A 56894-nucleotide genomic window follows, 5' to 3' on the forward strand; every position below is an offset into this window, starting at 1 on the left:
TCACTTCCTACTCGGCGCGACACTCCTTCGCAGCATGGAGCCTCCTGGTCGGGATCAACCCGCTAAGACTCGTCAAGCTAATGGGCCATGCTTCGAAACAGATGGTCTATGAGGTGTATGGGAATTACGTGGAAGGACTGGAAGAGGACGGGGAGAGAATCTTCGACTACCTGGGGCGCGACTTCGTGATACCCCAGAAAAGCAAATCCCCGATTCCGTTTGGGGACAGAACCGGGGACAGTTTCGAAAGGTTCACTCTAACTACCTGAACCTGTTGTTGTTAATTGGAGCGGGAAACGGGATTCGAACCCGCGACCTTCAGCTTGGGAAGCTGACACTCTACCACTGAGTTATTCCCGCTTGGTGGAAGAAAACTTTTACCGCATTTGGCGGAAGCTGTCAATGGTTTTGTTGGCTTATGTCACCGCGCGCATCGCTCGTTGCGTGATGGCTGGCGCTCCTTACTTCACGACGAGCTTGGAAAGCATCTTCTGTGCGAGATCTTTGCTGGAAACTTCGTACTGTCCGCTGCTGATCTGCGTGCGCAACTCCTCGACCCGATCCACCCGGATGTCGTCCCGCCTCTGCTTGGAGGAGGGCACCACGGGCATATAGCTGGACAGCTCGACTTTGTCGGCGGCTGTCTGCTGCTTGGCTGCTTCCGCTTGCGCCTCGCCCGTGTCGGGTTTGTCGTTGCGCACGACTGCAAGATGGGAAACGGCCGGGTTGGAATTGAGGTCTTCTACTTTCATCTGATATCGCCCCCAGTAGGTCAGGTAGGTTTAGGTTTACTTCCGTTTCGACACCCTCATCAAAAACTTTAGTCTTTTTTCATTGCTCCCCTTTTTTTGCCTGCGCGAAGGACAGCGCAAGCAGTGAAGGGAAGTCGCAGACCCGGTAGTGGGCCTGTTCGAGCTCGCTGGCATCGCCGTAACCGTAGCTGCAGCCGACGGTCCACACTCCAGCCCCGCCCCCGGCGGCGATGTCGTTGACGCTGTCGCCAACCATGATGCATTCCTTCGCCGCGACGCCGAACTCGTTCAGCAGGGCGAGCACTGGCTCCGGGGATGGCTTTCGGTGCGGGAAGGAATCGGCGCCGAAGATGTCGGTGAAATGCCGCTCCAGCCCAAGTCTCCCCAGCACTTCGCGGCACAGGGCCACGTTCTTGTTGGAAAGGACGACCATCGGGATCCCCAGCAAGGAGAGCTCCTGCAGGGTCTCGGGAACACCGGGATAGGGGCGGGTTTTGTCGGCTATGTGGGCCAGGTTGTAGGCCAAGAAGACTTCCAGCGCCCGCTCCACCTCGGGCTCCCCTGCACCGGGAAGCGCCCGCTCCACCAGGGAGCGCGCCCCCTGCCCCACCAGCTTGCGCACGTCGCTTACGCCGATGCGCGGCAGCCCGTGCTGCTCGCGGATCAGGTTGGTGGCGTCGGTCAGGTCGGGCAGGGAATCGATCAGCGTGCCGTCAAGGTCAAAGATGAGCAGCCGGATGGGACCCATTATCACTCTCCAGATACGAAAGAACCGCGGCAACCGGCTTGCGCGCCGATCACCGCGGTGTGTTGTGCAAAAAACGAACCTTGCAGGGTCCAGGGGTGGGGGGTTATTCCCACTCGATGGTTGCGGGGGGCTTCTGGCTGATGTCGTATACCACGCGGTTCACACCCTTCACTTCGTTGATGATTCGCGAGGATATGCTACCCAAAAGCTCGTAGGGGAGCTTGACCCAGTCGGCGGTCATGCCGTCCAGGGAATTCACCGCACGAAGCGCCACGGTCCACTCGTAGGTGCGGGCATCACCCATGACGCCGACGGTCTTCACCGGCAGCAGCACGGCAAATGACTGCCAGATGTCGCGATATAACCCTGCCTTGCGGATTTCCTCGATGACGATGGCGTCGGCCTCGCGCAGGATGTCGAGCTTCTCCACGGAGAGTTCGCCGATGCAACGGATGGCGAGACCCGGCCCCGGGAAGGGCTGGCGGTACACCACTTCGTCGGGCATGCCGAGTTCCTTGCCCAAGAGCCGCACCTCGTCCTTGAAGAGCTCGCGCACCGGCTCGAGGAGCTTCAGGTTCATCTTCTCCGGGAGACCGCCCACGTTGTGGTGGCTCTTGATCACGGCGGAGGGGCCCTTGGTGGAGACGGACTCGATCACGTCGGGGTAGAGGGTCCCCTGCGCCAGGTAGTCGACCTGGCCCAGCTTCTTGGCCTCCTCCTCGAAGAGGTAGATGAACTCGTTGCCGATGATCTTGCGCTTCTGCTCGGGGTCGGAGACGCCGTCCAGCATGCCGAGGAAGCGGTCGGTGGCGTCGACGTAGTCGAGGTTGATCTTGAAATGCTTGGTGAAGAGGTTCACCACCTTCTCGGCCTCGCCCTTGCGGAGCAGGCCGTTGTTCACGAAGACGCACTGGAGCTGGTCGCCGATCGCCTTGTGGATCAGGACGGCGACGACGGAGGAGTCGACCCCGCCGGAGAGGGCGCACAGTACCTTGCCGGTGCCGACCTTCCTACGGATATCCTCGATCTCGGTCTCGATGAAGTTGGCCATGGTCCAGGTCGGCTTGGAGCCGCAGACGTTGAACAGGAAGTTGCCGATCATCTCGTCGCCGCGCGGGGTGTGCACCACCTCGGGGTGGAACTGCACGCCGAAGAAGTTGCGCTTCTCGTCCTTCATGGCGGCGACCGGGCAGCCGGTGGTGTGGGCCATCAGTTTGAAACCGGCCGGCATCTGCTCGATGCGGTCACCGTGGGACATCCAGACTTCGGCGCCCCCCTCGAAGCCGGCGAAGATCTCGCTCTCGCCGTCCAGCACCAGGGTGGCGCGGCCGAACTCGCGCTTGTCGCAGCGCTCCACGCGTCCGCCAAGCTGCTGGGTCATGAGCTGCATGCCGTAGCAGATGCCCAGGATGGGGATGCCGAGGTCGTAGATACCGAGGTCGGAGTGCGGGGCGTCCTTGTCGTAGACGCTCGAGGGGCCGCCGGAGAGGATGATCCCCTTCGGGGCGAAGGCCTTGATCTTCTCGAGCGCCATGTTGTAGGGGTGGATTTCGCAGTACACGCTCTGCTCTCTCACCCGGCGCGCGATGAGCTGGGTCACCTGGGAGCCGAAATCGAGGATCAGCACCTTTTCGGAGTGGATATCTACGGTCATTGTCTTGGTTCCTTATCTATTGAGAGTCAAAGGCTGTAACGCAAAGGCGCAAAGTCGCAAAGCCGCGGAGTTCGGCGAGAGGCGAAGAAAGATCCTTGCGTCCCGGCGCCCCCGCGGCTTTGCGTTATAGGTGTTGCCGTTACTTCTCCACCCTGTAGTTCGGGGCTTCTTTGGTGATCATGACGTCGTGGACGTGGGATTCCTTGAGCCCCGCGCCGGTGATCCTGACGAAGCGGCCGTTTTGCTGCAGGTCGACGATGGTGCGGCTGCCGGTGTAGCCCATGCCGGCCCTCAGGCCACCCATCAGCTGGTGCACGTTGGCGGAGAGCGGTCCCCTGAGCGGCACCATCCCCTCGATCCCTTCCGGAACCAGCTTCACGTCGGCGTCCACGTCGCTTTGGAAGTAGCGGTCCTTGCTCCCTTCCTTCATGGCGCCGATGGACCCCATGCCGCGGTAGCTCTTGTAGGCGCGCCCCTGGTACAGGATGGTGTCGCCCGGGGACTCCTCGGTGCCGGCGAACAGCGAGCCGATCATGATGACGTCGGCGCCGGCCGCGACGGCCTTGGTGAGGTCGCCGGAGTACTTGATGCCGCCGTCGGCGATGAGCGGGATGTTGTGCTTCTTGGCGACCTTGGAGCACTCGGCGATGGCGGTGATCTGCGGCACGCCGATGCCGGCGACCACGCGGGTGGTGCAGATGGAACCCGGTCCGATGCCGACCTTGATGGCGTCGACGCCGGCCTTTATGAGGGCTTCGGCGGCCGCGGCGGTGGCGATGTTGCCGGCCACGAGCTCGAGGGCCGGGTAGGTTCTCTTGATGCGGGCGATGGCGTCGATGACACCCTGGGAGTGACCGTGGGCGGTGTCGATGACCACCACGTCAACGCCGGCCCTCATGAGCGCCTCGATGCGGGCGTCGACGTCCGGGGTGGGGCCGACGGCCGCGCCGACCCGCAGGCGCCCGAGGGAGTCCTTGCAGGCGTTGGGGTACTTCTTGATCTTCTCGATGTCCTTGATGGTGATGAGACCCTTGAGGTTCTTCTCCTCGTCCACCACCAAAAGCTTCTCGACCCTGGTGTGCTTCAGATGCTCCTTGGCCTGCTCCAGGGTGGTCCCCACCGGGACGGTGACCAGGTTCCTCTTGGTCATGCGGTCGGAGATGGGGAGGTCGAGGTCGGTCTCGAAACGGAGGTCCCTGTTGGTCAGAATGCCGACCAGCTTCCCGTTGGCCTTGGTGATCGGCACCCCGGAGATGCGGTACTTGGCCATCATCTCCAGCGCTTCCCTGATGCGCTGGTTCGGGCGCATGGTGATCGGATCGACGATCATCCCGGACTCGCTCTTCTTCACCTTGTCCACTTCCATCGCCTGCTCGGCAATGGTGAGGTTCTTGTGGATGAAGCCGATCCCCCCTTCACGCGCCATGCAGATAGCGGCCCTCGCCTCGGTGACCGTGTCCATGGCGGCACTCACCAGCGGGATGTTCAGCTGTATGTTGTTGGTCAGTCGGGTGGTCAGATCGGTGTCGCGGGGAAGGATGAGTGAGTGGGCTGGGAGAAGCAGGACGTCGTCAAACGTAAGACCTTCGGGAAGGCTGCTTTCTAACATTAGGGAAACTCCTTTTGTTGTTTCGAGGCAGGTTTTAACCGGAAAACTTATTACAAGGGGAAGGGCAAGTCAACTAAAATAAGGCTAATGACAGATAAAAAACCGTAGCGGTTTCCCATCCTTAGCGTCTACACAACTAGCGCTCATGGGGCGGGCCTCTTTCCTCCGGCCGCGACCATCTCCTGAGAGGCTGCCCCTCACCCTACCCCCCCCACCTCCGGGCGAAACCCTGCGGTGGGCGGCTCCCCGGAGGGCGAGGGGGCACCGCCTGCCCTGCCCCCTTCCCTGTCCCGGAGTCCCCCCTCCCGGCCTTCCCCCTTAAGGGGGAGGAGCAACCGCTAGGGAGGAGAGGAGCCTGTTAAGGACTACATCGGGATGAACGCGTCCTTGCTCCCCATCCGGCCGAGGGAGGCGACGATCAGCTCGACGGCGCTGTCCAGGTCGGAGAGGGACATGGTCTCAACCGGTGTGTGCATGTAGCGCAGCGGAAGCTTGACCAGGGCGGTCGCCACGCCGCCGCGGGAGATCTGCATCACGTTGGCGTCGGTGCCGGTTGCGCGGGCGATGCCGGTGTACTGCACCGCGATGTTGTTGCTGCTCGCCGTGTCGGAGAGGAGGTCGAAGAGCACCGGGTTGATGTTGGCGCCGCGCGGCAGGATCGGCCCCTTGCCGAGCCCCACCTCGCCGTTGTGCTTTTTGTCCACGTCCGGCTGGTCGGTGGCGAAGTCGACCTCGACGCAGATGCCGACGTCCGGGTTCACCGAGTAGGAGCTGGTGGTCCCTCCCCTGAGCCCCACCTCTTCCTGGACCGAGGAGACCCCGTAGACGTCGACCGGAAGCCTGGCCGGCAGCTCGGAAACCCGCCTCAGCACCTCGGCCACCACGAAGCTTCCCGCCTTGTCGTCCAGGCCGCGCGAGCTGACCCGGTCGCCGAAGAGGCACTCGAGGTTGCTTGCGAAGGTGATGGGATCCCCCACGCGCACCCACTCCTGCGCCTCCTTCTTGTTGGCGGCGCCGATATCGATGTACTGGGCGTCCAGCTTGATGACCGTGTCGCGCTCCTTGGGCTCGATCAGGTGGATCGGTCGCTTGCCGATCACGCCGTTTATGCTGCCGCGGGAGGTGTGCACGTGCACCCGCATCCCCGGAGTGATGTGCGGGTCGACGCCGCCGATGGCGGAGAAGTAGATGAAACCGTTGTCGTCCAGGTAGCGCACCTGGAGGCCGATCTCGTCGGAGTGCCCGACCACCATGACGCGGGGGCGGTTCTTCCCTTCCCCCTGGATCATCCCGAAGACGTTGCCCATGACGTCGGTGGCCACCTGGCAGAAGGGTTCTATATAGGAGCGGAATACCCGCTGAGCCGGCTGCTCGTACCCCGAGGGGCTGGGCGCGGCCAGAAGCTTTTGCAGAAATTCAAAGGATGCGTCGCGCATGTGAAACCTCGTAAGATCAGGTTGAGATAAAGATTGAAATTAAGATTAAGATCGAGATTAAGAAGGCGCTGGGCCTGCTCTCACACTACGCCCAACTCCCACTTTTTTCAATTGCTTGCCTTGCCCTACCGGGATACCAGATGCTCCGGCTCCAGCCTTCTTAATCTTTGTCTTAATCTTTATCTCGGCGTGGCGTGCTACATCGGGTACTTGCCCATGGCGGCGGGGTCCATGTGGTCGAGGAAGTCGACGAAGCGGCGGGCGTTGTTCTCCTGGGCGAACCCTTCGTCGTTCATGTCGAGGCTGGAGGCGCGGGTGAGCACCTCGTCGTTTACCCGCACCGGCATATGATACTTGAGCGAGAGGAGCATCGCCTCGGCCACGTGGACTTCCAGCCGGAGTTCTTCCCCTTCCCTGGGCTCAAGCCGCACCGAGGCGGTGAACACGCCGTCGCGCAGGCTCTCGACGTAGATCCCGGAGACGGTCATGTCCAGCCGCTCGACGAGTGTGGTGAACACGTCCTTGCGGCTGTTGCGAACGCTCATCTCGCGCCCGACAAACTGGGCGGCGAAGGAAACTGACTCAGAGGTGTTGATCCATACCGGGACCGCGTGCTTTTCTTCGGCGTCCTTCAGTATGATCACCGGCATCTGGGCGATGGCATCCAGGGCGAAGCCGAAAACCTTCATCTCAACGTACATGTGTGCCTCGTCCCTCCCGTTGTCAGACATGCAGGATCTCCCCCTTGAGCAGTGTCTGCACCCCCTCCGTGATCCTCACCCGCACCAGGCGCCCGGCCAGGGCAGGATCCCCGTCCATGACGGTGCCGCGATTGCCGCCGGTCCTGCCAAAGAGCGAATCGCCGGAGCTGCTCGGGCCTTCCACCAGCACCTGTTGCACGCTTCCCACGAAACTCTCGTTCCGGGCCAGGGTGATCTTCTTTTGGGCGGCCTGCAAGCGCTCCAAGCGCGCCTGCTTCTCGGCCCGCTTCACCTCGTCCGGGAACTCGGCCGCCTTGGTGCCGGGGCGGGCCGAGTAGATGAAGGAGAAGAGGTCGGCATACTGCACCTCCTCGATCAGTTCCATGGTCGCCTCGAACGAGGCGTCGTCCTCGCCGGGGAAGCCGACGATCATGTCGCCGGTGAACTGGATCTCGGGGCAGGCATCCCTGAGCGCGCGCACCTTGGCGAGGTAGTCGGCACGGGTGTAGCCGCGGTTCATCCTCTCGAGCACGGCATCGCTCCCCGACTGGGCCGGGAGGTGGATGTGCGGCGCCAGCTTGGGGATCTCGGCAAAGCAAGCGATCAGCCTCGGCGAAATGTCCTTGGGATGGGAGGTGGTGAAGCGCAGCCTCTCGATCCCCTCCACCTGCGCCACCATGCGCAGGAGGTCCGCGAAGTCGGGCGCGCCGGCCTCCTTGAACCCGTAGGAGTTCACGTTCTGCCCCAGGAGAGTCACCTCGGTGACGCCGGCTGCGGCCAAGACGGCAACCTCCTCGACGACCTTGGCCGCATTCCTGCTGATCTCGCGGCCGCGCACGTGCGGGACGATGCAGTAGGCGCAGAAGTTGTCGCACCCCTGCATGACCGTGACGAACCGGGAGACGCCACCTTCGCTTTCGGCGTGCGGGAACAGGTCGAAACGCTTTTCGTCGTCCAGGAAATCGGTGGCGACGCTCTGCTTCCCCTGCTCGGCGCCAGAGACCATCTTCTGCAACAGGTGCAGGTTGTGGGTGCCGAACACGAGGTTCACGAAGGGGGCCTTCTGCAGGAGCCGCTCCCCTTCCTGCTGCGCGACGCAGCCGCCGACTCCGATGATCAGCGCCGGCTTTTTCTTCTTCATCGACTTGAACCTGCCCAGGTGACCGTAGACCCGCTGTTCGGCGGTCGCCCGGATGCTGCAGGTGTTCAAAAGGACCAGGTCCGCTTCCACCGGATCGGCGGTCTGCTGGTACCCTATCCCCTTCATCAGTGCCACTATCTTCTCGGAATCGCTCACGTTCATCTGGCAGCCGAACGTTTCCAGGTAAAGCTTTTTCGACATATTCACGTCTGTATCCTGATGGTTAAATGGTTGAATAGTACGAAAATTGGTCGCTCCCAGTCAACACCTATTAGCTGCACACCCCCGCTTGCCGGCCCCAACCGGCCGAACAGACATTAGCGGCGATAAATCATTGACCTACCGATATATGCAATAAAAAATATATTGACATATGACGTCTCGAAGATCTATAAGACTCATTAGTTTGCCGCCCCTAGGGGTCGACTTCACATTTCTGCCACGACATATCACCTCCCCAAAGCTAAATGCCGTTAATGGTTAAGACATATCGATTCGATTATAAATTTCCAAGCTAACACATTTACCCTAAATCTACCGGTGAATGCGCCGATTAGAGCAGTAACCGCCAGTATTTAATGAGTTGCACCGGCACGCCGACGTGCCAATGAAATAAATCTTCGACCGAAGGTTGGTGTAAAAACCAGCGAAACAAAAAAGGAGAAGTGAATGAGAAAACTGGAGAAACTGTTGATCGGCGCGGCCGTTTGTGCCCTGGCTGCCCCCGTCGTGGCGCAGGCAGACGACCAGGACATGCAGAAGAAAATTGACGACCTGACCAAGAAGGTGCAGAAGCTCGAGGAGCAGCAGAAAGGCTCCGACCAGAAGAAGGTCGAGGATCTGACCCGCAAGGTCGACAGAATCGAGGAGAAGTCGCTGGGCAAGTGGCTCACCATCGGCGGGGACTACCGCTTCAGGGTCGATTCCCTCAGGGGCGACGTCGCGGCCCACTCCGACGCCATCGGCACCATGAACAACCTGGTCGGCGCTTTCGTGGTCGGCCCAAACGCGGTCGCGGGGCTGACCGTCGGTGACAACGCCACCATCGCCAACCCCTCCGGCACCGCCTTCATGTTCCAGGGCAAGGCAGGCTCCCTCTTCACCCCCGCCCAGTTCGACACCATCCTCAACAAGTACATGCCCTCCGCGATGTACAACGCCTTCATCGGGCAGATCATGCCGGCTCTTGGTGGGATGACCCCCACCGACGTCAACAACTACCTGGCCGCCAACCGCCTCACCGCGCAGCAGCAGGGGATCCTCGCCACCCTGACCCAGAAGGGGATCATGGACAAGGTGATGGGCATGATGACCCCGGCCAACCAGGCAGCCTTCGCTTCCCTGCCGCCGGCTTACCAGCAGGCCGCCCTGGTCATGGCCATGCAGGGCTTCCTCGGCGCCGGCAGCGGCAACCTGGCTACCTCCCCGTCCTACAAGGCCAAGAACGACCTCCTTTACACCAACCGTCTCGGCATCGACCTGCACGCCAAGGCCACCAAGGACGTGACCGTGAACGTCCGCCTGGTCGCCTACAAGACCTTCGGCTCGCAGGATGACTCCGCGATCACCAACAGCGGCAACACCCCGTTCTTCGCCGACCGCGTCGGCGCCTTCGACGGCACCCTCGGCCACGTCCCCTCCTCGAGCCTTCTGGACGTGGACCGCGCCTACGCCACCTGGAGCAACATCGGCGACCAGCCGGTCTGGTTCTCCGTCGGCCGCCGCCCCTCCACCAACGGCGCACCGAGCAACCTGCGCCTGAACAACGAGCGCCCGGGCAACGGTGGCACCCCCGCGCTCCTGGTCGACTACGCCTTCGACGGCATGACCCTCGGCTGGGCCCCGGACATCGACGCGCTCCCCGGCGCGTACGCGAAAGTCTGCTACGGCCGCGGTTTCGAGAGCGGCTTCGAGACCCCGAGCAACAGCCTGCATGACACCGACATGCTCGGTGTCGCCCTCATCCCGATCGACACCGACCCGCTGCGCGTCTGGCTGCAGTGGAACCGCGGCTTCCAGATCTTCGACTTCCCGGTCATGTCCAACACCGCCTTCGGCAACACCGCCCCGGCTACCTCGCTGGGCGACATCGACTGGTACGGCGCCGGCTTCATGAGCACCCTGAAGAACATCGGCCCGGGCAAACTGAACTTCTTCGCCGACGCCGGCCTGAGCGTCACCCACCCGAACAACAACGTCTCCAACAACGCAGGGTTCCAGGGGCTGCTGACCGGCTCCTTCTTCAACCAGGAAGCCCCCTCCGACAAGACCGGCTGGGCCGCCTACGCGGGTGCACGTTACGACTTCGAGCCGACCAAGACCAAGTTCGGCGTCGAGTACAACCACGGCTCCAAGAACTGGATCACCTTCGCACCGGCGGCCGACGACATGTGGACCTCCAAGCTGGGAACCCGCGGCGACGTCTACGAGGCCTACCTGATCCAGGAGCTCAACCTGAAACCGATCTCCTCGCACCTGTCCAAGGCCTTCTTCAAGATCGGCTACCAGTACTACGACTTCGCTTACACCGGCAGCAACAACTGGGTTGGCGCACCGCAGAAGATCTCCGACATCAAGTCGACCGATCTGCTGCTGCTCCAGCCGCTTAAGAGCGCGCAGGACGTCTACGCGACCTTCGAAGTCAAGTTCTAAAACCCGTATCGCAGACGCGGTACATGGAAAAGCCGGGGTGGCAGCCGAGGCTGCCACCCCACCCCCAAAAGGAGAAAGAAGATGAAAAAAGCAGTTTCGGTAATGGTCCTGGTAGCAGTGGCAGCGCTCACCATCTTCTGCTTCGGCAGCATCGCCAGCGCAGGAGAAGAGGTCAAGATGGTGGGTGTGATCACCAAGATCGAGATCGCCGGCAAGGACGCCAAAACGGCCACCGCCACGCTGAAGGACAACAAGACCGAGCAGCTCGTGGTGATCACGGTGGAGGACGACCTGACCCTGGACAAGTTCAAGGACCACAGGATCGTCGAGGGCGACGAGATCCGCTGCAAGTACGAGGTGATCGACGGCAAGAACGTCTCCAAACTGTTTAGGAAGACCGCCGGCTGTTAAGCCGGGACGGTTCCTCGTAGACGGCGCTGTAGTTCCAGGAATTGCAGCGCTTCTTTTTGCCCATTCACATATTGTTTTCATTATATATGAAGGCATGGATATAGTTGCACGCGGCGCGAGCCGATTCACTACTGGGAGGTTGTATGAGAGGGATGCTGGGAATTTTGGCGGGGGTCGCGATGTTGGCGGCTGCTGCCCAGGGGATGGCGGCAGTCGACCATTCCGAGTTCGTCAAGGGGCCGTTTAAAAGCGGCGGCGAGGTAACCAAGGTCTGTCTGGAGTGCCACGATCAGCAGGCGGCCGACTTCATGAAGACCACCCACTGGACCTGGGCCGGCACCCCGAACATGGTCAAAGGCATGGAGAAGAGCACCAAGAAGTACGGCAAATCCAACATGATCAACTCCTTCTGCACCTCGATCCAGGGGGGCAAGGAAGGGGTGGTGCACGAGTCCTGCGGCAAATGCCACGCAGGCTACGGCTGGACCCGCACCAATTTCGACTTCACCGACAAGACCAAGGTCGACTGCCTCATCTGCCACGCCCAGAAGGGGAACTACACCAGGGCTGCGGTTGGCTGTGACATCGACAACAAGAGCATCGAAAAGAAGAGCATGGACCTCAACGTCGCCGCCCAGAGCGTCGGGCTCCCCACCAGGAAGAACTGCGGTGCCTGCCACTTCTACGGCGGCGGAGGCGATGCCGTCAAAAACGCTGGGCTCGACTCCACCCTGGAGAAGACCAAGAAGTCCCAGGACGTCCACATGGGGAGCAAGGAAAGCGGCGGCCAGGACATGAGCTGCCAGAGCTGCCACGTCACCAAGAACCATAGGATCGGCGGCGCCTCGAGCATGATGGCTCACTACGACACCCGCGTGAACTGCGAGCAGTGCCACTCCGGCGCCAAGGCTCCACACCAGAAGGCCAAAAACGGCGCGCTCATCAACAAGCACCTCGCCACCGTCGCCTGCCAGACCTGCCACATCCCCTTCTTCGCCAAGGGGCAGGCCACCAAGATGGCATGGAAGTGGTCCGATGTGGGCAAGAACATCACCGCCGAGGAGCAGTTCGACAAGGAGACCTACGCCAAGCACAAGGGGACCTTCGTCTGGGGCATGAACGTGAAGCCGGTCTATGCCTGGAGCAACGGCATGGTCGAGCGCTACATGGTCGGCGACAAGGTGAAGGATCCCTCCAAGCCGGTGGTGATGATGCGCCCGGTAGGCGACATCAAGGACCAGAAGGCCAAGATCTACCCGTACAAGCTCTACAAGGGCGACCAGCCTATGGACGCCAAATTCAAGAACCTGATCATCTTCCAGCAGTACAAATCCCTGTGGGTCGACTACGACTGGGATAAGGCGTGCCGCCTGGGCGCCGAAGGGTGCGGCCTTCCCTACAGCGGCAAGTACCAGTTCGTGAACACGGTGGCCTATATCGCGGCGCAGCACGAGGTGTCACCCAAGGAAGAGGCGCTGCAGTGCGGCGAGTGCCACATGGGCGGCAACCGCCTCGACTGGAAGGCGCTCGGCTACAAGGGGGACCCGATGCAAAAAGGGGGCAGGTCTTCCAAGGCGGCACAAAAGGTAGCCAAGGTTACCAAGAAATAAGACGGCGGCATCAAAGAAGGGGCGAATCATTTCGCCCCTTTTCCCGTTAGAGGCGGCTGCAAAGGATGTTACGATTCTCCACGAACGAAGCCTGCTACTGGCATTGGCAGCTCGCGACCATGCGCTCATTGCCACAGCATCCGCCGGAAAATACTACTTCATGTCGACTCGACATACCTCGGTTAGACACTAAACTATTGTGACGGTCTGCCGATAACAATGAAAGTACAAGGAACAGCTACCACAGAGAACAGGAGGGCTTCGATGAGCAAGAAAAGCGTTACAGCGGCAGTGCTCGGTCTTGCCTTGGCGGCTACGACTGCCTTGGCTGCAGGCGTGCATCCCGGCAAGGAGTCTATCGAGAAAAGCGGCTACAAGGGGCCTGAAACCTGCGAGGAGTGCCACCCCGGCAGCGCCAAGGGGTTCCTGGACACCGTGCACTGGAAGCATGCCTCCAAGGTGACCAACGTGGAGGGGTTAAATCCCAAGGAAGAGTACGGGATGAAGAACCGCATCTACGTCATGTGCAACGGCAACGACATCGTCAACAACCTGAAGGAGATCCCGAAGAGCCCGGTGACCGGCAAGAGCAAGTTCTCCGGCTGTAACACCTGCCACCCCGGCAACCATCTCTCCGACGTCGGCAGCACCGGCGCCGCGGCCGAGGCGGCGGTGGACTGCCTGGTCTGCCATTCCACCGATTACGATTTCCGGCAGAGAAAACCCTTCAAGAACGAGAAGGGGGAGGTGGTCATGGGGCAGGACCGCAGCGCCAAGGCCGCCCTCGCCATCGGCAAGCCGACCGTCAAGAACTGCATGGTATGCCATGAGGCGGCCGGCGGCGGCGTCATCGTCAAGCGCGGGTTCACCTTCACCAAGGACACCGATGCCCACGCCGCCAAAGGGATGGTCTGCGTCGACTGCCACAAGGCGAAGAACCACAAGATGCCGACCGGTCACGACCCCAACAACTGGGCCAACGACGGCCTGTTCGTCTCCTGCTCCGACACCTCCTGCCACGGGGTGAAGCCGCACAAGGACGCCGACCTCAACCGTCACTGTGCCAAGATCGCCTGCCAGACCTGCCACATCCCGCGCACCGGCGGCGCCTTCGCCAAGGACTTCACGGTTTGGGAGCAGACGCCTGACAAGTTCTACGAGCCGACCACGCTGAAGAAAGAGGCCAACGAGACCACCCCTGTTTACGCGTGGTACAACGGCACGGTGAAGAACACGCCCCACTTCATCGGCCCGAAAGGGAGCAAGAAGGACGGCAAGAGCAAGATCACGCCGTTCAAGATCTTCCAGGGCAAGGCCTACTACAACAAGCAGACCGGCGAGCTCCTCTCCATGGATTTCGCCCAGCCGATGTCCGACGGCGACACCCGCGCCGGCGTCCTCTCCGCGGCGAAGACACTGGGCCTCAAAAACCCGGAGAAGATCGCCAAGGAGGCGGTGCCCGGATGGCAGACCATCTATTTCGGCAGCAACCACCTTGTCACCAAGACCAAGGCGCTCTACTGCGCCAACTGCCACGCCCCCAACGGCGTCCTCAACTTCAAGGATTTGGGATACAGCGACAAGGAGATCCTGAAATTGACCTCTCCGGAACTCTTCATGGAGAAATTGGCACAGAAGCAGAAGGAAGACTGGTAGCTGGAGCCACTGTTCGCACAGATAGCATAAGGATATTGCACGCACAAAAGCCCCCCTCGAACGAGGGGGGCTTTCTTTTTGAGGCGCTTCAGAAAGCGGTGTGCCCGGTTACTTGTGACCGCAGCAGAGCAGGACGGGATAGCTGCGGATGGCGCCGTCCGCACCTTTTTTATCGACGGCGGCTGCGGTGACCACGCTCACGTCGACCAGGGCGTTTCGGGCGAATTCACCGGAGAGAAACTCGCCGGAAAAGCCGTGGTGCAGGACCCCGGTGGGGTCGTCGTGGAAGCGGCCGTCCTCGGTAGCCAGGTCGGCAAGCGCCAACCAGCCGCCGGGCTTCAAGGCCATGGACAACGAAGCGATCAGGGAGGGGACGTCCTGGACGTGGTGCAGGGTCATGCTGCTCACGATGAGGTCAAAGCTCCCTTCCAGACCATGTTTCTCGAGATCGAGCAACATGGTGGAGACGTTGTCGAGACCTTGCGCCTGGATCTTCTTGTCGAGAACGTCGAGCATCCCCCGGGAGCTGTCGGCACCTGTGATGCGGCCAATGAAAGGGTGCAGCCCGAGGGTAACCAGACCGCTGCCACAACCGTAGTCCAGGACCTCCATGGCCCGGGTCAGAGGAAGTACCTTCCGAAGCGCTGCCACGACATCCTGCGCCAGCTTCAGACGGCGCGGTTCCTGGTCCCATTGCTCGGCTACGGCATCAAAATCACGCCTGTTCTTCGTTTGCATATTTATCCTCCGGGTGTGAAGGGGGACGCCCCTGGTGGTAAGGCAGCATAATATTCAAGAAGTCGAATGTCAAGCCGGCGATGCGATGGACAAGGCGGCCGGGTGGGGGGCAAGGTTATCGGCAGTTTTTTCTGGATTTGTCGGGAAAATAATGGTAAGGTCCAATGTTCGCGTGGCGGGAAGTATTTTTCGGCTACGGGCGGTTTTATGCTTGACTCTGCGCCGCCTGGGTGTTATATAATTCCTCTTTCCAAAAAACCTAAAGCTACATTTTAAAATACCCGGAGGTGCAGTTTGGCAAATCATAAATCGGCAATTAAGAGGATCAAGCAGACCGCAAAGAGGACCGAGCGCAACAAGCACGAGCGTTCCACTCTGCGTACTTTCATAAAGCGCGTCCGCGAAGCGGTTGCCACCAAGGATCAGGATGCTGCAAAGGCCGCTCTGGCTGCTGCGATCCCGGTCATCGACGGTGCCGCAACCAAGGGGATCATCCACTCCTCCAACGCTTCCAGGAACGTTTCCCGCCTCACCAAACTGGTCAACACCCTGGCCTAGTCCGGTAGCGGATACATGAAAGCAAAAAGGGAATTCCCACCGGGGATTCCCTTTTCTAGTTTGCACCGACACCTTCGCTATCCGCTCCCCTCCCCTCCGGGGGAGGGGGATGTCACGCCCACTGCAGCGAGCCTCGCCACGGTCCCGAAAAATCGTCCGGGGTTCCGCTTTCCCCGCTACCGCCTGCAGGCATCCATCACGAACCGCTCGAAGAGGGGCTCTTCCAGCCCGCCGGACTTGAAGGCCAGGTCCAGTTCCAACATCCGCTCGAAAATCCGCTTCAGCTCCGCCACCGTGTAGTTCCGCGCCTGCGCCGTCACCTTGTTCAGAAAGTACGGGTTGATCCCGGACGCCCTGGCGAGCTCGGACTGGGGCACCTTGCGGTCCAGCAGCTCGCGCACCTGCCAGAGCTGGCGGTAGTGCCGCGCCACCGCACCCAGGATGCGCAGGGGCGCCTCGCCGTCCTGCAGCAGCGCGGTGAGCATCTTCAAGGCGCGGGGAAGCTCCTTGCTGCCCAGGGCATCGGTGAACTCGAAGACGCTCTCGACCTTGGTGTCGGAAACGATCGCCTTGACATCGGCAACCGCTACCGTCTCCTTCCTGCCGCAGTAGATGCAAAGCTTCTCGATCTGGGAAACGAGCTCCTGCAGGTTGTTTCCCACCAGGTAGGCGAGCAGCTCGGCCGCGGCGGGCTCGATCTTCTTGCCGGCGGCGCGGACTTCGTCGCGCACATAGGGCCCGAGCTGGTTCTCGTAGGGGCGCTTGAACTCGACGGCCTCGCCGCGCTTTTTGAAGTCGGCGTAGAACTTCTTGCGCCCGTCCACCTTCTCGGCCTGCAGGATCAGGCAGGTGCCGGGGGACGGGTCCTGAAGGTAAGGGAGCAGCACCTCCATGGCGTGGGCGGACAGGTCGCCTCCCTTCTTCACCAGCACGACCCGGCGCTCGGCGAACATGGGAAGGGTCTGGGCGGCGCCGAAAACCTCCTCCCCCTTGCACTCGTTGCCGTAGAAAACGTCCAGGTTGAAGTCGCGAAAACCGGGGTCGACGGCCCGATCCAGCAGCTTCTTGACCGCGCGCTCCACGAGGTACGGCTCGTCCCCGTACAGAAGGTACAGCGACGCCAGTTCTCCCTTTTCCACCGCCTTGTTGAACTCTTCCGGTTTCATAACCGACCTCACGTCAAAAAAACCGCCCACCAGCCAGATGCTGAATGGGCGGCGTCAATGTTTGCAATTGTTGTCGAGGGCGCTAGAAGCGCTCGCCGAGCTTCTGCCAGATCCGCTCGGAAATGCGCCGGCTGATTTTCTCGATGGCGGCTTCCTCGGCGTCCTGCTGCAGGGCGATGTTGGCGTTCACCGGGTAGACCTGCTGCTCGGTGACATCCCCCTTCCAGAGCACCTTGTGCGACTTCTGGTCGCGCAGGATGGCCTGGACCGCAAGGATCGCGTTGTACTCCCTGATCACGTCGGCCGCGGTATAGGAAACCGGCACCGAGTTGTAGGAGAGGACGACGCCTGAGAGCTCCAGCTCCGCCCGGTCCGCGGGGAGAACCTTGCCGCCGGTGCGGAAGGCGAACTCGTCGACCATCTCCCGCGCAAGGACCGCCTCCACGCCGGCGCGGTAGCTCTTGTTGGCGAAAAGAACCACGTTGACGCCGTTGGCGCCGGCCAGCGGGCCGTGCTGGATTACCGGGCTGTAGCTGCAGCCGCAAAAGAGCGCAGCGAGCAGGAGGATGAGACCGAGCCTTGTGAAGAGCCTGGTGGCTGTCATGGGACGCTTCCTCACTGGCTACGCGACGACGATGCTGACCAGCTTGCCGGGGACGTAGACGACCTTCTTGACGCTCTTCCCCTCCAGGTACGGGAGGATCTTGTCGTCGGCAAGGGCGGCGGCGCGGACATCTTCCTCCTTGGCGTCAGGGGCCACGGTGAGCTTGCTTCTCAGCTTGCCGTTCACCTGGATCACGACGGTGATCTCCTCGTCGACCACGGCGTCGGCGTCATAGCCGGGCCAGCCGGCCTGCTCGAGGCCGACCTGGTTGCCGAGCTCGGACCAGAGTTCCTCCGCGAAGTGCGGCACGAAGGGGGCCAGCAGGCGCACCACCGACTCCACCGCCTCGCGCACCACGGCGACGTTCTCCGGGGCGTCCTTGCCGGCAAAGCCCTGGATGGCGTTGACCAGTTCCATGACCGCCGCGATCGCGGTGTTGAAGTGGAAGCGTTCCTCGACATCCTCGGAGACCTTCTTGATGGTCTTGTGCACCGCGCGACGCAGTTTTTTCCCTTCCGCCGTGAGCTTGTCCGCCTCGACGGCACCGGCGCCCTTGATCGCGGGGAGCACGTCGTACACGAGACGCCAGACGCGGTTCAGGAAGCGGTAGCTCCCGTCGACCCCCTGGTCGCTCCAGTCGAGATCCTTCTCCGGCGGTGCGGCGAACAGGGAGAAGAGCCTTGCCGTGTCCGCGCCGTAGCGCTCGATGAGGGCGTTGGGGTCGACCACGTTCCCCTTGGACTTGGACATCTTGGCGCCGTCCTTGATCACCATCCCCTGGGTGAGCAGGTTGGAGAACGGTTCGTCCACGTTGCAGTAGCCGAGGTCCCTGAGCACCTTGGTGAAGAAGCGGGCGTAGAGCAGGTGCAGTACGGCGTGCTCGATGCCGCCGATGTACTGGTCCACCGGCATCCAGTGCTCGACCTGCTCGCGATCCAGCGGCCCCGCCGTGAACTTGGGCGAGCAGTAGCGCAGGAAGTACCAGGAGGACTGCACGAAGGTGTCCATGGTGTCGGTCTCGCGGCGGGCGGCCTCGCCGCACTGCGGGCAGGTGCAGGTGGTGAAGCTGTCCACGCGCGCCAGCGGGTTGCCCCCCTCGCCGGTGAACTCGGCGTCCATCGGGAGCACCACCGGGAGGTCCGCTTCCGGAACGGGAACCACCCCGCAGAGGTCGCAGTTGATCACCGGGATCGGGTTGCCCCAGTAGCGCTGGCGGGAGATGCCCCAGTCGCGCAGGCGGAAGTTGACGGTCTTCTTGCCGATCCCCTCCTTCTCCAGGAAGTCGGCGATGGCCTCCTTGGCGTCGGCGTTGCCCATGCCGTCGAAGCGGCCGGAGTTGGCCATGATCCCCTCGGCGGTGTAGGCCTCGGTCATGGCGGCAGGATCGAGGGTCTCGCCTTCGGGCTGGATCACCACCTTGAGCGGCAGGTTGTATTTCTGGGCGAACTCGAAGTCGCGCTGGTCGTGGGTGGGGACGGCCATGACGGCGCCGGTGCCGTAGTCCATGAGGACGAAGTTGGCGAGGTAAATAGGCATCTTCGCATTGGTGACCGGGTTGATGCAGTAGGAGCCGGTGAAGACCCCCTCCTTCTCCTGGTCCTCGGCGGAGCGCTTGATGCGGTCGGTCTTCTTCACCTTGTCGATGAAGGCTTCCACGGCGGCGCGCTGCTCGGCGGTGGCGAGGTCCAGCGCCATCGGGTGCTCTGCGGCCAGCGACATGAAGGTGGCGCCGAACAGGGTGTCCTGCCTGGTGGTGAAGACCCTGATCTTGCTGAGACCGTTCTCCAGCGCGAAGTCGATTTCGCACCCTACCGAGCGCCCGATCCAGTTGCGCTGCATGGTGAGCACGCGCTCGGGCCAGCCCGTCAGCTTGTAGGTGTCATCCAGCAGTTCCTGGGCATAGTTGGTGATGCGGAAGGACCACTGCTCCAGCTCCTTCGCCTCCACCAGGGAGTCGCAGCGCCAGCAGCAGCCGTCCTCGACCTGCTCGTTGGCGAGCACGGTCTCGCACTTGGGGCACCAGTTGACGGCGGAGGACTTCTTGTAGGCGAGCCCCTTCTTGTACATCTCCAGGAAGATCTTCTGCTCCCACTTGTAGTAGTCGAGGTCGCAGGTGGCGAGCTCGCGGTCCCAGTCGTAGGAAAGGCCCAGGCGCTTCAGCTGGCCGCGCATGTAGGCGATGTTCTCATAGGTCCACTTGGCGGGATGGCTCTTGTTCTGGATGGCGGCGTTCTCAGCCGGCATGCCGAAGGCGTCCCAACCCATCGGGTGCAGCACGTTGTACCCCTGCATCCTCTTGAAGCGGGCGATGACGTCGCCGATGGAGTAGTTCCTGACGTGCCCCATGTGGATCTTGCCGGAGGGATACGGGAACATCTCCAGGAGGTAGTACTTCTTGCGGCCGGCGTCTACGGTTGCCTCGAAGCTGTTGTGTGTAGCCCAGAACTGCTGCCATTTGCCCTCGACTGCTGAGGGAAGGTATTTTTCTTCCATTAAACCCCGCCTTCCAGCGCCCCGAACGGGACGCGCAATATTTATGATGTCGCAACTCGATGGTTGCGGGTAGTTGTTTTGAGATGGCCGCAGGACGAACCTGGTGGACCTGATGCAACGCAGTACCCCCAGGGGGACCACGACGGACGAAGGCTGCCCCTGCCCCCTCCAGCGGGAGGTGCGGAAACGGTGCACGGGTCCTTCGCGGCCGCCTTGGAGCAGGCGCGGACCGGTACGCCGGCGGAGCCGGTTAGACGATCCGGAGCAGGTTCTTGGCTACGTCCAGAATCTTGGTCGGCTGGATCGGCTTGGTGATGTAGTCGTTGGCTCCCAGCGCCAAGGCACGCTCCCTGTCTTCCTGCGCGCCCTCGGTGGTGATGACCACGATGGGTATCGCCTTGTAGTTGGCGTCGTTTCGCACCAGGCTCACCAACTTCAAGCCGTCCATGATCGGCATGTTGATGTCGGTCAGGATCAGGTCGAAACGCTCGGAAGAAAGCTTTTTCAAGCCGTCGACGCCGTCGTTGGCCTCGACTATGCGCACCCCCCTGATCCGCTTCAGCGCAAAGGCGATGAGCTGCCTCATGGTGGGTGAATCTTCGACTATCAATACGTTGTAATCTGACATCTGAACTGTATCCCCCATTGCACAGCTGGCTATTTCGTCAATAGATCAATGAACCCCTGGATGGTCGACAGCTTACGCTCCGAATCGCTGTAGAGCCGCGAGCTGAAGATGGCGGTGGCGGCATGACCGGCCAGCAGGGTGAAAAGCTCGTAGTCGACGGCGGCGAATTCCTTTTTCTGCATCAACAGCTTGTAGATCGCCAGCACGCCGATTACGTGATCCTTGATCTTGAGCGGGATGCACACCATCGGGGCGCTGAAGTCACGCTGGTAGCTGTCGAAGTCGCTGGCGAAGTGATTCTCGCCGGACTGGGCCACGTTCCCGATGATCCCCTTGCCGAGACGGAAGGAGGGGATCTCGCTGCGGTCGATCCCTTCGGTCGAGACCGCCTGCAGCTCGTCGCTCTTCTCGTCGAGCAGCATGATGGCGAACTCCTCGGCACCGATCAGGTTGATGATGATCTCCGTTATGATCTGGAGCACTTCCTTGAAGTCGAGCGTGGAGTGGAGCTGGTAGCTCGCGATGTAGAGATTGGCGAGGTTGTTGTTCTCATCCTCGATCTCCAGGTAGCGTGCCGCGAAATCCTGGTTTTCTTCCTCGACGTGCTTGATCCGGTCCAGGATCTCCTGCTTCTCCTGCTCCAGGTCGGCGATCCGCTCGCTGAGCTTCTTAAGCTCCGCAGCCGGCGCCACCTCGCCCGTCATCTGGGATTTCTCCAGTTCCAGCAAGCGGAACCTGAGACGCTCGTTCTCCCTCAAAAGCTCCTGGGTGAACTCCGCCCCCTTCTTGAAAACCTGCAGGAACTCCTCACCCCTGCTATGAACCAGTCGTTCATCGTCCTTTTGCATGCGCACCCCGAATTTACGTCTAGTTGATCAACCGAATCGCGGCAAGAGACCGCAACGAAGCACTATCTCACGCACCATGCCGTCCATGGGCACCACCCTGTCCACCACCCCCGTGGCAATCGCCTCGCGCGGCATGCCGAACACCACGGCGGATTCCTCGGACTCGGCCACCACCTGGGCACCCGCCTTCTTCGCCTCGCGCACCCCTGCGGCCCCGTCGTTGCCCATCCCGGTCAGGACGACGGCAAGCATGCGGCTTTGGTAGAGTTCGGCGCAGGAGCGGAACATCACGTCCACCGACGGGACGTAGCGGTCCTTGGGACCCGGGGGGACGATGCGTGCAACCACCTTGTCGCCCATCCTGGCAAAGACGAGGTTCTTCCCGCCCGGTGCGATGAGGGCCCGCCCCGGCAGCACCTCGTCGCCGTCCTTTGCCTCGCGCACCTCGAACCCGGTGCTGCGGTTCAGCCTCTCGGCAAAGGCGGTGGTGAACCCGGCGGGCATGTGCTGGGAAATCACCATGGCGAAGGGAGGCGCTTCCCGGAATGAGGAGAAGATGCGCTGCAGGGCCGGCGGGCCGCCTGTCGAGGAGCCGATGGCGACTATGTCTATGGAGCTCGTCACACCGACGGGAGCCGCGGGAAGGGCGATCTCGGCCGCAGGGGGAGCGGGTTCGGCCCTTTTTTGCACCCGCGCCATGTTCAGCTTGAACACCGCCTGGACCTTCTGGTGCAGGTCCTGCTGGATCTTCAAAAGCTCGTCAGAGATGACGCTGGTCGGCTTGGCGATGAAGTCGACGGCCCCAAGCTCCAGCGCCTTGAACACCTTCTCGTCGCCGGAGGTCGAGCTGATCACGATCACCGGGACCGGCGTACTCGCCATCAGGATGCGCAACATGGTGAAGCCGTCCATGCGCGGCATCTCGAGATCGAGCGTAACCAGGTCCGGGGTGAGATCGATCACCCTCCGGATCCCCTCCTCGCCGTTGGTGGCGTACCCGATCACCTGGACCCCCGGAAGTTCCTCCAGCATCCTGGTGATGGCGCGCCGATTATAGGCCGAATCGTCTACGACTACTACCCGTATCTTTTTCACTTGGGCACTCCGCCGCCGGTCGTATCTGTTTTCTGGTAGACCATGTCGTTTTTCAGGTGTTTCAGCGCAAAGGCGGTCGAAAGGTTCATAAGCGACTCCGAGTGTCCCAAAAGGAGGTAGCCGCCGCCGCGCAAGGTGTTGTAGAACGACTCGATGACCCGCTTCTTGGAAGTCTGGTCGAAGTAGATGATCACGTTGCGGCAGAAGATGACGTCCATCTTCCCCAAAAGGGCCAGACGGTTTGCGTCGAACAGGTTCATCTGGCTGATGGTGACCAGCTCCCGCACCTCGTCGCAGATGCGATACCCCTCGTCGGTCTCGGTGAAGAAGCGCTTCAGGTAACGCTCATCGGTGGCACGGAAGGAGGCCTTGGTGTAGATCCCCTTGCGGGCGTGCTGCACCACGCGGTGGCTTATGTCGGAGCCGACTATCTCGATCCGCCAGCCGTGGAAGCACCCCATCTCCAAGAGGAGCATGGCGATGGTATAGGGTTCCTCGCCGGTGGAACACCCCGCGCTCCAGATGCGCAGGGTGCGCTCGCGCTGCTTCAGCTTCATCAGCTCGGGCACGATCTCGTCGGTGAAGGCCCGCAGCTGGAAAGCCTCGCGGAAGAAGTAGGTCTCGTTGGTGGTGAGGAGATCCATGATGTCGGCGATCTCCTCGTCCCTCCTCCTGTCGTACTTCAGGAACTGGTAGTACTCGCGAAAGCCCGACAGGTTGTGATGGGTCACCCGCTGCCCGAGCCGACGGTCCAGCAGGTACTTGCTGTCGTCGTCGAAAAAGAGGCCGCAGTGGTTGTAGATCAGGTCCCTGATCAGGCGGAATTCCTCTTCCGTCAGTTGCAATTCGGGTTCGAAGTATGGCATTAGCGCAGCCTGTCGAGCAGTTCTACGATCTCGCCCTTGACCAGCGGGTCCGACTCCCGGGCCAACGCCTGGTCCAATACCGCCACCGAGTCCGCCCCCTGCAGCTGGGCCAGGGCCCGCACGAAGGAGCGCCGCACCATCCAGTGCGGGTGCGCCAGGAGCGCCTGACCGTGCTCGTCGATCCAGTCAGCGCTGTAAGTCGCGAGAATCCCGATGGCGGCCTCCACCACCTCCTCGTCGCTGTGGTAAAGCGCGTTGCGCACCGGCCCGAGCGCCTCTTTCCCCCCGAGCGCGGCCAGCGTGGAGAGGGCGGCGATCAGCACCGGCCCCTGCGCCTGCCCAAGGAGCGCGGTCACGCCCGGCAGGGCCTCGGGGTTCCCCAAAGAGGTGAGCCCCTTGAGGGCAGCGGTCTGCACCCAGGGATCGGCATCGGTTAGGGCCACGCAAAGCGGCGCCAGCACCTCGTCCCCTCCCCTTTCGGCAAGCGCCTGTGCCGCCGCGGCGCGCACCTCCGGTTCCTCGTCGGAGAGCGAGAGGGACAGGGCGCCCAGGGCCTGCGGCAGTTCCACGCGCGCCAGGGAGGCGACCGCGGCACGTCGCACCGAGGCGTCCTCGTCCTTGACCAAAAGGGCAAGCCTCTCGCCGTCGCCCAGCGCGCCCAGGACGATGGCGGCATCCCGCCTCTTGCGCGCGTCTCGGCTCCGCAGAAGGTTGGAGCAGATCGCGCCCACGCCGTCGGGATCCTTGGCGGCAAGATGCTGCAGCCCGTCGAGGACACCTTCGCGCACCTGGGCGTCTTCGTCGTCAAGCAGGCGGGCCACCCGCGCCGCGGCCCCTTTCGGCGCCAGCCGCCCCAGGGCGACTGCCGCACAGCGCCTTACCTCCGCCCCGTCGTCATCGAGCGCGGCGAAGAGGAGATCGTCGTTGCCCGGGCGCCCGGTCTCCGCGATGAGGTGCACGATGACGGCGCGCTCCGCGGCGATGGCGAAGGGGAAGTGCTCGAGAAGCAGCGGCAGCACCGGGTCGCCGATGCGGCGCAGCGCCTCCAGGCAGATCCCTCTCAGGCGCTCAGCGCGTGCCACGCGCACCAGGGGAAGCGCGGCGCGCTCGTCTCCCATGATGCCGCAAACCTGCGCCAGCGCCGAGATCATCACCGGCTCCTCGCCGTGCAGCGAGTCGATCAGCTTCTTCGCGGTAGCGCTCCCGGAAAGCTCCCTGAGCGGGCGGTCCACCAGCTCTTCCTGTTCCTGCGGGGTCAAGCGCCCCCGCAAGCGCATCAGCGCTATGGTCGCTGCCTCGCGGGCGTTCTTTGCCTTGTCGTGCAGCCCCTCAAGGAGCAAGGGGAAGCATTTCCTGTCCCCGAGGACACCCAGGCAGTCGTAGGTGGCGCGGCGCAGGAGCCCTTCCTGCAGGAGCGGTTCCAGCTTGGCAAGCGGCACCGGAGCCCCTATGGAGGCGAGTGCGTCCAGCACGGTGAACTTCAGCCAGACCTCGCCTCCGTCCAGCACCTTCAAAAGGTGCGGCAGCGCGCGCCCGTCGCCGATCTTGCCGAGGTTCTCGGCCGCGGCGACGCGGACGTTCATGTCCTCGTCATCCAGCGCCTGTACCAGCAGGGGGAGACAGGCGGCGCAGCGGATGTTGCCCAGGATGTCGATGATGAACTTGCGCAGGTCGTGATCGGGATCGCCCAGGTGCGCGCAGAGATGCTCCACCGCGGGCTCGCCGATCCGCTCCAGCGACTCGACCGCGGAGTTGCGCAGCCCCGCGTTGTCGGCGGAACGCAGCAGCGCGATCAGGGCCTCGATCTCGCCCGCCTGCAGCGGCTGCGCCTGCAGCACCACGCCGACCGCCTCCTTGCGCACCCGCCAGCTGTCATCCCCCATGGCACGGAACAGCAGCTCCATCACCTCGGGGAAGGGGCGGCGGCGCAGGGACATGACCGCAAAGCGCCGTTGCTCCTCGTCGGCAGCGGCCAGTCTCTCAGAGATTTCCAGCAGATCGTTGGACAGGGTACTCTCCTAAATACTCAGTTCAGCGCGTTTTTTAGCGATAAGCTCGTCGAAGGCATCTTTCAGGAAGGAGGTGGTGTCACGCACCTGCTGGGACACCCTCTGCTGGTACAGATACTCCCCTTCGCGTATGTCGTCGGCCAGGAGTTCGTAGAAGCTCCCCTCCCGCACACCCTGTTCCACCTTCGCCTGGTTGTAGAGGACGATGTCGGAAACGATGATCCTGGCCAAACGCCTCGCTTTCACCTGCTCCTCGGGGAGCTGCGCCGGGGCCGCAGCGGCGGGCTCGGCGGGCTCGGCGGGAGCTGCCGGAGCGCCGGGAGCCGTCGCGGCTTCCTCGATCGCGGGGGGCGCGGGTGCGGCGACGACCGGTGCCTCGGGGGGCGCGACGGCGGCGGCCTCGGCGGCCTCGACCACGGGAGCCTCCGGTGCCGCCATGACCGGCGCCGGGGCCTTTGTTTGCGCAGCAACCGGGACCGCCGCTGCAGCCGGCGCAGGGGGCTCGGGTGCCGGCGCTGCAGCTGCTGCGGCCTCGGGCATCGAGGTCTCCTCGACTTCCATCTGCCTGATCTCGCTGCGGCTCTCCTCCTGGGCAGCCAGTTCGCTTTCGGTCGGGCGCACCACGGGGGGCATGTCGCCGGAGGTGAGGCGGTAGATCATCGAGACCAGGGAGTCCGGGATGTGGTGCTTCTCTATGTAGTCGTCGGCCCCGTACAGCGAGTTCGGCGACCGCTTGTAGCGGGTCTTGTCGTAGATCGAGGCGATCAGCACTATCTTCACCCTGGCAAGGGCCGGATCCTGGCGCACCCGCTCGCAGACCTCGAACCCGAACATGGTCGGCAGCGCCACGTCCAATAGCAGCACATCGGGGGTCACCCGCTGCACGGTTTCCAGAGCTTCCTTCCCGTCGGTGCAGAGAAAGAGCTCGAACGGTTCGGCCGAGAGTACCTTCTCCACCGCCTTGCAGAAGGCGGCGCTCTCGTTGGCGACCACGACCTTCACCTTCGCCTTGGGCGCAGCCTGGCGGTCGCTCTTGCGCACCAGCCGGAACACGGCCTTGCAGCTCGAGCAGCGCAGTTTCTTCGGCTCGTCGGAGCTGTCGACGGCAACGTTGAATCGTTTCTTGCAGTTAGGACAGACTATCAGCATGCTGGGCTCTTTTTCGTCGTGGAAGTGGTCTCCCCCTGGGGGGTAAGGTAGCCCAACTGGGCCTTCTCCTGGAAGGTGAGCAGGGCGTCGATGTTGAGCAGCATCACCGGGACGTCACGCACCAGGCAGAGCCCCACCATGTACTCCCCCCCCACGATCCGCACGCCGCGCGGCGGCGCCTTGAGCTCCCTGAGCGGTATGGTGATCATCTCGGTGACCTCGTCGACCATCAGGGCCAGCGGCTGCCCCGAGATGGAGAGGATCAGAAGGCGCGCGCTCTCCGTGTTCTCGGCGGCGGGAAGCCCGAAACGCTTCCTCAGATCCACCACCGGTATCACGGAACCGCGCAGGTTGATCACCCCCTCGACGAAGGGGAGCGCCCGCGGCAGCGGGGCGAGCTTCGGCACCCTGATGATCTCCCTGATGCGCATGATGTCGACGGCGTAGAGCCCGTCATCCATGCGCAGGCAGGCGACCTGAATTTCCTGCAGCTCCTCCGTCATCAGACAGCGTCCCCCTTTGCTGCACCCTCGTTCCCCAGGAGCCCTTCGATCACCTCGAGCACCTTCACCGACTTGAAGGGCTTGGTGATGTAGGCGTCGGCGCCGACCTGCCTGCCGTGCTCGAGGTCGCGGCTGCTCTTCTTCGCCGTCAGCATCACCACCGGGATGGCACTGGTTGCGGGGTTTTCCTTGATGCTGCGGCAGACCTCGAAGCCGTCCATGTCCGGCAGCATGAGGTCGAGGACCACGAGGTCCGGTGCGTCCTTGGCGATCGCCTCCAGCGCGTCGTTGCCGCCGCGCACCCCGGTGACCTGGTATCCCTTTGAGGTGAAGAGGATGCTCTCCAGCTTCAGCAGGCTCTCTTCATCCTCGACCACGAGGATCCTGTTCTTCTCCATGCTCGTCCCCCCCCTGCACCCTCTACAAGAGCCCTACGTCCAAAACCTTTTCCATGTCGAGCAGGATCAGCATCCTGCCGCCGACCCGCCCGATTCCCTGCACGAACTCGCGATCGATCCCCTCCAGCACCACCGGCGGAGGCTCGATCCCCCCCTCGGCGATCCGGACCACCTGCACCACCTCGTCGACCAGCACGCCGGCGTACCCACCCTGGCGTTTCACCACCACGATGCGCTCGCGCTCCGAAACGGCCCCGTCGGAGAGCCCCAGCCTGGTCTTCATGTCGAAGATGGGGATGATGTTGCCGCGCAGCGACAGGATGCCGCGCACAAAGGACGGGACCCTGGGGACCTCGGTCACCTCGCGCGGCTTGATGATCTCCTTGATGTCCATGATGCTGATGGCGTACTCCTCGCTCGCCACCCGGAAGCAGAGGAGCTCGACGCTGGCCGCTTCCGCGACCTCCTGCTGCAGGGTCTCGGTCTCGAAGGAGGCGGACTCGCGCCCCCTCAGGATGACGGCGACCGGGTCGAACTCGTCGAAATCATCCTGGTACTCGTACGGGGTGGCGAACTGCTCGGCCTGCCAGGCCGGAGTCGAGGCGCGCGGCACCGGATCGGGATCCACGGGTTCGGGCACGACGGGCTCGGGCACGACGGGTTCGGCAGCGGAGAACTCCTCGACAGGCGGAAGCACCGCCTCCGTCTCAGCCGACGCCGGCCAGGGTTCCGACTCGGGCGCCTGCCCTCGCTCGGGCGCCGCTTCGCGCGCCGTTCCGCCCTGCGCCTCTCCGCGGGAAGCCTTCTTTCTGATCTCTGCAAGATTCATCGAAACCTCAAGACCGGTTCTACGTTCTATGTTCGTTCTATGTTGTTCTCGGTTCGGCACCTGCGGCTGGGCTTACGAAGGGTTCCGTTAACGTGGAGCGCAGAACGTAGAACCCAGAACGAGCGTCTAAGCCAGCAGCTCCGCCGCGGTTTCCTCGATAATGGAGGCGTCGATCCAGGCGGAGTCCTTGCCGTAGCCGATCAAAAGCGCGTTGGTGGCCACGGCGTTGATGCGGCGCGGCACCCCTCCGGAAAGCTCGTAGATCCTCTGCACGGCGTCCGGGGAGAAGAGCCCCGGCTCGCCGCCGGCCGCCACGATCCTGAAATCGAGGTACTCCAGCGTCTCTTCCAGCCCCAAGGGGGCCAGGTGGAAGTTGAGCGAGATGCGCTGCCGGAACGGCTCGTACACCGGGGAGGCCAGCATCTCGCGCAGCTCAGGCTGACCCATGATGATCACGCTCACCAGGTTGCGGTCGTCGAGCTGGAAATTGGTCAAAAGGCGCAGCTCGTCGAAGAGTTCCCGGTCCGGGATCATCTGCGCCTCGTCGATCACCACCACCGGGACCCGCCCCTCCCCGTGCAGCCGGTACAGCGCCGTGGTGATCTCCTTCAGGAGCTGGTCCTTCTGCAACGACGGCTCGTTCACCTGCAGCCCGGAGGCGATCACCCGCAAGAGTTCGTCCGCGGTCAGGCGCGGGTTGAACACGAACATGAAGTGGTAGCGGTCCCCCATCCGGTCCATGAGTGCGCGCGAGATGGTGGTCTTGCCGCAGCCGATGTCGCCGGTCAAGAGGGCGATCTCGCTCTCCTCGACCGCGTACTCGAGCCGCGCCAGCGCCTCCTGGTGCCCCGAGCTCATGTAGAGGAAGCGGGGATCGGGGGTCTTGCTGAAGGGCTTCTCGGTCAGGCCGTAAAATTCCTTGTACATCAGGCGCTCCCCCGAGTGGCCTCGGCGATCACGCTACCCACGTCCAGGACCAGGATGGTGCGCTGGTCTCCCAGGTCCGCGGCGCCGGAGATCCCCCGGAAACCGGCGAAGGTGTCCCCGATGGACTTGATGACGATATCCTGCTGCCCCAAAAGGTCGTCCACCACGAGCCCCAGCCGCTTCTCGGCGACCCCCACGACGACCACGTAGCAGCTCTCCGGCGCCGCCTGCGCACTCTTAAGCTCGAACAGCTCGGAGAGGCGCAAAAGGGGGAGGGTCGTCTCGCGCAGCTGGATCACTTCCTTGCGCTCGACCGTCTTGATCTCCTTCTGCTCCACGATGATGCTTTCCAGCACCGAGGTGATGGGGAGCGCGTAGGTGCGCCCCGCGGTGGAGATGATGAGCGCCTTGATGATGGCCAGGGTGATGGGGAGGGTGATGACGAAACGCGCCCCCTGCCCCGGGAAGTTTTCCAAGTCGATCATGCCGGAGAGCGCGGCGATGTTGGTGCGGACCACGTCCATGCCCACGCCGCGGCCGGAGATCTCGCTCACCGTTTCGGTGGTGGAAAAGCCGGGGCGGAAGATGAAATCGAGCGCGTCGCGGTCGCTCACCTCGTCGGGAGAGGAGATGATCCCGAGCTTCACCGCCTTTTGCTTCACCCGCGCCACGTCGATGCCGCCGCCGTCGTCGTCCACCTGGATCACGACGTGGTTCCCCTTCTGGTAGGAGGAGAGGGTGATGGTCCCCTTCTCGTCCTTGCCCGCGGCCAGCCGCGCCTCGGGGGTCTCGATGCCGTGGTCGATGCAGTTTCTCACGATGTGCATGACCGGGTCGGAGATGTCCTCGATGATCAGCTTGTCCAGCTCCGTGTCCACGCCGTAGAGCTTCAGTTCGACCTTCTTCCCCTGCTCGCGGGCGATCTTCCGGATGATCCGGGTCATCTTGTCGAAGAGCTGCCCGACCGGGATCATCCTGATCTCCATGACCCCTTTCTGCAGTTCCGAGAGCTTCTTCTCGAGCCCCTTGGCCGCCTTGCTCAGATCCTGGGACGGGACGATCAGCCCGTCGCGGCGCATGCGCGCGGCGACGTCGGCGATCATCGAGTGGGAGAGCACCAGTTCCCCCACGATGTTCATCAACAGGTCGAGCTTGCCGATGTCGACGCGGACGGTCCGGCTCATGCTCTTGGCGCTGATGGCGCCGGCGTCGCCGGCAACCGGGGCCAGGAACTCACCTTCCGCGCCGCCAGCTTCCACGCCGCCAGCGTCCGCGGCCGGAGCCGCTGCCTGCGCGCCCCTCCCGGGGGCCTCTTCCCTGGCCTGTTCGCCGAAGGTGGTGATGCTCAGGTGCTCGCGGTCGATGATCGGGGTGAGTGCGCCGGCGGAGAGCTCGGAGCCGAAGAGGATCTCGAAGTCGATGCCGGCATCGAGCCCGCTGGAGGCGGAGGGAAGGGTGCTGATCACCTCGCCCGCCTGCTTCAGGGCATCGGTGAGCTCCATGAGGTCGGAGTCGAAGCTCGCCAAGAGGAGCGACACCCGGATGGAATGGATGTGGCGCCCCTTCTTCACGTTTTCAAGCAGGCGGTGTTCCTCGTACTCGGTCATCGAGGAAAGCACCCGCTCGGGGATGTTCAGCCGGGCCAGGGGGGAGTCCTGGCTGGCCTTGGGGCCGCGGGTCAGGCAGTCGTTGATGCGCTGCATGGCGCCGGAAAGGTCGGTCCCCTCGCCGCCGGTCTCGCCGGCGCTGCGCACCAGCTGCGCCAGGAGTTCGGTCGATTCGAACAGGGTGCTCACCACGGCCTGGTCCAGCTCCACCTTGCCCAGCCGCAGGGCGTCGAGCAGGTTCTCCAGGTGGTGCCCCAACTCGGCGATGTCGGCGAGCCCGAACATCCCCGCCAGCCCCTTCAGCGAGTGCGCGCCGCGGAACACGGAGTTGACCAGGTCCGGGCTGCATTCCCCGCCGTCGGCGCAGTCGCTCAACGAGACCAGGTCCAGGCTCAACTGATCCAGGATCTCCTCGGCCTCGGCCAAAAAGTCCTTCAACGCTTTCCCTATGTTATCCTCAACGCTCATAGACTCTCTTTTTTAAGAAGACGTTCTACGTTCTACGTTCTCAGTATGTAAGGTTTTAAGCTCTATGCTCTGTCTCCAGGTTCCCTTGCGGCGTCTTCGGCGCGGCAGGTCATTGCGCCTGCTCGTGGATCAACGTGGAACAGAGAACGTAGAACCGGTTTTAATCCCCCAGGTACTTGCAGACCAGTTCCTGCAGCTTCACCGGGTCGAAGGGCTTCACCAGGTACTCGTTCGCGCCCAGGGCAAGCCCCTTCTCGAGATCCTTCTCGCCGCTCTCGGTGGATACGATGAACAGCGGGATGGACTGGTAGTTGGGGTTGTTGCGCACGTAGCTGATCAGCTCGAGCCCGTTGATGTCGGGCATGTTGATGTCGGTGATGATCAGGTCGACCTGCTCGCGCGGCAAAAGACGCAACGCCTCGAAGCCGCTGGCGGCCTCGACGATGGTGTATTTTTCCAGTTCGTCTATAGTGGAAACCAGCATGGAACGCATGGTGTTGGAATCTTCCGCTATCAGTATCCTCTTCACGTCACATTTCTCCCCGTCCCTGCTCCTGCAGCCTGCGCTGCAGCAGTGCTTTTTCCATAGCTATGCCGGCCTGGCACAGGAATATCTCAAGCGAATCGGTGTCGTCGATCGGCTTGTCCTCGGGCAGGTTGTCACCGTAAAGGACCGCGACCACCTTCCCTTCGCTCACTATCGGTCCCACGAAATACTCTGCGGGACGCCCGCCCCCCAACTGCTCCAGGAAGTAGTGGGTCCACACCGAGGCGTCGACCCCACCCTTCACCGGGAAACGGGTCTCGAGCACCTCTGAGAAGAGCGACGGCTCCCCCCTGGGGATGGTGAGGTTGCGGACCCGCGAGTCGGCGCGGCCGTCCCTGTCCTGCAGCCCGAACTGCCCCAGCCCCTGGACGCTGTCCTTCTTGACCAGGAGCACCACCGCGCGGTTCACGAACTCCGCGGCGAAGCGGAGCACCAAAAGGATGATCCCGCCGCCAAGCTGCGGGTTGTTCAGCTCCTCGAGCATGCCGCGCAACTGCGAGATGCCGGTACTCTGGTGCAGCTGCGGGGCGTAAAGGGCGGGCTCCTCGCCCATCTCAAGCCTCAGTTCGTCGCCTATGTTGACGCTGGTGAACCCCGCCTCCTCGCCGCTCGCCAGGCTCTCAAGCGCCGCCAGGAGCCTCGGTGCGAAGAGATCGAGCGATTCCTCGACCTCGCTTTTAAGCGGCTTCATCAATAGCGGAATGCCCAGGCCGCGCATCTTGCGCTGCGCCTCTTCGTTCTCGAAGTCGGAGAGCCCCAGAAGCGGCAGCTCCGGGAAGTTGTTGCGCACAAGCTCCATGAGCTCCAGCCCCCCCAGAATCCCGGTGCCGTCCATGCGCGGCATGATCAGGTCGACCAGCACCGTCGGGCGCACGCCGTCCCGGTACAGGGAATCCACGCGGATCAGCGCGTCCTCGCCGCGCTCCATGGCTTCCACCCGGTACCCCTGCTCCGCAAGGAGGGAGTTCAAAACCGCAAGGGTCGCAGGATCGTCGTCCACCAGCACCAGCGGCCTCCCCTCCCCCGCGCTTGCAGGCGCGGCGGCCGCGGCGGCCGGGACAGGAGATCCCTCTGGTTGCGCTTGGACATTTAAGGGGGGAGCATCGGGCGTTTGGGGGGGAGCGGCCGGAGCATCCGCGGACGGCTCCTGCAGGAGGTCGAAAGCGAAGTCGACCGATTCGTCGTGGGGAGTCCCCTGTTCATCATCCCCTTCGCCGCGGTGGCGCTGTTCGTCGATGATGCGGGAGCCTTCCATGGCCAGGTACTGCGGGTTCAGTCCCTGTTTCAGCATGAACTGCACCGGGTCGAGCCTGGCGTTGTCGCCGTCACCCACCTCCTGCAGTTCGAACTCGAAGGTCCCTTCGGCCCAGGCGAACAGCGAGTAGACAACGTTCTCGATCTGCTCCCGCACCACGGACTCGATGGCATCGGCGCTCACCCCGAAGCGCTCCACCATGATCACGCCCAGAAGCTGGGTGTACCCCTCGTCGGCCTGTATGCTCAGCGCCCGCTTCAGGATCCCCAGGTCGATGACCCCCTGCTGGATCAGCACCTCGCCCAGGTTCTGCTGGAAGGTCGAGGATGTGGCGCGGATCACCTGCCCGCTGCGGAAGATCACCCGCGCCTCTCTCCCCCTGCTTTGCAGGGCGAGCACGCCGGACCTCCTGCTGAGGCTCACGATCTGCAGAATCTCGCCTAATCCGAGATCTTCCAAATTGCCAACTAGACTCATTGATGCCGCTCGCTGTTGGTAGGGGGTGGGTTAGAAATAGGCTTCATACTAAACCATCGTATCGGCCAAGTAAAGAATGATTTAGGTATCTTTCTTGTCTCTGCCGCGGAAAATAAGCTTCAAAGGTGTCCCGCTAAAGCCGAACGCCTCTCTAAAACGGTTCATGATGTACCGCTCATAGGAAAAATGAATTCCCTCGGGACGATTGGTGAAGACGACAAAGGAAGGGGGTTTCACACCCACCTGCGTCGCATAGTAGAATTTCACCCGCTTGCCGCCGTCCAGCGGGGCGTGGTTCTCGTCCACCGCCTGGTTGAAGATGCGGTTCAACTCGCCGGTGCTCACCCTCTTGCAGTACTGCTCCATCACCTGATCCACCTCGGCCACGATCTTGCCGGTGCGCTGCCCGCTCTGGGCCGAGACGAACAGGATCGGGGCGAAGGGAAGGTACTTGAAGTTGCGGCGGATTTCCTCGGTGAACTTCCCGATGGTGGAGTTGTCCTTTTGCACCGTGTCCCACTTGTTCACAACGAAGATGCAGCCGCGCCCCGCCTCGTAGGCGTAGCCCGCGATCTTGGTGTCCTGCTCGGTGACCCCGTCCTCGGCGCTCAAGACGATGAGCACCACGTCGGCGCGGTCGATGGAGCGCAAGGCATCGACGACGGAGTATTTCTCCACCTTCTGGACCGTCTTCCCTTTCCTGCGGATGCCCGCGGTGTCGATCAGAAGGTAGGGTTTCTTGTTCACCGTGAAACGGGTGTCGACCGCGTCGCGGGTGGTGCCGGCGGTGGGGTTGGCCACCACGCGTTCGTATCCCAGGAGGCGGTTCACCAGGGTGGATTTGCCCACGTTGGGGCGCCCCACCACGGCGATCTTGGTGATCTCCTCGTCCTCATCCTTCTCCCTGTTGTAGGGAAGCGCGGCCAGCACCTCGTCCATCAGGTCGCCCACGCCGCGGTTGTGCTCGGCGGAAATGGTGTGGATCTGGTCCACCCCCAGGGAGTAGAAGTCGCCTGCGTTGGCCTCCTGTTTCTCGCCGTCCACCTTGTTGATGATGTAGAAGACCGGCTTGTTGATGCGCCTGAGCATCTCCACCACGTCGCGGTCGGCGGGGGTGAGCCCGTCGCGCGCGTCCATCACGAAGAGGATGAGATCGGCCTCGTCCATGGCAAAACGTGACTGCTCGCGCATCTGCTGCAACAGCCGGTCCGAGGTCTCCGGCTCGAAGCCGCCGGTATCGACCAGGATGAAGGGGAAGTCGAAGCGGTTCACCTCGGCGTAGTTGCGGTCCCGGGTGACCCCGGGCATGTCGTCGACCATCGCCTTACGGCGCCCGACCAGCCTGTTGAAAAGGGTGGACTTCCCTACGTTGGGGCGTCCGACGATGGCAATAATAGGTTTCATGGTTTTCCAGCGGATAAATACCCCGCCCTAAATTATTAAAAAGGCGGAGTTTTCCGTTTTAATGTATTTGACAGCTAACCGATATGTGTAACATTTTGCCGAGCAATACGCAACATATACAATATAGGCGGGATTTCAGACGGGAAGCGCCGGAGGTTGCCGCCGAGGCGCGAACCAGCGGCGGCCGCTGCCGTCGCGTATGGAGGTGGCGCGGGAGGCCTGGCGGGGGTGCCTCGGCGTTCGGAGCACGCTCCTTCTCCCGCGCCGCCCGCCCCCCCCTTTTTCGTGTTACAAATCAGGACGTGAGAATTGACATCGACCTCGTAATCTGCTAGCTTGACGATCCGCCTGCAGCAGGCTCGCGGACCGCTCGCACCTCGGCGCCGCGCCCCTCCCAACCCCTTCCCCGCCGCACGCTGCCGGCAAAAAAAGCTTGATACGGAGCCTACATGCATAAGAAGCTGTACATCCCCGGACCGATCGAGGTGAGCCCCGAGATACTCCAGGCCATGGCAACGCCGATGATCGGCCACCGCATGCCGGAGTACGCGCGCCTGCACAAGGGCGTCACCGACAAGCTGAAGCAACTCATGTCCACCAAAGAGAAGGTGTTCCTCTCCACCTCGAGCGCCTTCGGCGCCATGGAGGGGGCGGTACGGAACCTGGTCGGCAAGCGCTGCGCCAACTTCTGCAACGGTGCCTTCTCCGACAAGTGGCACAACGTGACCCTCTCCTGCGGCAAGGAAGCCGACGCCTTCAAGGCGGAGTGGGGGCAGCCCATCACCCCCGAGATGGTGGACGCGGCACTTGCCACCGGCAAGTACGACGCCATCACGTTGATCCACAACGAGACCTCCACCGGCACCATGTCGCCTCTTGCCGAGATCGGAGAGGTGCTCAAGAAGTACCCTGACGTCGTGTCGATCATAGACACCGTCTCCTCGATGAGCGCGCTCAACATCCCCATCGACGAACTGGGGATCGACTGCTGCGTCTTCGGCGTGCAGAAGGCCTTCGCGCTGCCGCCGGGCCTCGCCGTCTTCACCGCCAGCGAGAAGGCGCTGGAGCGCGCCAAGACCGTCCCCGGCCGCGGCTACTACTTCGACTTCCTCGAGTTCCTGGCCGCCGACCAGAAGGACAACACCCCCTCCACCCCGTGCATCTCGCTCATCTACGCCATGGACCTCCAGCTGGAGCGCATCTTCGCGGAAGGGCTGGAAAAGCGCTGGCAGCGCCACCAGGAGATGGCCACCTTCATGCGCGGCTGGGCGGAGCAGCACGGCTTCGGCATCCTGCCGGCCGAGCCGTACCGTTCGGTCACCCTCACCTGCGCCACCAACGACCGGGGCGTGGACCTGGCCCTGGTGAAGAAACAGCTGGGCGAGCGCGGCATTGCGTTCGATGACGGTTACGGGAAGCTGAAAGGGAAGACCTTCCGCGTCGCGCACATGGGCGACATGAAGCTGGAAGATCTCAAACAGATCACAACCGAATTGGAGGGACTGCTGCAGGGTCTCTAAAACGCTAAGGGGGGGAGCAGTTCAGCTCCCCCCCTTTTTACATGCCCTACTCCGGTTCGAAGGCCTCCTTGCCGACCCCGCAGATGGGACAGACCCAGTCGTCGGGAAGGTCGGCGAAGGGGGTTCCTGGCGGCACCCCGTTTTCCGGGTCACCCAGGTAGGGGTCGTAGACGTATTGGCAGACGGTGCAGATGTAAGGCTCCATTGAATACCCCCTGTCTTTCATGGTGAGGCCGACGGCTTTGGGTCGGCGAAGAGTCGCTTTCGTCTAATGTTCTGCGGGACTGTATCGGCGGGAACAAGACACAGCGTCGAGTCCGGCAAAAGTCTAACAGACTGAGACTGCGTGTCAATCCGGCTCTCGTATACATTTGCACTTGCTTTTGAAGCCCTTTGTGTTATTTTGCAATAATTAAAATCAAGGCTCAGAGAGGAGAGCGGATAGTCGTTCGATGACATCAGTTGGTGCATGTCTCTCAAGAAACAAACGCCACGATCTCACAGAGCGAATCGTCAGTCAGGGCGAGGGCCTCACTTCCCAGCACCCCGCATTCGACGTCCAGCAACCTCAAGGCTCGGCACCATAAACCCGACTAACCGACGCTAACGAAACATCAACCGTAGGCCGGAACCGCCATCTGCGGCCCAGCGAGGGTCTCTCTCGGCCGTTTCCGGTCCACCCGCCATCACGGCAGAGAGGACAACTATGGAAACCTGTGAGATTAGCAGCACCGCGGAGGGTTTGGTCTCTTCTAAAAATGCGATGAAGCAATACCCAAAGGAGGGAATATCCATGAATTACGAAGTGAAGAACAAGCAGCTGCTGGCGTGGGTGAAGGAAGTTGCCGAGATGTGCCAGCCGGACCAGATCCACTGGTGCGACGGGACCGAGGCGGAGTACGATAGCCTCTGCGAACTGCTGGTCAAAGGCGGCACCTTCCGGAAACTGAACCCGGAGAAGCGCCCGAACAGCTACCTGGCCCTGTCCGACCCCGGCGACGTGGCGCGCGTCGAGGACCGCACCTTCATCTGCTCCCTCGCCAAGCAGGATGCCGGCCCGACCAACAACTGGGTGCACCCAAAAGAGATGAAGAAGACCCTGACCGGCCTCTTCACCGGCTGCATGAAGGGGCGCACCATGTACGTCATCCCCTTCTCCATGGGCCCCTTGGGCTCCAACATCGCCAAGATCGGCGTCGAGATCTCCGACTCCCCCTACGTCGCGGTCAACATGAAGATCATGACCCGCATGGGTAAAAAGGTCATCGACATCCTCGGTGAGAACGGCGAGTTCGTCCCCTGCCTGCACTCGGTCGGCGCACCGCTCGCCCCGGGCCAGAAAGACGTGGCCTGGCCGTGCAACAAGGAGAAGTACATCGTCCACTTCCCCGAGGAGCGCTCCATCTGGTCCTTCGGCTCCGGCTACGGCGGCAACGCGCTTTTGGGCAAGAAGTGCCTCGCGCTCAGGATCGCTTCCAAGATCGCCAAGGACGAGGGGTGGCTGGCCGAGCACATGCTGATCCTCGGCATCGAGACCCCGGAAGGTGAGAAGACCTACCTGGGCGCCGCTTTCCCGAGCGCCTGCGGCAAGACCAACCTCTCCATGCTGGTCCCGCCCGACCACTTCGCCAAGAGCGGCTACAAGATCTCCACCGTGGGCGACGACATCGCCTGGATCAAGCCCGGCCCCGACGGCCAGCTCTACGCCATCAACCCGGAAGCGGGCTTCTTCGGCGTGGCCCCGGGCACCTCGTTCAAGTCCAACCCGAACGCGATGCACTCCTGCGCCAAGAACACCATCTTCACCAACGTGGCGCTCACCCCGGACGGCGACGTCTGGTGGGAAGGGATGACCGACGAACTGCCGGCGAAGCTGACCGACTGGCAGGGCAACGAGTGGACCCCGGGCTGCGGCCGCAACGCCGCGCACCCGAACTCCCGCTTCACCTCCCCGGCCTCCCAGTGCCCCTCCATCGACCCGGCCTGGGAAGACCCGAAGGGCGTGCCCATGAAAGCGTTCGTGTTCGGCGGCCGCCGCAACAACGTGATCCCGCTGGTGTACCAGTCCTTCAACTGGAGCTACGGCGTCTACCTCGCCGCCACCATGGGGAGCGAGACCACCGCAGCAGCAGTAGGCGCCATCGGCAACGTCCGCCGCGACCCGTTCGCGATGCTGCCGTTCACCGGCTACCACGTGGCCGACTACTTCAACCACTGGCTGCAGGTCGGGCGCACCACTCCGAACCCGCCGCGCATCTTCTCGGTCAACTGGTTCCGTAAAGACGCCAACGGCAAGTTCCTCTGGCCGGGCTTCGGCGAGAACATGCGCGTTCTCAAGTGGATCGCCGACCGCGCTAACGGCCGCGGAGCCTCCGTGGAGAGCCCGCTTGGGTGGATGCCGCGCTACGAGGACCTGGACTGGACCGGCCTCAACGAGGTCTCCCGCGAGCAGTACCAGGAGCTCATGTCCATCGACCGCGACGTCTGGAAGGAAGAGATCCTCTCCCACGAGGAGCTGTTCGTGAAGATGTACGACCGCCTCCCGAAAGAGTTCCTCCACATCCGCGAGATGATCCTTTCCGGCCTGTGGCGTTCCCCGGAACACTGGGAGCAGTACAACCCGGCTTCCGCGGAAGGGTTCAACGACTAGTAACAGGCTGCACATTCAAATGAAACAGGCAGGGGCCCCGGTCTTAAGGACCGGGGCCCCTTTGCTTTGCCGCGCCGGTTGCAAAGACACCTCCCCCTGATATCTTTTAAGCTTGTCGCAGATCCAATGAGAAGGGGGAGGACGCAGTGAGATTAAATGACATCACCAGGGGCAATGGGCTGGAGCAGCATGGCATAACGAACGCGAACCTGATCTACTGGACCTCCCCGACCTCCGTCCTGTACGAGCAGGTGGTCCGCCGCGGCGAGGGGCTCATCTCTCACCTGGGCGCGCTCGCGGTGAAGACCGGGCACTACACCGGGCGGGCTGCGAACGACAAGTTCATCGTGGACGAACCGTCTTCGAGCCGCCACATCAACTGGGGCAAGGTGAACCGCCCCTTCCCCGCCGACAAGTTCGACGCGCTCTATCAGAAGATGTGCAACTACATGCAGGGACGCGACCTGTTCGTCCAGGATTGCTTCGCCGGGGCGAGCCCCGCCCACCGGATCCCGGTGCGCATCATAACCGAGCGGGCCTGGCATTCCCTGTTCGCCCGCAACATGTTCCTGCGCGCCACCCCGGAGGAGCTTCTCTCCCACAAGACCGAGTTCACCGTCATCGACCTCCCCGCCTTCCACGCCCAGCCCACCGTCGACGGCACCAACTCGGAGGCCTTCATCATCATCAACTTCGCGAGGAAAATGGTGATCATCGGCGGCACCAGCTACGCAGGCGAGATCAAGAAGTCGATCTTCACCGTGCTCAACTACCTCCTGCCGCAAAAGAACGTGATGTCCATGCACTGCTCGGCCAACACCGGCCCCGACGGCGAAGTGGCCATCTTCTTCGGCCTCTCCGGCACCGGGAAGACCACGCTCTCGGCGGCCCCCAACCGCCTGCTGATCGGCGACGACGAGCACGGCTGGGACGAAGAGGGGGTCTTCAACTTCGAGGGGGGGTGCTACGCCAAGGTGATCAACCTCTCCTCCGAGAGCGAGCCGGAGATCTACCAGTGCACCAGGAGGTTCGGCACCATCCTCGAGAACGTGGCCATCGACACCATCTCACGCCGGATCGACCTGGACGACGCCTCGTTCACCGAGAACACCCGGGCCTCCTACCCGATCACCCACATCCCCAACATCGTCCCCTCCGGCGTGGGAGGACACCCAAGCAACGTCATCATGCTCACCTGCGACGCATTCGGGGTGCTGCCGCCGATCGCGCGGCTCACCGCGCAGCAGGCCATGTACCACTTCCTCTCCGGATACACCGCCAAGGTGGCAGGGACCGAGGCGGGCGTCACCGAGCCGCAGGCCACCTTCTCCGCCTGCTTCGGCGCCCCCTTCATGGCGCTCAGGCCGTCGCTGTACGCCGACCTCCTCGGGAAGAAGATCGCCTCCAGCAAGGTGGACTGCTGGCTGGTGAACACCGGCTGGAGCGGCGGCGGCCCAGGCGTTGGGGGGAGGATGAAGATCGCCTACTCGCGCGCCCTCGTGAACGCGGCCCTGGACGGCACCCTGAGTGCCGGAAGCTTCGTCAAGGACCCGGTCTTCGGCCTGGACATCCCGACCACCTGCCCCGGGGTGCCTGCGGAGATCCTGAACCCGAGAAACGCCTGGAGCGACAAGGGGGGGTACGATGCCATGGCCCAAAAGCTCGTCGAGATGTTCCGTCACAACTTCGAACAGTTCAAGCAGAGCGCGTCGCCGGAGATCGCCTCCGTCCTGTAGTTGCACTGCGAAGCGGCGCTGCTATCATTAAATCAAAGCTCAGGAGGTTACCATGAAAAGGGTACATTCAGAGATATGCGACACGACGGAGAGGAAGGAGCAGCGCGTGCGGGTGAAGAACACCAAGACCGGGGAGATCGGTCTGAGCTACGGCTGCACCATCGAGGGGGACACCGTGCAGGTGGAACTTCCCGACGGCAGCCTGGACAGCTGGCCCGAAGACGACTGCGAGATGATTTCGTAACGCATTGTCACGGGGACAGCAGGCAGAAACGCGAAGCTTTCGCCGACTCCGGCTGCCTCCGTGGCAGCAAGCATAAGACAAAGAAGGCCGTCCGCTGCAGGGCGGCCTTTTTGTTAGCCAATAATGACGCGAAGGGAGGTATCCATGTCAAAAGCAATCTGCTTCCAAGCATACGGCGGGCCCGAGGTGTTGAAGTGGATGGAGGTCGAGGTACCTGAGCCGGGACCGGGGGAGGTGCGCATCCGGCACAAGGCGGTCGGGGTGAACTTCGTCGATGTGTACCAGCGCAGCGGGCTCTACAAGATGCCGCTGCCGGCGATTGCCGGCAACGAAGGAGCCGGGGTGGTCGAGGCAATCGGCGAGGGGGTGACGCTGTTTCAGCCCGGTGACCGCGTGGCCTACGCGGGCACTTCCGGCGGCGGCTATTGCGAGTCCCGCGTCATCAAGGAGGACCGACTGTGCCTGCTCCCCGATGCAGTCTCCTTCGAACAAGCGGCCGGGATGATGCTCAAGGGGCTGACCGTGCAGTACCTGGTCAGGAGAACCTACCGGGTGCAGGCCGGAGACACGGTCGTGTTCCATGCCGCTGCCGGCGGCGTCGGCACCATCGCCTGCCAATGGCTGCGGGCGCTCGGCGCTAAAGTCATAGGCACGGCCGGTTCGGAAGAAAAGTGCGAGCTGGCGCGGCGCCACGGCGCCGACTACTGCATCAACTACCGCACCGAGAACATCATGGAGAGGGTGAAGGAGATCACGGGAGGAGAAGGTGCCGCCGTGGTCTACGATTCGGTGGGGAAGGACACCTTCGAGACCTCCCTCAAATGCCTGCGCCCCCGCGGCCTGATGGTGAGCTTCGGCAACGCTTCCGGCCCCGTGCCGCCAGTGGATCTTCTGCTTCTCTCCCAGCTCGGCTCCCTGTACCTGACCCGCACCGGGCTCGCGACCTACATCGCCAAGCGCTCCGAACTCGAAGAGGCGGCAGCCGAACTGTTCGAGATGGTCACCTCCGGCAAGGTGAAGATAGAGATCAACCGGAGCTTCCCGCTAAAGGACGCCGCCCAGGCCCACCGTGAGTTGGAGGCGCGCCAGACCACAGGCTCCACCATCCTGATCCCGGGTTGACCGGATGTGCACGCCAGCTCAAAGACGTCATCAAAGGAATACAGAACATGCCCCTTAAAGAGAAACCGACCGCATTGGACAAAGCCATGGCAACCGTATGCGAACTCTGCCCGGTCTGCCTTCATGCCCGCTATCACCAAAAGGGTCTCGTTTACGATTTCGTGACCCGCATCGAGGAAGACGTCTGCCCCTTCTGCCGCGCATACGAGCGGGTGCACGGGCAAAAGGCGCACGAAAAGAGAAGATAGTCGCACTGGCAGCCGCTTGCACCGTCTCCTGAGGGCATCCCCGATGCTCGCAGGGGACGGTCCGATGTCGCCCCCTCCCCTACCTCAAGGAATATCCGCCTCAACAAGCATCTTCAACAACTCCAGCGACTCCTGCCAGCCGAGATAGCAGGCCTCCGCAGGAATGGCTGCAGGTACGGCTTCCTGCACGACGTTCAATTCCGTGCCGCACGACACCCGGCGCAGGGTTATCGTGGTCTGTATTTCTCCCGCGAGTTGGGGATCGTCGAACGCGTCTGTGTAGCGTATCCGTTCATGCGGCACCAATTCGAGGTAGGTGCCTCCGAAGGAATGGGTCTGGCCCGTCGAGAAATTGCTGAACGACATCTTGTACGTCCCCCCGACCCTTGCATCGAGATGATGCACCCTGGCAGTGAAGCCATTGGGCGGCAGCCACTTCACCAGGGCATCAGAATCGAGGAATGCACGATAGATCTTTTCAGGTGTCGCACGAAACACGCGGTGCAAAGTGATACTGTTCGCCATGACCACCTCCTTGACAATCTTTCAAATATAGTAGCGAAGGCAGGCAAAAAGGCAAAGTACCCGCCTCAGGCACAAATACCTGCCTCGTCACCTGCCAAACTGCGATCTCACTTTCACGGAAATGGATTTTTCCGACAGAATGCCCCCTTCCCCCTGCGAGATGATCATTCCCCTCTGGAAGTAGACATTTCAGCCCCCGAAGTAACATTTCTGCGCTTGAAATCGACACTTCGGGTCTTGAAGTGACCACTCCCCAATAATAAAATGCACTTCAAATTCCCAAATGACGTTTTGGGGGCATGAAGTGGACGTTTTACGGGGGAAGTCTACTATCAAGCGCCAAGATGTGCGGTTTCAACAGAGGAACGCCTTCAGAAGGGGTGCGACGTGAAGGGAGGTGTCGCCCCCCTCACGAAACGTGAAGGGAGCGATCAACATTAGACGGGATCCAGCACTATCCAGCTAGACCAAGGACCTACGATATCGCCACGCTTGCCCCTGACCCTGAGGAAGTTTGGCACCGACCGGTTTATCCCGCTTAGCAATATTTTTTTACAGGTAGTCGACCAAACCAGGAGTTTCCAATTTTGTTCGTTGCCAGGGTCGCCATTACAGGTCCACACTTCATATCCTTTTGCATTGCTGATCCTTGTCAACGCGACCCACGGGTTCCCATCCTTCCCGAAACTAAGGTGGAACCCCACGGCTTTTCCGACGGGCTTTCCCGTACCTGCCGGCTTCTTAGATTCAGTGAAACCAAGTTGGCCCAGAATGGTGGGATCTTTGCGGTGGGCCGCTTTGCCAAGCCCGAATAACAAGCCAATCGCTTGATCAAGTGCCTCCCTGTCCGCCTCGCACGCCTTGACCTTTTCAGGATCTCCTTTAAGTGATGCAGCGAAGCTTGTCTCGTATCTCTGGAAGAGTTCTGTGATCCCCGCCGGGGTGGGAAACAGGGAAACCAAGTATGCGTGCAACTCAGGAGTTAAGGCCTGCGCAATTGCCGCTGACCTACCAATCATGTCCACATGTGGTACGTTGCTAAATGGCATGGCACAACCTCCGCACAAGATTAGAAGCTTCCAAGCCAGCAGCATATCACCACGGACAACTTTGGCAAGCGCACCAGTCGGAGTTGTAGGTCGCGTCAAAAGGAGATTTTAGAACATGGGTTATAAGCCTGTTTCGTACAACGCTGGAAAAACGCTGGCTAATGAGCTTAAGCCCCCGGAGTTCAAGGAGGCTTGGGAGGCATCGGAGGATGAATTTGCGGCTTTGGATATTCTGCTATCAGCTAGAAAGGAGGCAGGATTGACTCGGGAAGAAGTGGCTAGCAGGATGGGGATTTCCCAGCCGTCGCTGGCGAAAGTGGAGGGTTCACTCGGCTCCCACCGCCATTCGCCCTCTCTGGAGATGCTTCGCAAATATGCCGCCGCAGTCGACTGTAAGCTGGAGATCAGGCTGGTGTGCAACCATTCCTGACCCGACATGGTGCTGCGTAGGAAAAAGCCCGGCCACACTTGGAGTGGACCGGGCATTTTATTTAGCAGGGACGTTCTGTAACTAGATAATCTTGTTCAGCGAGTACTCGACTATGCCTTCGGCGCCGAGTTTGATGAGCTCGGGGACGATGCGGCGGACTTCCTGCTCGGGCATGATGCTCTCGATGGAGACCCAGTCGGAGTTGTAATGGTTGGCGACGGTCGGGCTCTTGAGACTCGGGATCACAGCGGTGATTTCCGCCACCTTCTCCTTGGGCGCGTTCATCTTGAGACCGACCATCCCCTCCGCCCTGAGCGACGACTGCAAAAGCGTCGCGATCTGCTCGATCTTGGCGCGCTTCCAGGGATCTTCCCAGGCGGCCTTGTTGACCACCATGACGGGGACGGATTCCATCAGCTCGGTGACGATCCTCAGGCCGTTGGCCTTGATAGTGGAACCGGTCTCAGTGACTTCGACGATGGCGTCGCAGAGCCCCTCGACGACTTTGGCCTCGGTGGCCCCCCAGGAGAATTCGACGTTGACCGGGATGTTCCTCTCGGCGAAGTAACGCTTGGTGAAACCGACCAGTTCGGTGGAGATGGTGGCGCCGTGCAGATCCTCGGGGCCCTGAATCTTGGAGTTACCATTCACCACCAGCACCCAGCGCGCGGGGCGGCGGGACACCTTGGAGTAGACCATCTCGCAGACTTCGACGACATCGGACTCGTTCTCGCGGATCCAGTCCCGGCCGGCGATGCCGACGTCGATGGTGCCGCGCTCCACGTATTTGCCCATCTCCTGCGGCCGGATCAGGGAGCACTTGATCTCTTCATCGTCGATACCGGGGAAGTAGCTGCGCGAAGAGATCGATATCTGCCAGCCGGCTTTCTTGAACAGGTCGACGGTGGCGTTTTCAAGGCTCCCCTTCGGGATGCCGAGCTTCAACTTTTCCATAGTTCCTCCAGGCTGAAAGTTCAGATTAAGATGAAAACCAATTAGAACCGGACAGGGGTATGGTTACCTTCGTGGCGTCGCCCTCACCCGGCCTTCGGCCACCCTCTCCCAGGAGGAGAGGGGAAAAAATAAAAAAGCCACGCGAGCGTTGGCTCCGTGGCTTTTAGGTTATTTCTTATAGACGTCGTTGGGATCGAAGAGCGGGTTGGAGTGCTCGACCCAGGTTCCGTTCTCGTACTTCACGTAGAAGCAGCTCCGGTTCCCGGTGTGGCAGGCGGCGGGGCCGTTCTGCTTCACCTTGATCACCACGGTGTCGGCATCGCAGTCGGTCAGCACCTCGATCACCTCCTGGGTGTTGCCGGACTCTTCGCCCTTCATCCAGTACTTGTTCCTGGTGCGGCTGAAGAACCAGGTCTTGCCGGTTTCCAGGGTCAGGTTCAGGGTCTTCTCGTCCATGAACGCGACCATCAACACTTCCCCGCTTTCGTTGTCCTGGATAACAGCAGGGATCAGTCCACCCATCTTCTCGAAATCGATCTTTATCATGGCTTCTCTCAGTCCTTCTACTGCGTTTATTGACAAAAAAGTATCCTTTAATACACCGCTGGCGCGAGCTGTGTCAATGATTATGTACCCACCTCCGCTAAAGCTACGGTGGGCAAGCTCCAATTTCGCTAAAGCTACGGCGGGTAAGCTCCACCTTCGCTAAAGCTACGGTGGGCAAGCTCCAATTTCGCTGAAGCTACGACGAAAGGCGGTTCGTAACGCGAAGCCGCAATGACGCAAAGAAACCTTCGGAGAGATACAAAACAAAGCGAAAATGCTTCAACGCAAAGACGCCAAGCCGCAAAGGCGCTAAGAATCCCCCTTTGAGGGGATCCAAAACCACCAAAGACTTTGATTCGCCTTCCCCTGCGTCTCTGCGGCTTCCCGCCTTTGTGTTGGAGCCTTTTGCCTTTAAACAAAAAGGCCCGGCGGATCGTTTCCACCGGGCCTTCCGGATACCTCTTAATCTTCCCGCCGATCAGTCTTCGGCGAGGAGCGTCCTGTCGTTCTCGAAGGTCTTGTGACGCAGTTCATGGAACTTCTGGATCAGCTTCTCGACGGTGAGCGCCTTCTTCGCTTCCCCTTCGATGTCGAAGATGATCTCGCCGCCGTCCATCATGAGCAGACGGTTGCCGAACTCGATGGCATGGGTCATGTTGTGGGTGATCATCATGCCGGTCAGGTTGTACTCGCTGATGAACTTGTTGGTCAGCTCGAGCACGATCTCGGCGTTCTTCGGGTCGAGCGCTGCGGTGTGCTCGTCGAGAAGGATGAGGGCCGGCTTGGAGAGGACCATCATGAGCAGGGTGAGCGCCTGGCGCTGCCCGCCGGAGAACATGACCAGGTTCTCCTTCATCCGGTGCTCAAGCCCCATCCTGAGCTGAACCAGCTCCTGCTTGAAGATCTCGCGGGTCTTGTTGTTCAGGCTGCGGCGCAACCACTTCATCCCCTTTTTGTGGGTGATGGTCATGTTGTCTTCCAGGCTCATGTTGCCGGCGGTGCCGAGCAGCGGGTTCTGGAAGATCCTGCCGATGTACTTCGCCCTCTTGTACTCGGGGTCCCGGGTCACGTTCTTGTCGTTGGCGAAGATCTGCCCCTCACTCGGGAGGTAGGTCCCGGCGATGGTGTTGAACAGGGTCGACTTGCCGGCGCCGTTGGAGCCGATGATGGTGATGAAGTCGCCTTCCTTCACCTTCAGGTTGATATTATTCAGGGCCTTGTTTTCGTTGACGGTCCCCTGGCCAAATACGATGGAAACGTTCTTGAGCTCTATCATTTCGCCACCTTAAACGGGACCTTCAGTTTCTTTGCCTGCGTCGCGATCAGCAGGACGATGATCAGCACGCCCTTGATGAGGTTCAGGTCGCTCGGGGTCATGTGGATGACATAGCCGTAGAAGCGCCCGACGTACATGACGGCGTAGAAGCAGACGGAGCCTGCCAGGGCACAGAACGTGAGCACGCCGATGCGGTTACTCTTAAGCATCAGGAACTCGCCGATCATGACGGAGGCGAGACCGGAAACGATGATTCCCTGGCCAAGCCCCACGTCTGCAAAGCCGAGATACTGGGCGGCGAAGGCGCCGGAGATGGCGACCAGGCCGTTGGAAAGGCCGACGCCGATGGTCTTCAGGGTCTTGGGGTTCACCCCTTGGGAGATGACCATCTGCTCGTTGTTCCCCATGGCGCCCAGGGTCATGCCGAGGTCGGTGCGGAAAAAGAGGTCGAGCAGCACCTTCACCACCAGGGCGACGATCAGGAAGAACACCAAGAGGATGTATTCGTCGGGGATGACGCCGGTGAACTTCTCGGTGACCTGCTTCAGGATGGTGGACTGATCCAGGATAGGGACGTTGGCGCGGTTGCCCAGGATGCGGATGTTGACCGAGTAGAGCATGGTCATGGTGAGGATACCGGCCAGAAGGTTCGGCACCCTCAGGTGGTTGTGGATGAGGGCAGTGACCACGCCGGCCAGCACGCCGCCGGCAAAGGCGACGAGGAGCGCGAGCCAGCCGTTCATACCGGAGAGGAGGCACTGCACCATGAGCGCGGCCCCCAGGGGGAAGGACCCGTCAACCGTCAGGTCCGGAAAATCAAGAATCCTGAACGAGATGAACACGCCCAGGACCATGATGCCATAGATCAATCCTTCAACAAAAATACCTTCGATCATAACACCCTTCTTAGAACCTTATTCGAAACCGTTGGTACCCGCTTTCGCGCTGAAGCGCTACGGTGGGCAAGCCCGGACTCCCTCTTGAAGATTACCTTGAGCGAAGCGGAGTTTGCCCACCGTAGCTTCAGTGAAGTGGAGCTTGCCCACCGTAGCTTTAGCGAAGGTGGGCCAATGGTTTACTGCTTGACTTACTTCTTGGTGATCTTGCCGTTCTGACGGACAGTCTTGGCGGCCTTGACGATGTCGGCCGGAACGGTCAGGCCGAGCTTCTTGGCAACGTCGAGGTTGATCAGGAGGTCGACGTCGGAAGCCTTGGTCATGAAGCGGGTCGGAATCTGCTCCGGCTTCTTGCCCTTCAGGATCTCGATGATCATCTTGCCGGTGGCGCGGCCCATCTTGTAGTAGTCGAAGCCCCAGGCGGCGAGGACGTCGTAGGTCTCGGAGGAGCTCGGGTCGGCGGACATGACCGGGATCTTCGCTTTCGCGGCTACCTCGGCGACGGCGCTCATGGCGGAGACGACGGTGTTGTCGGTGGAGATGTAGATGGCGTCGACGCGGTTGGCGATGGTCTGGGCGGCCTGCTTCACCTCGGCGGACTTGGTGACGGTGGTCTCAACGAACTCCAGGTGCTTCTCCTTGCAGACCTGCTTCACCATGCCGGCCAGGACGACCGCGTTCTCCTCGGAGCTGGTGTAGATGTGGCCGATACGCTTGGTCTTCGGCTTGATCTTGAGCAGCATCTCGATCTGCTGCTTCACCGGGGTCATGTCGGAAACGCCGGTGATGTTCTTGCCACCCTTGGCGAGGGAGGGAACCAGGCCCGCCTTGACCGGGTCGGTAACTGCGGAGAAGACGATCGGGATCCCTTTCAGGGTGTTCACCAGCGCCTGCGCGGTCGGGGTGGCGACGCCGACGGCGAGGTTTACCTTCTCGCTCTGAAACTTGGTGGCGATGGACGCCGCCGTGTTGATGTCGCCGTTGGCGTTCTGCACGTCGAAGGTTGCGTTGATCTTGGAGTCCTTGAGTTCATCCTGAATCCCCTTCACGACCGCGTCCAGCGCCGGGTGAGAAACGATCTTCGAGATGCCGATCGTCACCGGCTTGGCGGGAGCCGCCGCGAAAACGGTTGCCGCAGACGACAGAGACAAAGCGAGAGCCAACAGAATACCGATCTTCTTGCGCACAGATACCTCCGGTTTACATTGAATTGAATTTCTGCTGCTAGTACTGCCAAGGGAACTAGTAACTATCGCCATCGACCGGTGAACAGGTCGGACCTATTTTTCGACCGCCGAGCATACCACTCGGTAAGAGCTATCGTCAACGCCATAGTGGCGCTAAATAGGAACAATTCTTTGAAGAAATGAAAAAAAAGAGGCAAAAGGAGCAGATTTCAACGCAACATAAAACTTTTCTCACCAAAACCGGTCACAGGTTGTTGACACCGCAAATGCAAAAAGGGTATAAGTACGGACGAGCTTGTCGGTTTTGTCACAGGTGTAAGGCACTAACGCCCGCCCCGATATCTCCCCAACAACCGCCAAAACCAGACTCCGCACAATCAGAAAAAAGCACGCCCGGCGCCGTCTGCACCCCGATGCCCGCATAGGCCAAGGCCGGTCAAGGCTGCACCCCCATAAGGAGAACTTCAACGTGAAGCACCTGTACCCGAACCATCGCCCTACCCTCCTGCTGATTGCCCTGCTGGCCCTGCCGCTGGCACTCGTGGGATGCAAGGATAAAAAGGCCTCGGCCACCACGACCAGCGCCGGCGCCGTGCAGCAGGGGCAAGCCAGCTCTGCCCAGGCCCCTCCGGCGACGCCTGCACCGGCGACAGCCACCCCCGCCGCACCTGCCGTGCCTGCAACCGAAGCGACGGCACCGGCTGCCCCCCCCGCCAAATTCGACGCGCACTCCAGCGCCGGGAAAAAGGGAAAGGGGGCCAAGGGGAAAGAGGCAGCCGCACCCAAGTCGGCGTACCGCGCCGGCGAGGACCCGGACTTCGCGGCCAAGAAGGGATGGCCGGTGAAATATCCGGCGCCGCTGCCGGGCTCTATCCTGCCCCAGAAGAGGATCGTCGCCTACTACGGCAACCCCCTCTCCAAGAGAATGGGGGCCTTGGGCGAGTACCAGAAGGACGACATGCTGCAGCGTCTGAAGCGTGAAGCGGCCAAATGGCAGGCAGCGGATCCCTCCCACCCGGTACAGCCCGCGCTGCACCTGATCGCGGTCGTGGCACAGGGGGAACCGGGCAAGGCCGGCCTCTACCGCATGGTCATGCCCGACAAGATCATCAACGACGTCTACAGCTGGGCCAAGTCGATCAACGCCGTCATGTTCATCGACATCCAGACCGGGCACGACAATATCCGCAACGTGCTGCCTCGCTTCGAGTGGATCCTCAAGAACCCGGACGTCCACTTGGGCATCGACCCGGAGTTCAACCTGATCAAGAGCGGCAAGAAACCGGGCACCAAGATCGGCACCTATGACGCCGCCGACATCAACTACGCCTCGAACTACCTGAAAGAGCTGGTCAAGAAGTACAACCTCCCGCCGAAGGTGTTCATCGTGCACCGCTTCACCAGAAACGGCGTGACCAATTCGAAGAACATCCAGCTGCGCCCCGAGGTGCAGATCGTGATGAACATGGACGGCTGGGGCGCCCCCTGGCTCAAGCGCGACTCCTACAAGGACTACGTCGTGGCCGAGCCTGTGGAGTTCACCGGGTTCAAGCTCTTCTACCACAACGACACCAAGAAGGGTGACGCGCTGCTCACCCCGAAAGAGGTGCTCATGCTCAACCCGAAGCCGCTGTACATCCAGTACCAGTAGACGCGGGCTAGATAGGAGCGGGCAAGGTCCGGGCGAATGATTATTCGCCCCTACAGATTACCCCTCCGCCACCTGAAGCAACAAAATAGGGGCGAACCACCAATGGTTCGCCCCTTCGCTTTTTCTGCCGTACCGGCGCCCTCACCCCGACCCTCTCCCGAAGGGCGAGGGAGGTTGTAGCGGCCCCTCACCCCGACCCCTCTCCCGAAGGCGAGGGAGGTGGTGGCTGGCCCTCACCCCGACCCGCTCCCGAAGGGCGGTGGATGGGCGTTCCTCCTCACCACTGGAACTCCGCCCGCCTCTCCGTGGCCATGCCCCCATCGAAACCGCGCTCGATAAAGACCGCCTTCCCCTCGTGGTCCACCAGCAAAACGGTCGATGAGCGCGTACCGTACTGTGCGCTCCTGATGAAGATCGGCGACAGCATCCGCTCCAGTTCCAGCCCCACCCCCGTGTCCGGCAACTCCTGGTCCGCAGGATGCGTCTCGTCGGCCAGGAGTGCGAAAAGCTCCTCCGGTTCGACGTGCCCGCGGGACAAGAGGCGGGCGAGCCCGTCCTTGCCGCAGCGCACCTTGGGCCAGGGTGTGTCCAGCAGGTGGTTGCTCAGGCCGTGGATTCCCGGCTCTATCGGGAGTACCCGATCGCTCTTGTTGGAGTAGCAGAGAAGCCTCTCGCTGTCCCCGACCAGGAGGTTATAGCCGCCGTAGGGAATGCCGGACTCCCGCAACCGGGCCAGGTACTCCTCGGCGCCCGCCTCCTCCGCCAGGAAGCCGCTCACCAGCCGCCCGCGCGATGAAGGACCGTGCCGGTGCGGATCGCCGGGATCGCGGTAGTTGGTGAGCGCCGCGATCCGTCCGGTCGCGGTCACACCGAGCCAGGTGCCGCCGTGTACCAGGTCGCGCCCGGCAAAGATGTGCGGGGCGTCCTCCCAGAAGCGGGCGGGCTCTGTCGGGCGTTGGTAGTATTCGTCGCGGTTGGCGGCAATGACGAGCCGGTATGCGGGGTGGGCCCGGTAGGCGAGTAGCAGCGTGCACATGCGGCTTTCCTGAAAAGAGGGATCAGAGGTCGAGCAGCTTGGCGATCTCCTGCTCCTGTTTCTTGGTCAAGGATTCGAACATCACCCCTGCTCCGGGGATGCAGCGGGTCACCCCCCAGCGCTGGGACCAGCGTACCGTAGCCCGGACGGGGGTCTGGTCCGCGGACTCGAGGAAGCGGATCCAGATGGTGTCGCCCTGCAGGAATTCCTGCATGGAATGCATGAAAAGCCCGTGGCTGCCGAGGTTGATGGTGAAGGACTGGTGAGTGCTCTCGGCCGGGAAGCCGGGATCGGTGCTGTAGTAAAGGTTCAGGTTGATCTGCCGGCGCGGCGACCGGCGCAGCGAACGTGAGGGGAAGTTCCTGCAGCGGTTCTCGATGAAGAAGCGCAGGGCCGAACCGGTGTCGGGTGAGAAGCTCTGTTCCAGCGGGCTCAACTTTATCTTCTTCTGTCTCGCCTCCCACTTCACCCGCAGCACCGGGAAGAGATTGATGCACTCATAGGCGACCACCTTCTCTTCCTTGCTGCAGCGCACCAGCGTCAGTATGTCGACGAGGAAACCGTTGTAGCGGTTGTCCGTCGCCATCTGCGACATCTCGGCAAAGGAGCGCGCCACGTCACAGGCCACCCCGATTTCCGTCACGGCCTGCGCATAAGCGTCACCTGCTTCTTCATCTTTTACTACTATCAGGATCTTGATGTCTGACATGTATGGTTGGACGGTCCTTCAATCAATGGAGGTAGCTTCGGAGACTGGCCTGCTACACTATAGCCGGTCCCCAAAGAAGGTCAAACGTTTTCGACACCGCGCTGTGACAGTGGAAGCCTACTCAGGTCTCTTTGACGTTATCGAAAGCACGGTCACGGTCAGGTCGCCGGCCGGCCTCCTGATGGTAACCTCGTCGTCGACCTTCTTGCCGAGCAGGGCCTTGCCGACCGGCGAGTCGATGCTGATCTTCCCCAGGCTCACGTCGAACTCGTCGGGGCCGACCAACTGGTAGCAGCGCTCCTCCCCTTCCTCGTCCTCGTAGGTGACCCAGCAACCGAAACTGACCGAGGTCGGGTTCAGCGGCGGGTAGACCACCTTGAGCACCTTGAGCCGGTCACCGAGATGCTTCAGCTCGCGGTCGATCTCCCGCAGCCTCTTCTTCGAGTAGATGTACTCGGCGTTCTCGGAGCGGTCCCCTTCGGCGGCGGCGTCGGCCATGTTCTTCACCATGCGCGGCCGCTCGGTCTCCCAGAGAACGTCGTAGCGTTCCTGCAATCTTTTGCGCCCTTCGGCGCTGATCATGTTGGTCATAGTTCGCTCCTCACCCTTCATCCCCTCCCGGCGTCCAGGGGGCAGATGTTTGGGAGAGCGCATCATAGTAGACTTTACTGCTCAAGGCAATACGGTAGCCGTGGCTCAGGGATTCTTGTCCAGGTGGCGGTATTTGCGGATGGACTCTTCGTAGGTCTTCTGGATTTCGTTTTCCGGCGGGGCCTTGCTGTAGGAGATGAGGTAGCGGCCGGCGAGGAATGCCAGCAGCAGGAAAAGGAGGGTCCAGGCCAGACGGGTGATGACCTGTTTCCAGGTGAGGTGAGCGGATTGGGTTTCCTCGTGCTCCTCGAGTTCGCGCTTGTCGGCGACCTTGCGCAGGTGGGCGATCTGGACCGAGGAGATCTGCTTGAAGATCAGGTCGCGGTCCCGCTCGTCCAGGAAGAGGAACTCCATCCCCACGTCGTAGCGGCTGGAGCCGTCGCGCAGCGTAAGGGGAGGCTTCATGTGTATGACCTGCCCGACTGCGTGCACAAGCCTCGGCGGATCGAGCGGGAGGTAGAGTTCCAGGTTGACCAGTTGCTCCGGGCGCGCGGTCATCGGCATGCGCAGGCAGATCCCCCCGCCGCCGAGGTTTAACTGGGCCCTGAGCAGGTCCTGCCAGGCGATCGGCTTGGCCGGTTGGAAGCGAGCCATCTGGGCCGCGATGACGAAATCGTCGTACCCCTGGAACTTCATCTGCTCGCGCTCCTTGCGCACCTCCCAGTCCTGTTCCACCTCTTTGCGGCTGGACTCGTCCACGATGTCGTAGCGGACCTTCAAGGCCATGTCGGCCCGGAAGAACTGGCGCCTCTCGCTCAGGGTGAACCGGCCGAAAAGCCGTATCAGCAGTATCCGCGCTCCCAGCCTGTCGGTGACGATCCCGCTGCAAGTGTAGCTGTCCTTGCCAAGCCGGATGCTGACGTCGAGGATGAAGCCGACGTCCACCCGCACGTTGGCAGGTAGCACATCGCGGGAGATCTGCATCTGCAGCAGGTCCCCTCCCGACTCGTTGATGACACCCCAGTCCCGGAACACGCCGCCGCCCGCGAGCGGGATGCCGATCTCGATGCGCATCCCGGGCGCGAGGAGCGCACGGTATTCGCTGTATTCGTCTTCCATGGTGAATCCGTAGTTTTTTTAATAAGAGAATGAACCGACTATCACATTAAACTGCAGCCGCGGCGAAATGCAAGGGGGTGGTAGCGAAAGAGCGGTTGCGTTTTTACCGAGGAACCCCGCGGGGTGCCTTGACATAGCCGGGAGCTGTGCTATCACAGTAAGGGCTTTTTTACTAATGAAGAGGAGAGTGAATATGAAACGTATTGCGATAGCAGCGGCGGCGATGGCGGTGGTGATGATGGCGGCACAGGCGATGGCAGTTCCGGCCGGCAAGACCGTGGAATGGCCTACCTCGATGGGCAAGGTTACCTTCAAGGGGGACGACCATGCCGGCAAGGGGCTCAAGTGCAACGAGTGTCACACCAAGATCTTCAAGATGAAGAAGGGCTCCACGCAGATGAAGATGGCCGACATCAACGCCGGCAAATACTGCGGCGAGTGCCACAACGGCAAGAGGGCCTTCAAACCCGCCGGCAACTGCGCCAAGTGCCACAAGAAATAGCAATACCGCTTTTCGGGCTGCGCTCCATCCTCGGGGCGCAGCCTCCCACGTCCCCCCTCCTTTTCTGTTGATCTACTCCCGAAAAAAACATAAAAAGAAACAGCCGAATCGACCGCCCGTCGCCTTGCTACCAACACGAGGAGATCATAGATGAACGTCGTCACCAGGAGATCGGTCTGCCCCTTCGACTGCCCGGACACCTGCAGCATGCTGGTACAGGTTGAAAACGGCAAGGCCATCGCGGTGCAGGGCGACCCCCTCCATCCCTTCAGCCGCGGCACCCTCTGCCCCAAGATGCGCCACTACGAGAAAAGCGTCCATTCGCCGCTGCGCCTCACCTCTCCCCTCATGAGAACCGGCGCCAAGGGAAAAGGAGAGTTCACCCCCATCTCCTGGGACGAGGCCATCGCCACCATAGCCGAGCGCTGGCGCTCCATCATCGCCGACCACGGGGGTGAGGCCATCCTCCCCTACTCCTACGCCGGGACCATGGGGATCGTGCAGAGAAACGCGGGGCACCCCTTCTTCCACCGCATGGGAGCCTCCCGGCTGGACCGCACCATCTGCTCCCCCGCCAAGGGGGCGGGGTGGGAGGCGGTCATGGGCAAGACGGCGACCCCGCCGCCTGAATCCGCGGGCAAAAGCGACCTCCTGATCCTGTGGGGGATCAACGCGGCGGCGACCAGCATCCACTTCCTGAACCAGGCGCACGAGGTGCGGCAAAGGGGGGGGGAGATCTGGCTGATCGACACCTACGAGACCCCGACCGCCTCAGCCGCGGACCGCACCTTCCTGGTGCGCCCGGGGAGCGACGGGGCCCTCGCCCTCGGGATGATGCACGTGATCGCCCGCGAGGGGCTGGTCGACCGGGAGTTCCTGGCGCAACAGGTGCTCGGCTTCGAGGAGCTGGCAGCCGAGGTGCTCCCCGAGATGACGCCTGAGCGCTGCGCGGAGATAACCGGCCTGGAGGCGGAGACCATCGTGGCCATGGCACGTGCCTACGCGGCGGCCAAGGCCCCCTTCATCCGCCTTGGGAGCGGGCTGTCGCGCTACGGCAACGGCTCCATGACGGTGCGCTCGATCTGCTGCCTGCCGGCGCTGGTCGGCGCCTACGGCAAGGACGGGGCGGGGTGCTTTCCCGACACCGCGACCGGCGCGGCCTTCCCGATGGAGATCCTCACCAGGGAGGACCTGATCCCGGGGCAGGCCCGGCTCGTCAACATGAACCAGTTGGGCACGGCGCTAAACCGGCTCGATGCTCCGCGGGTCATGGGGCTCTACGTGTACCACTCCAACCCTGCCGCGGTCACCCCGGACCAGAACGCGGTGCTCAAGGGGCTTTGCCGCGAGGACCTCTTCACCGTGGTGCACGAGCGTTTCCTGACCGATACGGCGCGCTACGCCGACATCGTGCTCCCCGCCACCTCGTCGCTGGAGCACAGCGACATCTACCGTTCCTACGGCACCTACTGCATCCAGCGCGCCCAGGCGGTGATCGACCCGGTTGGGGAGAGCAAGTCCAACTGGGAGGTCTTCTCCCTTTTGGCCAAGGCGATGGGGTTCGAGGAGGAGATCTTCACCCTCACGGCGGACCAGATGATCGACCGGCTCCTCGCGGTGCCCAAGCCGCTGCGGGCGGGGATTGACGAGGAGGCGCTCGCCGAGGGACGCCCGGTCACCCTGGCGGGAAGGCCGGCAGGGATCCAGACGCCGTCGGGAAAGATCGAGGTCCTGAACGAGAGGCTGACCGAGCGGCTGCCGCGCTACCTCCCCACCCACGAGGAACAGGGGCGGCTTCCCTTCCGGCTCATGACCGCGCCCACCCCCTACGCGCTGAACGCCACCTTCTACGAGCGGGAGGAGTTGCGGGAGAGCCAGGGGGGGATGGAACTCAAGATGAACCCGCAGGACGCGGCGGAGAAGGGGCTTCGCAACGGCACGGAGGTGGTCGCCTGGAATGAGCT

General features: G+C 62.0%; 52 protein-coding genes, 1 tRNA gene and 1 pseudogene (1 of these 54 running past the window's edge). 16 read left to right on the forward strand and 38 right to left on the reverse strand.

All coding sequences use genetic code 11. From position 1 onward, the window contains the following. A pseudogene (locus KOM00_RS02215) lies at window positions 1-269 on the forward strand (integrase); the annotation flags it as partial. Between the two features lie 16 nt (window positions 270-285). Here the strand turns inward: KOM00_RS02215 and KOM00_RS02220 are convergent. The 8 genes from KOM00_RS02220 to miaB form a co-directional block, all read right to left on the reverse strand. Further along, window positions 286-360 (reverse strand) — tRNA-Gly (locus KOM00_RS02220). 101 nt (window positions 361-461) lie between these two features. Continuing rightward, the gene (gene flgM / locus KOM00_RS02225; RefSeq protein WP_216497208.1) at window positions 462-752 is read right to left on the reverse strand and encodes a flagellar biosynthesis anti-sigma factor FlgM; all 291 of its coding nucleotides are present in this window, start codon (window positions 750-752) and stop codon (window positions 462-464) included. A gap of 79 nt (window positions 753-831) precedes the next feature. Further along, a complete protein-coding gene (locus KOM00_RS02230; protein ID WP_216497209.1) occupies window positions 832-1500 on the reverse strand; it encodes an HAD family hydrolase in 669 nt (222 codons plus the stop codon). A gap of 103 nt (window positions 1501-1603) precedes the next feature. Beyond that, window positions 1604-3154: a glutamine-hydrolyzing GMP synthase gene (gene guaA / locus KOM00_RS02235; RefSeq protein ID WP_216497210.1), complete on the reverse strand. Its 1551-nt coding sequence runs from the start codon at window positions 3152-3154 to the stop codon at window positions 1604-1606. Window positions 3155-3293: 139 nt separating this feature from the next. After that, window positions 3294-4763 carry an IMP dehydrogenase gene (gene guaB, locus KOM00_RS02240; protein ID WP_216497211.1) on the reverse strand — a complete coding sequence of 490 codons (1470 nt, stop codon included), beginning with the start codon at window positions 4761-4763 and terminating at the stop codon, window positions 3294-3296. A gap of 365 nt (window positions 4764-5128) precedes the next feature. Continuing rightward, window positions 5129-6199, reverse strand: coding sequence for a M42 family metallopeptidase (locus KOM00_RS02245; RefSeq protein ID WP_216497212.1), 1071 nt, complete (start codon window positions 6197-6199; stop codon window positions 5129-5131). A 197-nt stretch (window positions 6200-6396) separates the two neighbouring features. Continuing rightward, a complete protein-coding gene (locus KOM00_RS02250) occupies window positions 6397-6930 on the reverse strand; it encodes a bifunctional nuclease family protein (RefSeq protein WP_216497213.1) in 534 nt (177 codons plus the stop codon). Next, window positions 6923-8248, reverse strand: a complete 1326-nt coding sequence (gene miaB, locus KOM00_RS02255; protein WP_216497214.1) for a tRNA (N6-isopentenyl adenosine(37)-C2)-methylthiotransferase MiaB — start codon at window positions 8246-8248, stop codon at window positions 6923-6925. Before miaB ends, KOM00_RS02250 begins: the two co-directional genes overlap by 8 nt. Window positions 8249-8710: 462 nt before the next feature. Between miaB and KOM00_RS20565 the strand changes: the two genes are divergently transcribed. The 4 genes from KOM00_RS20565 (at window position 8711) to KOM00_RS02280 (ending at window position 14370) form a co-directional block, all read left to right on the forward strand. Continuing rightward, window positions 8711-10693: a DUF3373 domain-containing protein gene (locus tag KOM00_RS20565; RefSeq protein ID WP_236026707.1), complete on the forward strand. Its 1983-nt coding sequence runs from the start codon at window positions 8711-8713 to the stop codon at window positions 10691-10693. An 81-nt stretch (window positions 10694-10774) separates the two neighbouring features. Next, complete coding sequence (locus KOM00_RS02270; RefSeq protein ID WP_216497215.1) at window positions 10775-11104, forward strand: hypothetical protein; 330 nt, start codon at window positions 10775-10777, stop codon at window positions 11102-11104. A 143-nt stretch (window positions 11105-11247) separates the two neighbouring features. Further along, window positions 11248-12714, forward strand: coding sequence for a tetrathionate reductase family octaheme c-type cytochrome (locus KOM00_RS02275; protein WP_216497216.1), 1467 nt, complete (start codon window positions 11248-11250; stop codon window positions 12712-12714). A gap of 264 nt (window positions 12715-12978) precedes the next feature. Further along, window positions 12979-14370 carry a cytochrome C gene (locus tag KOM00_RS02280; protein ID WP_216497217.1) on the forward strand — a complete coding sequence of 464 codons (1392 nt, stop codon included), beginning with the start codon at window positions 12979-12981 and terminating at the stop codon, window positions 14368-14370. 108 nt (window positions 14371-14478) lie between these two features. Here the strand turns inward: KOM00_RS02280 and KOM00_RS02285 are convergent, their stop codons facing one another. Further along, complete coding sequence (locus KOM00_RS02285; RefSeq protein ID WP_216497218.1) at window positions 14479-15108, reverse strand: class I SAM-dependent methyltransferase; 630 nt, start codon at window positions 15106-15108, stop codon at window positions 14479-14481. Window positions 15109-15402: 294 nt separating this feature from the next. Between KOM00_RS02285 and rpsT the strand changes: the two genes are divergently transcribed. Next, window positions 15403-15666: a 30S ribosomal protein S20 gene (rpsT, locus tag KOM00_RS02290; RefSeq protein ID WP_135868260.1), complete on the forward strand. Its 264-nt coding sequence runs from the start codon at window positions 15403-15405 to the stop codon at window positions 15664-15666. A gap of 176 nt (window positions 15667-15842) precedes the next feature. On the opposite strand, the gene holA is transcribed toward rpsT, so the two are convergent. The 17 genes from holA to der form a co-directional block, all read right to left on the reverse strand. Beyond that, a complete protein-coding gene (gene holA, locus KOM00_RS02295) occupies window positions 15843-16832 on the reverse strand; it encodes a DNA polymerase III subunit delta (protein WP_216497219.1) in 990 nt (329 codons plus the stop codon). Window positions 16833-16914: 82 nt separating this feature from the next. After that, window positions 16915-17436, reverse strand: coding sequence for an LPS assembly lipoprotein LptE (gene lptE, locus KOM00_RS02300; protein WP_216497220.1), 522 nt, complete (start codon window positions 17434-17436; stop codon window positions 16915-16917). 18 nt (window positions 17437-17454) lie between these two features. Next, a complete protein-coding gene (gene leuS, locus KOM00_RS02305; RefSeq protein WP_216497221.1) occupies window positions 17455-19929 on the reverse strand; it encodes a leucine--tRNA ligase in 2475 nt (824 codons plus the stop codon). 250 nt (window positions 19930-20179) lie between these two features. Further along, entirely contained in the window at window positions 20180-20557 is a 378-nt protein-coding gene (locus KOM00_RS02310; protein WP_216497222.1) for a response regulator, read from the reverse strand. A gap of 29 nt (window positions 20558-20586) precedes the next feature. Continuing rightward, window positions 20587-21405 (reverse strand): GAF domain-containing protein, encoded by an 819-nt coding sequence (locus tag KOM00_RS02315; protein ID WP_216497223.1) that lies wholly within the window; start codon window positions 21403-21405, stop codon window positions 20587-20589. 27 nt (window positions 21406-21432) lie between these two features. Further along, on the reverse strand, window positions 21433-22500 hold the full coding sequence (locus KOM00_RS02320) for a protein-glutamate methylesterase/protein-glutamine glutaminase (protein WP_216497224.1): 1068 nt from the start codon (window positions 22498-22500) through the stop codon (window positions 21433-21435). Continuing rightward, complete coding sequence (locus tag KOM00_RS02325; protein ID WP_216497225.1) at window positions 22497-23366, reverse strand: CheR family methyltransferase; 870 nt, start codon at window positions 23364-23366, stop codon at window positions 22497-22499. The genes KOM00_RS02320 and KOM00_RS02325 overlap by 4 nt, the downstream gene beginning before the upstream one ends. Next, window positions 23366-25375 (reverse strand): HEAT repeat domain-containing protein, encoded by a 2010-nt coding sequence (locus KOM00_RS02330; RefSeq protein WP_328757977.1) that lies wholly within the window; start codon window positions 25373-25375, stop codon window positions 23366-23368. Before KOM00_RS02330 ends, KOM00_RS02325 begins: the two co-directional genes overlap by 1 nt. 9 nt (window positions 25376-25384) lie before the next feature. After that, window positions 25385-26524, reverse strand: coding sequence for a response regulator (locus KOM00_RS02335; RefSeq protein ID WP_216497227.1), 1140 nt, complete (start codon window positions 26522-26524; stop codon window positions 25385-25387). Next, window positions 26518-27027 (reverse strand): chemotaxis protein CheW, encoded by a 510-nt coding sequence (locus KOM00_RS02340; RefSeq protein ID WP_216497228.1) that lies wholly within the window; start codon window positions 27025-27027, stop codon window positions 26518-26520. The genes KOM00_RS02335 and KOM00_RS02340 overlap by 7 nt, the downstream gene beginning before the upstream one ends. Continuing rightward, entirely contained in the window at window positions 27027-27425 is a 399-nt protein-coding gene (locus tag KOM00_RS02345; protein ID WP_216497229.1) for a response regulator transcription factor, read from the reverse strand. Before KOM00_RS02345 ends, KOM00_RS02340 begins: the two co-directional genes overlap by 1 nt. A gap of 22 nt (window positions 27426-27447) precedes the next feature. Next, window positions 27448-28254: a chemotaxis protein CheW gene (locus KOM00_RS02350; protein ID WP_216497230.1), complete on the reverse strand. Its 807-nt coding sequence runs from the start codon at window positions 28252-28254 to the stop codon at window positions 27448-27450. Window positions 28255-28380: 126 nt separating this feature from the next. Further along, window positions 28381-29181: an ExeA family protein gene (locus tag KOM00_RS02355; protein WP_216497231.1), complete on the reverse strand. Its 801-nt coding sequence runs from the start codon at window positions 29179-29181 to the stop codon at window positions 28381-28383. Then, a complete protein-coding gene (locus KOM00_RS02360) occupies window positions 29181-31256 on the reverse strand; it encodes a chemotaxis protein CheA (protein ID WP_216497232.1) in 2076 nt (691 codons plus the stop codon). The genes KOM00_RS02355 and KOM00_RS02360 overlap by 1 nt, the downstream gene beginning before the upstream one ends. Window positions 31257-31416: 160 nt before the next feature. Continuing rightward, on the reverse strand, window positions 31417-31785 hold the full coding sequence (locus KOM00_RS02365; protein ID WP_199389425.1) for a response regulator: 369 nt from the start codon (window positions 31783-31785) through the stop codon (window positions 31417-31419). Between the two features lies 1 nt (window position 31786). Then, window positions 31787-33535: a response regulator gene (locus KOM00_RS02370; protein ID WP_216497233.1), complete on the reverse strand. Its 1749-nt coding sequence runs from the start codon at window positions 33533-33535 to the stop codon at window positions 31787-31789. 81 nt (window positions 33536-33616) lie between these two features. Beyond that, a complete protein-coding gene (gene der / locus KOM00_RS02375; RefSeq protein ID WP_216497234.1) occupies window positions 33617-34939 on the reverse strand; it encodes a ribosome biogenesis GTPase Der in 1323 nt (440 codons plus the stop codon). Between the two features lie 449 nt (window positions 34940-35388). On the opposite strand from der, the gene KOM00_RS02380 reads away from it, so the two are divergent. Beyond that, window positions 35389-36459 (forward strand): pyridoxal-phosphate-dependent aminotransferase family protein, encoded by a 1071-nt coding sequence (locus KOM00_RS02380; RefSeq protein ID WP_216497235.1) that lies wholly within the window; start codon window positions 35389-35391, stop codon window positions 36457-36459. 46 nt (window positions 36460-36505) lie between these two features. On the opposite strand, the gene rd is transcribed toward KOM00_RS02380, so the two are convergent. After that, complete coding sequence (rd, locus tag KOM00_RS02385; RefSeq protein ID WP_199394171.1) at window positions 36506-36664, reverse strand: rubredoxin; 159 nt, start codon at window positions 36662-36664, stop codon at window positions 36506-36508. 558 nt (window positions 36665-37222) lie between these two features. On the opposite strand from rd, the gene KOM00_RS02390 reads away from it, so the two are divergent. The 5 genes from KOM00_RS02390 to KOM00_RS02410 all read left to right on the forward strand — a co-directional run bounded on the left by KOM00_RS02390 (window position 37223) and on the right by KOM00_RS02410 (window position 42459). Next, a complete protein-coding gene (locus tag KOM00_RS02390; protein WP_216497236.1) occupies window positions 37223-39109 on the forward strand; it encodes a phosphoenolpyruvate carboxykinase (GTP) in 1887 nt (628 codons plus the stop codon). A gap of 146 nt (window positions 39110-39255) precedes the next feature. After that, complete coding sequence (gene pckA / locus KOM00_RS02395; protein ID WP_216497237.1) at window positions 39256-40845, forward strand: phosphoenolpyruvate carboxykinase (ATP); 1590 nt, start codon at window positions 39256-39258, stop codon at window positions 40843-40845. Window positions 40846-40897: 52 nt separating this feature from the next. After that, window positions 40898-41089 carry a hypothetical protein gene (locus KOM00_RS02400; protein WP_216497238.1) on the forward strand — a complete coding sequence of 64 codons (192 nt, stop codon included), beginning with the start codon at window positions 40898-40900 and terminating at the stop codon, window positions 41087-41089. A gap of 144 nt (window positions 41090-41233) precedes the next feature. After that, window positions 41234-42211 (forward strand): quinone oxidoreductase family protein, encoded by a 978-nt coding sequence (locus KOM00_RS02405; RefSeq protein WP_216497239.1) that lies wholly within the window; start codon window positions 41234-41236, stop codon window positions 42209-42211. A gap of 86 nt (window positions 42212-42297) precedes the next feature. Continuing rightward, the gene (locus KOM00_RS02410; protein ID WP_236026709.1) at window positions 42298-42459 is read left to right on the forward strand and encodes a hypothetical protein; all 162 of its coding nucleotides are present in this window, start codon (window positions 42298-42300) and stop codon (window positions 42457-42459) included. A gap of 84 nt (window positions 42460-42543) precedes the next feature. Here the strand turns inward: KOM00_RS02410 and KOM00_RS02415 are convergent, their stop codons facing one another. Together KOM00_RS02415 and KOM00_RS02420 are read right to left on the reverse strand one after the other, a co-directional pair. Continuing rightward, window positions 42544-42984 (reverse strand): SRPBCC family protein, encoded by a 441-nt coding sequence (locus KOM00_RS02415; RefSeq protein ID WP_216497241.1) that lies wholly within the window; start codon window positions 42982-42984, stop codon window positions 42544-42546. A gap of 437 nt (window positions 42985-43421) precedes the next feature. Further along, window positions 43422-44033, reverse strand: a complete 612-nt coding sequence (locus KOM00_RS02420; RefSeq protein ID WP_216497242.1) for a hypothetical protein — start codon at window positions 44031-44033, stop codon at window positions 43422-43424. 115 nt (window positions 44034-44148) lie between these two features. Here KOM00_RS02420 and KOM00_RS02425 point away from each other — a divergent pair, with 115 nt between their 5' ends. After that, on the forward strand, window positions 44149-44463 hold the full coding sequence (locus KOM00_RS02425; protein ID WP_216497243.1) for a helix-turn-helix domain-containing protein: 315 nt from the start codon (window positions 44149-44151) through the stop codon (window positions 44461-44463). 81 nt (window positions 44464-44544) lie between these two features. On the opposite strand, the gene hisG is transcribed toward KOM00_RS02425, so the two are convergent. The 5 genes from hisG to KOM00_RS02450 all read right to left on the reverse strand — a co-directional run bounded on the left by hisG (window position 44545) and on the right by KOM00_RS02450 (window position 49322). After that, entirely contained in the window at window positions 44545-45417 is an 873-nt protein-coding gene (gene hisG, locus KOM00_RS02430; protein ID WP_216497244.1) for an ATP phosphoribosyltransferase, read from the reverse strand. A gap of 168 nt (window positions 45418-45585) precedes the next feature. Further along, window positions 45586-45963 carry a phosphoribosyl-AMP cyclohydrolase gene (gene hisI, locus KOM00_RS02435; RefSeq protein WP_216497245.1) on the reverse strand — a complete coding sequence of 126 codons (378 nt, stop codon included), beginning with the start codon at window positions 45961-45963 and terminating at the stop codon, window positions 45586-45588. Between the two features lie 478 nt (window positions 45964-46441). After that, entirely contained in the window at window positions 46442-47239 is a 798-nt protein-coding gene (locus KOM00_RS02440) for an ABC transporter ATP-binding protein (RefSeq protein ID WP_216497246.1), read from the reverse strand. Continuing rightward, window positions 47236-48135: an ABC transporter permease gene (locus KOM00_RS02445; protein ID WP_216497247.1), complete on the reverse strand. Its 900-nt coding sequence runs from the start codon at window positions 48133-48135 to the stop codon at window positions 47236-47238. Before KOM00_RS02445 ends, KOM00_RS02440 begins: the two co-directional genes overlap by 4 nt. Window positions 48136-48326: 191 nt before the next feature. Beyond that, window positions 48327-49322, reverse strand: a complete 996-nt coding sequence (locus KOM00_RS02450) for an ABC transporter substrate-binding protein (protein ID WP_216497248.1) — start codon at window positions 49320-49322, stop codon at window positions 48327-48329. A 469-nt stretch (window positions 49323-49791) separates the two neighbouring features. Between KOM00_RS02450 and KOM00_RS02455 the strand changes: the two genes are divergently transcribed. After that, window positions 49792-50973: a hypothetical protein gene (locus KOM00_RS02455; RefSeq protein ID WP_216497249.1), complete on the forward strand. Its 1182-nt coding sequence runs from the start codon at window positions 49792-49794 to the stop codon at window positions 50971-50973. Between the two features lie 277 nt (window positions 50974-51250). Here KOM00_RS02455 and KOM00_RS02460 read toward each other — a convergent pair whose 3' ends face one another. The 4 genes from KOM00_RS02460 to KOM00_RS02475 all read right to left on the reverse strand — a co-directional run bounded on the left by KOM00_RS02460 (window position 51251) and on the right by KOM00_RS02475 (window position 54428). After that, the gene (locus KOM00_RS02460; RefSeq protein ID WP_216497250.1) at window positions 51251-52009 is read right to left on the reverse strand and encodes an NRDE family protein; all 759 of its coding nucleotides are present in this window, start codon (window positions 52007-52009) and stop codon (window positions 51251-51253) included. Window positions 52010-52031: 22 nt separating this feature from the next. After that, window positions 52032-52718 (reverse strand): PilZ domain-containing protein, encoded by a 687-nt coding sequence (locus KOM00_RS02465; protein ID WP_216497251.1) that lies wholly within the window; start codon window positions 52716-52718, stop codon window positions 52032-52034. Window positions 52719-52835: 117 nt separating this feature from the next. After that, window positions 52836-53309, reverse strand: a complete 474-nt coding sequence (locus KOM00_RS02470) for a GreA/GreB family elongation factor (RefSeq protein ID WP_216497252.1) — start codon at window positions 53307-53309, stop codon at window positions 52836-52838. A gap of 105 nt (window positions 53310-53414) precedes the next feature. Then, window positions 53415-54428, reverse strand: coding sequence for a PilZ-like domain-containing protein (locus KOM00_RS02475; RefSeq protein WP_216497253.1), 1014 nt, complete (start codon window positions 54426-54428; stop codon window positions 53415-53417). Between the two features lie 193 nt (window positions 54429-54621). On the opposite strand from KOM00_RS02475, the gene KOM00_RS02480 reads away from it, so the two are divergent. Together KOM00_RS02480 and KOM00_RS02485 are read left to right on the forward strand one after the other, a co-directional pair. Further along, entirely contained in the window at window positions 54622-54930 is a 309-nt protein-coding gene (locus tag KOM00_RS02480; protein ID WP_216497254.1) for a cytochrome c3 family protein, read from the forward strand. A 150-nt stretch (window positions 54931-55080) separates the two neighbouring features. After that, window positions 55081-56894, forward strand: the 5' portion of a protein-coding gene (locus KOM00_RS02485; RefSeq protein ID WP_216497255.1) for a molybdopterin oxidoreductase family protein. The gene runs 190 nt beyond the window's last position; 1814 of the gene's 2004 nt are visible here — the first part of the coding sequence; its start codon is at window positions 55081-55083; the stop codon falls past the right edge of the window.

Origin of the sequence: Geomonas diazotrophica, from assembly GCF_018919385.1 — a bacterium.
Taxonomy (GTDB): Bacteria; Desulfobacterota; Desulfuromonadia; order Geobacterales; family Geobacteraceae; genus Geomonas; species Geomonas diazotrophica.

Bases quoted from the DNA above. Each gene is read 5' to 3' on its own strand.
- flgM (WP_216497208.1), bottom strand. From the start codon at position 752: ATGAAAGTAGAAGACCTCAATTCCAACCCGGCCGTTTCCCATCTTGCA.
- KOM00_RS02230 (WP_216497209.1), bottom strand. From the start codon at position 1,500: ATGGGTCCCATCCGGCTGCTCATCTTTGACCTTGACGGCACGCTGATC.
- guaA (WP_216497210.1), bottom strand. From the start codon at position 3,154: ATGACCGTAGATATCCACTCCGAAAAGGTGCTGATCCTCGATTTCGGC.
- guaB (WP_216497211.1), bottom strand. From the start codon at position 4,763: ATGTTAGAAAGCAGCCTTCCCGAAGGTCTTACGTTTGACGACGTCCTG.
- KOM00_RS02245 (WP_216497212.1), bottom strand. From the start codon at position 6,199: ATGCGCGACGCATCCTTTGAATTTCTGCAAAAGCTTCTGGCCGCGCCC.
- KOM00_RS02250 (WP_216497213.1), bottom strand. From the start codon at position 6,930: ATGTCTGACAACGGGAGGGACGAGGCACACATGTACGTTGAGATGAAG.
- KOM00_RS20565 (WP_236026707.1), top strand. From the start codon at position 8,711: ATGAGAAAACTGGAGAAACTGTTGATCGGCGCGGCCGTTTGTGCCCTG.
- KOM00_RS02270 (WP_216497215.1), top strand. From the start codon at position 10,775: ATGAAAAAAGCAGTTTCGGTAATGGTCCTGGTAGCAGTGGCAGCGCTC.
- KOM00_RS02275 (WP_216497216.1), top strand. From the start codon at position 11,248: ATGAGAGGGATGCTGGGAATTTTGGCGGGGGTCGCGATGTTGGCGGCT.
- KOM00_RS02280 (WP_216497217.1), top strand. From the start codon at position 12,979: ATGAGCAAGAAAAGCGTTACAGCGGCAGTGCTCGGTCTTGCCTTGGCG.
- KOM00_RS02285 (WP_216497218.1), bottom strand. From the start codon at position 15,108: ATGCAAACGAAGAACAGGCGTGATTTTGATGCCGTAGCCGAGCAATGG.
- holA (WP_216497219.1), bottom strand. From the start codon at position 16,832: ATGAAACCGGAAGAGTTCAACAAGGCGGTGGAAAAGGGAGAACTGGCG.
- lptE (WP_216497220.1), bottom strand. From the start codon at position 17,436: ATGACAGCCACCAGGCTCTTCACAAGGCTCGGTCTCATCCTCCTGCTC.
- leuS (WP_216497221.1), bottom strand. From the start codon at position 19,929: ATGGAAGAAAAATACCTTCCCTCAGCAGTCGAGGGCAAATGGCAGCAG.
- KOM00_RS02310 (WP_216497222.1), bottom strand. From the start codon at position 20,557: ATGTCAGATTACAACGTATTGATAGTCGAAGATTCACCCACCATGAGG.
- KOM00_RS02315 (WP_216497223.1), bottom strand. From the start codon at position 21,405: ATGCAAAAGGACGATGAACGACTGGTTCATAGCAGGGGTGAGGAGTTC.
- KOM00_RS02325 (WP_216497225.1), bottom strand. From the start codon at position 23,366: ATGCCATACTTCGAACCCGAATTGCAACTGACGGAAGAGGAATTCCGC.
- KOM00_RS02335 (WP_216497227.1), bottom strand. From the start codon at position 26,524: ATGCTGATAGTCTGTCCTAACTGCAAGAAACGATTCAACGTTGCCGTC.
- KOM00_RS02340 (WP_216497228.1), bottom strand. From the start codon at position 27,027: ATGACGGAGGAGCTGCAGGAAATTCAGGTCGCCTGCCTGCGCATGGAT.
- KOM00_RS02345 (WP_216497229.1), bottom strand. From the start codon at position 27,425: ATGGAGAAGAACAGGATCCTCGTGGTCGAGGATGAAGAGAGCCTGCTG.
- KOM00_RS02350 (WP_216497230.1), bottom strand. From the start codon at position 28,254: ATGAATCTTGCAGAGATCAGAAAGAAGGCTTCCCGCGGAGAGGCGCAG.
- KOM00_RS02355 (WP_216497231.1), bottom strand. From the start codon at position 29,181: ATGTACAAGGAATTTTACGGCCTGACCGAGAAGCCCTTCAGCAAGACC.
- KOM00_RS02360 (WP_216497232.1), bottom strand. From the start codon at position 31,256: ATGAGCGTTGAGGATAACATAGGGAAAGCGTTGAAGGACTTTTTGGCC.
- KOM00_RS02370 (WP_216497233.1), bottom strand. From the start codon at position 33,535: ATGAGTCTAGTTGGCAATTTGGAAGATCTCGGATTAGGCGAGATTCTG.
- der (WP_216497234.1), bottom strand. From the start codon at position 34,939: ATGAAACCTATTATTGCCATCGTCGGACGCCCCAACGTAGGGAAGTCC.
- KOM00_RS02380 (WP_216497235.1), top strand. From the start codon at position 35,389: ATGCATAAGAAGCTGTACATCCCCGGACCGATCGAGGTGAGCCCCGAG.
- rd (WP_199394171.1), bottom strand. From the start codon at position 36,664: ATGGAGCCTTACATCTGCACCGTCTGCCAATACGTCTACGACCCCTAC.
- KOM00_RS02390 (WP_216497236.1), top strand. From the start codon at position 37,223: ATGAAGCAATACCCAAAGGAGGGAATATCCATGAATTACGAAGTGAAG.
- KOM00_RS02400 (WP_216497238.1), top strand. From the start codon at position 40,898: ATGAAAAGGGTACATTCAGAGATATGCGACACGACGGAGAGGAAGGAG.
- KOM00_RS02405 (WP_216497239.1), top strand. From the start codon at position 41,234: ATGTCAAAAGCAATCTGCTTCCAAGCATACGGCGGGCCCGAGGTGTTG.
- KOM00_RS02410 (WP_236026709.1), top strand. From the start codon at position 42,298: ATGGCAACCGTATGCGAACTCTGCCCGGTCTGCCTTCATGCCCGCTAT.
- KOM00_RS02415 (WP_216497241.1), bottom strand. From the start codon at position 42,984: ATGGCGAACAGTATCACTTTGCACCGCGTGTTTCGTGCGACACCTGAA.
- KOM00_RS02420 (WP_216497242.1), bottom strand. From the start codon at position 44,033: ATGCCATTTAGCAACGTACCACATGTGGACATGATTGGTAGGTCAGCG.
- KOM00_RS02425 (WP_216497243.1), top strand. From the start codon at position 44,149: ATGGGTTATAAGCCTGTTTCGTACAACGCTGGAAAAACGCTGGCTAAT.
- hisG (WP_216497244.1), bottom strand. From the start codon at position 45,417: ATGGAAAAGTTGAAGCTCGGCATCCCGAAGGGGAGCCTTGAAAACGCC.
- hisI (WP_216497245.1), bottom strand. From the start codon at position 45,963: ATGATAAAGATCGATTTCGAGAAGATGGGTGGACTGATCCCTGCTGTT.
- KOM00_RS02440 (WP_216497246.1), bottom strand. From the start codon at position 47,239: ATGATAGAGCTCAAGAACGTTTCCATCGTATTTGGCCAGGGGACCGTC.
- KOM00_RS02445 (WP_216497247.1), bottom strand. From the start codon at position 48,135: ATGATCGAAGGTATTTTTGTTGAAGGATTGATCTATGGCATCATGGTC.
- KOM00_RS02460 (WP_216497250.1), bottom strand. From the start codon at position 52,009: ATGTGCACGCTGCTACTCGCCTACCGGGCCCACCCCGCATACCGGCTC.
- KOM00_RS02465 (WP_216497251.1), bottom strand. From the start codon at position 52,718: ATGTCAGACATCAAGATCCTGATAGTAGTAAAAGATGAAGAAGCAGGT.
- KOM00_RS02470 (WP_216497252.1), bottom strand. From the start codon at position 53,309: ATGACCAACATGATCAGCGCCGAAGGGCGCAAAAGATTGCAGGAACGC.
- KOM00_RS02475 (WP_216497253.1), bottom strand. From the start codon at position 54,428: ATGGAAGACGAATACAGCGAATACCGTGCGCTCCTCGCGCCCGGGATG.
- KOM00_RS02480 (WP_216497254.1), top strand. From the start codon at position 54,622: ATGAAACGTATTGCGATAGCAGCGGCGGCGATGGCGGTGGTGATGATG.